We start from the raw sequence: 57,257 nt of genomic DNA on the forward strand, positions 1-57,257 counted from the left end.
CCGTCCGGCGTTTGAGGACGAGCGCGTTCAGCGCGACAAGGGGGGTCTGGGGGCGCAGCCCCCAGGGATGGGAACGGGTAGGGGCGGCGGGGGCGGAGAAAGACCGGCATGATCGGCCGCATGGAACCCCTCCCCCTCCACGGCCTCACAGTCGTCGCCCTCGAACAAGCCGTAGCCGCCCCCTTCGCCACCCGCCAACTCGCCGACCTGGGCGCCCGCGTCATCAAGATCGAGCGCGTCGACGGCGGCGACTTCGCGCGCGGGTACGACACCGCCGCCCACGGCCTCGCCTCGCACTTCGTGTGGTGCAACCGGGGGAAGGAGTCCCTCGCCCTCGATGTGAAGGATCCGCGTGGGCTCGACGTCGTACGGCGGCTCCTCGTCGGCGCCGACGTCTTCGTGCAGAACCTCGCCCAGGGCGCCGCCGCCCGGCTCGGACTGGACGCGGCCACGCTCTGCGCCGCGCACCCCCGACTCGTCGCCGTGGACATCTCGGGATACGGGGCGTCAGGGCCGTACGCCGGCAAGCGGGCGTACGACATGCTCGTGCAGTGCGAGGCGGGGCTGGTGTCGGTGACCGGGACGCCCGAGCAGCCCGTCAAGGCGGGGATCCCGGCGGCGGACATCGCGGCCGGGATGTACGCGTTCTCGGGGGTGTTGGCCGCCCTGGTGCGACGGGGCGTCACCGGGCGGGGCGGGCCGGTGGAGGTGTCCATGTTCGACGCGCTCGCCGAGTGGATGGGGCACCCCCTCCACCACGCGATGCACGACGGCACACCCCCCGCCCGCACCGGCCTCGCGCACGCCGTCATCGCCCCGTACGACGCCTACGCCACGGGGGACGGCGGGCAGGTGCTGCTGTCCGTGCAGAATGATCGTGAGTGGCGGCGGCTGGCCGAACAGGTGCTGGGGTGGCCCGAGTTGGGGGCCGATCCGGAGTTCGCGACGAACGCGGCGCGGGTCCGGAACCGGGAGCGGACCGATGGGCATGTCGCCGCGGCTCTGGGCGCGCTGGGGGTCGATGACGCCGTTTCGCGGCTGGAGGGTGCCGGGATCGCGTGCGCGCGGCTGAGGGACGTACAGGAAGTGGCGGAGCATCCGCAGTTCGCGGCCCGGGACCGGTGGCGGGAAGTGGGTTCGCCGGTGGGGCCGTTGCGCGCGCTGCTGCCCCCGATCAACCTGCCGGGCGGGGACGAGGCGCGGATGGGTGATGTGCCCGCGCTCGGGGAGCACACCGAGGCGCTGCTGCGTGCCGTGGGGATGACGGGCGAGGAGATCGCAGCACTGCGCCGGGACGGTGTGGCCGCCTGAGCGCGGGCCTGGAACAACCGGACGATGGACGATGAACGGTGATACCGGGCCGGCGTGGGGACGCCGGGCGGTCCGGTCAGCGCCCGCCGAACAGGGTGCGGCTCAGGCGGCGCAGCGGGGCGAAGAGCGAGAGCCGGCTCACACGTGTGCCGAGGTCACTGCGCTGCTTCACGGTGTCCCGTGCGGTCAGTTCGCGCATCAGCGAGGTCGCCTCCGCCGTCTCGCGCTGAGGGACGGCGGGTCCCGACAGCACCGAGAGATGGCGGTCCAGGCGCGCCTTGGTCGCCGTGCTCCCGCACGTGATCGCAGGGACGCGTGCCCTGCTGTGCATCGTTATCTGTTCCATGTCACTCCCCACCCGTACGAGTCCACCCGGCCCGGGCAGGTTAACCCTATCGCTCCCTCGGGGCATGCGTGTATCGCGGTCACAGGATTCACCTTCCCCACAAGGGTGTTGACGATTACTCTCCGAATCCAACCGATTCCAGGGCGAGTTGGACAACTGGTGCGCTGGTGGGCTGCTCTGAGCCCCCGTCGGGTTCGACGGTCACAGCGAGTGATGTGGCCGTCTTGTCGAGACCTGTAGCGACCAAGGGCGTGTCGCCCTTGAAGAGTCCCAGGGAGCGCGGTTGCACATCAGGGCGCATGAGCCACAGTTGGCGCACGCGGTCGCTCGGCAGCTCCCCGTACCCACTGAGGGTCACCACCGCGCGCCCCTCGGAGGCGGAGGCGATGGCGGTGATTCCCTGCCCTTGCGCGTCCCGTCCGGAGGTCGCCCGCGCGTCGGGAGCGGCCAGAACGTCGGCAATCTCACGTGCCTGGGCCTGCGCGGCGTCCAACCTGTCCTGGGTCTGCGTGTTCTGGACGGCGAACAGCGCGGCGACGACGAGAGCGGCCGCCGCCGTGACGGTGGCGAACGGGGCGAACATGGGGCGCATACGGGGCGCACGGCGGGCGGGCGGCGGTTCGGTGCCCCACACATGCGCCGGCAGTTGATGGCTCTTGCGGCGGGGCGCTTCGGCGGCGCGGCCGGGGGCGTACGACGGGGACTGCCCCGGCGAGTACCCGGGGGACTCCTGCGGAGTCGCGCGTACGGCGGACAGGACCCGGTCGCGCATGGCGAACGGGGGCTGCGCGGCCGTGGACCAGGCCAGCCGGACCGCGTCCTCGGACAGCAGGCGCACCTCGGCGGTGCAGGCGTCGCAGCGGTCGAGGTGTTTCTCGAAGCGGCGCCGCTCGTCGCCCTCCAGGGCGTCGAGGGCGTAGGGGGCGGCGAGGGAATGGAGATCCTCGCGGCGGAACAGTCTGCCGAGCACGCTCATGCGACACCTCCCAGGCATTCGCGCAGCCGGGTCAGTCCGTCGCGCATCCTTGTCTTCACCGTGCCCAGTGGGAGCGAGAGCCGCTCCGCCACTTCACGGTACGTGTAGCCCTCGTAGTAGGCGAGGGTGACCGACTGGCGTTGCAGGGTGGTCAGCCGGTCCAGGCAGCGGCGCACCCATTCGCGCTCCATGCCGGCCTCGACCTCCTCGGCCACGTGGTCGAAGGCGGGACGGTGGGATCGCTGGGCCTCTCGCTGCTCGCGCTCACCGGCCGCGCGGGCGCTGCGCACCCGGTCGACGGCCCGACGGTGGGCGAGCGTGAGTATCCAGGACAGGGCGCTGCCCTTCCTGGGGTCGAACCGGGGGGCAGAGCGCCAGAGTTCGAGCAGGACCTCCTGGGACACCTCCTCCGACTGTGCCGGGTCCCGCACCACGCGCCTGACCAAACCGAACACCGGTCCGGACACGATCCCGTACAGCTCTTCGAAAGCCTTCTGGTCGCCCCCGGCCACGAGTACCAGAAGCTCGTCCGCTCCCACCCGCGTCCCCTCTCTATGGCCGCACACGGCCCCTCCCCGCTCCATCACGCTTGTCACCGTCACCTTAGGCATTCGAAGCCAACACGCCTCCGGATGGGTACGGATCAACTGCCCTCGAAGTGCGGGTCGGTGACCTTCGAACATCCTCGGGACGCCCTCCAAACGTCCTCGGAAAGTTCTTCAAGAAACTTTTCAGGTTCGACCAATCCGCATCCGGGAGGGCTCCGAATCCCCGTCGTCAGGCAAGTTGGCACGGTGAGGACGGACGGCATGACGACAACCATCTCCAAGGGTGGCGCGCGACGCAGGAGTATCGCGACCCTCATTTGTGGTGCGCTGGCCGCCGGTGGGCTCGCAGCCGCCGGCGTCACCGCGCTCGTACCGGGTACGGCTTCTGCCTCCAGCCACCGCGAGGCACCGCTCATCTCGGGGACACCGCAGTACGACAACACGGACGTGTACGCGTTCGTGAGCCCGGACAAGCCCGACACGACGACGATCGTCGCGAACTGGATCCCGTTCGAGGAGCCGGCCGGCGGACCGAACTTCTACCAGTTCGCCGAGGACGCCCAGTACGACATCCACATCGACAACAACGGCGACGCGCAGGGCGAGATCCTGTTCCGCTACACCTTCAAGACGCACGTCAAGAACAAGAAGACGTTCCTGTACAACACCGGCGCGGTGGAGAGCCTTGACGACAAGGACCTCAACATCACGCAGACGTACGACATCGAGATGATCAAGCTCAAGAACCAGTACGTCGAGTCGAAGACGAAGATCGCCGACGACGTGCCGGTCGCCCCGTCCAACGTGGGCAAGGCGTCGATGCCGGACTACAAGAAACTGCGCGACCAGGCCATCCACAAGCTGACGAACGGTTCGACGACGTTCGCCGGCCAGGCCGACGACCCGTTCTTCCTGGACCTGCGCGTCTTCGACCTGCTGTACGGCGGGAACCTCTCCGAGGTCGGCAACGACACGCTCAAGGGCTACAACGTCAACTCCATCGCGCTTCAGGTGCCGACGCACATGATCGTGGAGTCGGAGAAGCAGCCGATCGTCGGTATCTGGTCGACGACCCAGCGCGAGAACGCCAAGGGCCAGTACAAGCAGGTCTCGCGGCTCGGTATGCCGCTGGTGAACGAGGTCGTCAACCCGATCAAGGACAAGGACAAGTTCAACGCGTCCTCGCCGTGGGACGACGCCCAGTTCCTGAAGAACGTCACCGAACCCGAGCTGCCGAAGCTCATCGAGGCCATCTACAAGATCCCGGCTCCCAAGGAGCCGCGCAACGACCTGGTGGACGTCTTCCTCAAGGGTGTCGAGGGCCTCAACCAGCCGCCGCACGTGACTCCGGCCGAGGAACTGCGTCTCAACACCTCGATCGCCCCGGCCAAGAGCCCCAAGCGGCTCGGTGTCCTCGACGGTGACAACGCGGGCTTCCCGAACGGCCGCCGTCTGACGGACGACGTGATCGACGCCTCGCTGCAGGTCGTCGAGGGTGAACTGCTCGGCGCGAAGAACGACTTGGGCGACGCGGTCGACAAGAACGACAAGAAGTTCGAGAACTACTTCCCGTACGTCGCCCTGCCGACCGAGGGCTCGCGCGGTCCCCTCGCCAAGGGCACCGACGGCACGAACGACGTCCGCAGCCAGCTCGGCGACGCGCTGCAGCCGGCGGGTACCGCCGGTGGCACCGACACGATGCTGATCGCCGGTTCCGCGGCGGCCGGTGCGGCCGGGTTCCTGCTGATCACGGCCGGCGTGGTCTGGTGGCGCCGGAACATGGGCAACCGAGCGTACTGACCGCTCCGCTCCCATCCCCAACTGGCGCGGCCCGCTCGTATCCATCCCCCACGGCGCGGGCCGCGCCGCACGGCACCAAAGCGGTTGATCCGCCGATCAACCGCCTGAACGACCTGAGGAGAGGGCATGCCCCCGCGTACGAACAACAACGCACCGGACGGCGAGCAGCCACCGCTCACGCACCCGGCCCGTGAGTTCGGCCCCCGCCAGACCGACACGGCGGGGGCAGCGGAGGGTGCCGGCGGCACCGACACGACAGCCTCCGACCCGGCCGAAACAAACGTGGCCGGGCCGGACGCAGACCGGACGCGTGCGCCGCGCGCCGCGAAGGCCCCCGAGCAGAGCAACTCCAAGCAGAACCTCGAAGACCTCGCGACGACAGGCACCGGCCACTCCGACGGCCGACGCTCCTCCACAACCGAACCGGTCGACACCACGACGGACACCCCCACAGCCACGGTCGAGACGGGCAAGACCGAGACGGGCCCCGCCCGGACCCGCGTGCCGCACGGCGCTCGAGCCCCCGAGCGGGACAGCTCCGAGCCGGGCCCCGGCGACCTCGCCTCAACCCGCGCCAGTCGCTCCGAGGCGCCCCGCTCCTCCGTAGCCGAAGGCGGGGGCACGCCGGCTCCCCAGGTGACCCTGGCGGCCGATGCCGCTCCGGAGACCCGCGCGGCGGACGCAGCCGGGCCAGGTGCCGGGCCGACGCGTGCGCTGCGTGCCGTGTCGGCCCCCGAGCGGGACAGCTCCGGGCAGGGCCCCGGAGATCCCGCCGCAGTCGGCGCCGGCTCGGAGGCCCCGGCCGAAGCCGCTCCGCAGGAGCGGGAGGTGTCGGGGATCGACGTCGCGGCCGACAGCCGCGATGCGGTGCCCTCGGCCTCCAGCCCCGTGGCCTCGCCCGAGGGCGCGGGCGGTGACTCCCCCGAGGAGGCGTCCCCCGCTTCCGATGAGCGCGTCGCCGCCGTGCGGCGGGTCGGGGAAGCTTCTCGGCGGTGGCGGGCGCTGCAACTCGGGGCCTGTGCCGCCGCGTTGGCGGTGGCGTTCACCGCTGGGGCCGTGGTGCTGGGGGCCGTTCGGGACGGGGGTGCGACCGCGTCCGTTTCGTCGGCGCCTGCGGCGATGTCGCCCGCGCTGCTCGCCAGTGGGGATCTCGAGGCGAGTATTGCCTCGCTTCAGGCCCATCTCCGCAGCCAGCCCAAGGACTTCGGGAGCTGGGCCACTCTCGGGCTCGCCTATGTCGAGCAGGCCCGGACGAAGGGTGACCCCTCCCGGTATCCGCAGGCCCAGCAGGCGCTGGCGCGGTCCCTGGAGCTGCGGCCCGACAACGACTCCGCCCTCGCCGGGCGCGCTGCCCTCGCCGCCGCCCGCCATGACTTTCCCGGTGCGCTGAAGTACGCGGACCAGGCCCTCACGCAGAACCCCTACAGCGAGCGCGCCCTGTCCACCCGTATCGACGCCCTGGTCGAACTCGGGCGCTACGACGAGGCGTCGAAGGCCGCCGACGAGGCCGACGACAAGCGGCCCGGGGTGCCTGTCTTCACGCGGTACGCGTACGTGCGTGAGCTGCGCGGCGATGTCAGCACCGCCCGGCGCGTGCTGGAGCGGGCGCTCGGCTCCGCCACCTCGCGCGGGGACGTCGCCTACGTGGCCACCGCGCTCGGGCAACTCGCCTGGAACCAGGGCGAGTACACGTCCGCCCTGGAGTACTACGCCCGCGCCCTCGCCGCCGACGACAACTATCTGCCCGCCCTCGAAGGCCGGTCCCGCGCCCAGTTCGCGGACGGCGACCTGGCCGGAGCCATCAAGGGCATGGAGGAACTCGTCTCCCGCTATCCGCTGCCCGGGCCGCTCGTCGAACTCGGTGAGCTGTACGAAGTCCGGGGCGGCGACGGCGACTTGGCCAAGGCCCGTGACCAGTACGCGCTCGTCAACGCCTGGACGGCCATCGCCCGCGCCAACGGAGTCAACGCCGACCTGGACACCGCGCTCGCCGCCGCCGACCACGGCGACAAGAAGTCGGCGCTGCGCGCGGCCCGCGCCGAGTGGGACCGCCGCGAGACCGTGCACACGGCCGACGCCCTCGCGTGGGCGCTGCACGTCAACGACCAGGACGAGGAAGCTCTCACGTACGCCCGCCGCGCCACCGCGACCGGCTACCGCAACGCCTCCTTCCTCTACCACCGCGGCATGATCGAGCAGGCCACGGGCAACGCCAAGGAAGCCCGCGCCTCGCTCTCCGCCGCCCTCGAACTCAACCCCGGTTTCTCCCCGTTGGGCGCCCAGAAGGCCCGTACGGCTCTCAAGTCCCTGGAGGCGGCGAAGTGATGCCCCGTCGTGTGGTCGCCGCCGGCGCGGCCGTGTTCGCGGGCGCCTGTGCGCTCGTCCTGGTTCCCGCCGGGGCCGCCAGCGCGCATCCCCTCGGCAACTTCACCGTCAACCGGTACGACGGTCTCGTCGTCGCCCCGGGACAGCTCCGCGTCGCCCATGTCGAGGACCTCGCGGAGATCCCGGCGACCCAGGCCAAGCCCGACATCGAGAAGCTGGGCCTGACCGACTGGGCCGGGCAGCGGTGTGCGACCGCCGCGCAGGGCAGCAAGGTGACTGTCGCCGGGCAGGCCGTCACGCTCTCCGTCGGCAGCGCCAAGGCGAGCGTGCGGCCCGGTCAGGCCGGCCTCGACACCCTGCGCGTCGAGTGCGACCTCACGGCCTCCCTCCCCGGGGTCGCCGAAGGGGACACCGTCTCCCTCGGCTTCCACAGTGCGGGCACCGAATCCGGGCCCGGCTGGCGGGAGATCACCGCGCGCGGCGACCGGATGACGCTCGCCGAGTCCGACGTACCGGAGAAGTCGATCTCCGGTGAACTGACCAGCTATCCCCAGGAGTTGCTCTCCTCCCCGGCCGACACCGCGACGGCCGCCCTCCAGGTGAGCCCCGGCGGCCCCGCCCTCTCCGAGAGCGGCGAGAACGACGCCCCGGCCTCCTCCGTGCTGCCGCGCGGCGCCGACCGCTGGACGCGCGCGCTGGACAACCTCGTGGCCCGGCACGACCTCACGATCGGCTTCGCCGCGCTGGCTCTGGTCATCGCGGTCTTCCTCGGCGCGATGCACGCGCTCGCCCCGGGCCACGGCAAGACCCTGATGGCGGCCACGGCAGCCGCCCGGGGCGGCCGGGCCCGCCTGCGCGACGTCATGCCGCTGGCCGCCTCTGTGACGGTCACCCACACCCTCGGCGTGGTCGGCCTGGGCCTGCTGGTGACGGCCGGTTCCGCGGCGGCGCCCTCGGTGATCGCCTGGCTGGGCGTGGCGAGCGGTGTCCTGGTGACGGGCGCGGGCCTGACCCTCGTACGCCGGGCCTGGCACCACCGCGCCCACGAGCGCGCGCATCACCAGTCCCGGTCCCAGTACCAGTCCCATCCGCACCCCCATCCCCACCCGCACGACCACTCCCACGACCACGATCACGACCATTCGCACGACCACGACCACGAGCACCCCCACAGCCACACCCACGCCGCCGACAAGGCGCCGGAGCGCGAACTGGTCCTCGCCCACGCTGCGCACGCTCACACGGACACGGACACGGACACCGCTCCCGCACGCGCCCACGCCCACACCGCCGCTCCCGCACACGTGCACGACCACGATCACCCCCACGAGCATCATCACGATCACGAGCACCCCCACACGCACGACGACCACAAGCACAAGCACTCCACCACCACCCTCGAACACACCCACGGCGGCTTCACCCACACGCACGCCGTCGCACCCACCATCCGCGGCACGATCCTGCTCGGGTTCGCCGGTGGGCTGGTGCCGAGTCCGTCCGCCGTGGTCGTCCTGGTGGGCGCCGCCGCGCTGGGGAAGGCCTGGTTCGGGTTCCTGCTCGTGCTGGCGTACGGCGTCGGGCTCGCGCTCACCCTCACGGGGGCCGGGTTCCTCGTCGTGAAGCTGGGCAGCGGGGCGAACCGGCTCCTTGACCGGCGTCCGGGGCTGGCCGGTGGTCCGGTGGTCGCGCTGCTGCGGCGTACCGCGCCGCTGGGATCCGCGTTCCTCGTCGTGGCCCTGGGGGCCGGATTGGTGCTCAAGGGGGCGGCAGCAGCGATCGGCTGAGCTACTTTTGGGAAGAAATCAGGCGGTGTGCGGAAAACCGGCGTGCGGTATAGACGTGCGGTGAGACCGATTCCAGTGGACGCACGGCTGCGATGGGGGGACGTCCGTGTCCGTAGAACCGGGCAGTGAACGTGTGATCGCGGGACGCTACCGGCTGCTCTCGCCGCTCGGCGAGGGCGGTATGGGCACGGTGTGGCGGGCCCGGGACGAGGTGCTGCACCGCGAGGTCGCCGTCAAGGAGGTGCGCGCGCCCCACGGGCTACCGACCTCCGACGTCGAACGGATGTACGCCCGACTGGAGCGCGAGGCCTGGGCCGCGGCCCGCGTCTCGAACCGCAACGTCGTGACGGTGTACGACGTGGCGACCGATGACGGCCGGCCCTGGATCGTCATGGAGCTGATCCGGGGGGTCTCGCTCGCCGACCAGCTGGACGCCGAGGGGCCGCTCTCCCCGCAGCGGGCCGCGCACATCGGCGCCGAGGTGCTGGCCGCGCTGCGGGCCGCGCACGAGGCCGGGGTGCTGCACCGGGACGTGAAGCCGGGCAACGTCCTGCTGTCCAACGACGGCCGGGTCGTGCTCACCGACTTCGGGATCGCGACCGTCGAGGGCAGTTCGGCGCTCACCATGACCGGCGAGGTCATCGGTTCGCCCGAATTCCTCGCGCCCGAACGGGCGTTGGGGCGCACCCCCGGCCCTGAGTCCGACCTGTGGTCGCTGGGCGTGCTGCTGTACGCGGCGGTCGAGGGCAACTCCCCCTTCCGGCAGAACACCCCGCTGAGCACCCTGCGCGCCATCGTGGACGAGGAGTTGCCGCCGCCGCTGCGGGCGGGGCCGCTGACGCCCGTCATCGAGGGGCTGCTGCGCAAGGATCCGGCCGAACGTCTCGCCGCCGAGCAGGCCGAGCACGATCTGCGGATCATCGGGGCGGGAGGCACGCTGCGTGCGGATGCCGGTCCGACGGCTCCGTACACGCCGACGATCGCGGGCCTCCCGCAGCAGCCGCCGACGCCGCCTCCCACGCCTCCGCAGCCGACTCCCGTGCCAGCGGCGGCGGGCCAGTTCGGCCCCCCTCCCCCGGACACGCGCCCCACCACCCGTACGGCCGAACCGGACCGCAACCGCCGCGCGGCCGTCGTCCTGGTCGCGGGCCTCGCCGCCGTCGCGCTGGCGGTGGCCGGACTGACGTACGCGCTGCTGAACGGCAACGACGGCGGCGGGGACGACAACGGTGCCGGAACCAGCACGCAGCAGAGCAACGGCGGTACGGGCGGGGCGAGTTCGCCGAAGAACAGCCCCAGTGACTCCGGCGCGGAGGAGACGAGCAAGTCGCCTGGCGGCGACGACGGCGGTACGACCTCGAAGCCGGCGCAGACCGTCGAGGTGAATGTGGTCGGGTCGGACACCGAGTACTCGGGGCCCTGTCCGCCGCCCAACTCCGAGGCGCCCGGCTTCACGGCGACCTTCACCGTGGGGAGCGTGCCCACGAAGATCTCCTACCGCTGGGTGACGGAGACGGGCGAGGCTCCGGAGCAGGGCTGGCGGACGCTGTCGTTCCCGTCGGGGGGCGGGAAGACGAAGGAGAACAAGGTCTTCGTGACGACGTACGACGAGAGCGGGACGATCGAGAACGCGATCGGGGTGGAGGTCCGCGACCCGGTGAGCGTGAAGTCCAACACCGTGCCGTTCACGGTGACCTGTGAGACGGAGACCCCGACGGGCGGGGCCTCCACTCCCACCGCTACGCCCTGAAAGGACGTCAGCCGGTCTGTCAGGCGTTGCTGGTGAACACCGGCAGATAGCCGCCCGACTGGCCGGCGGCCGTCGGGTGGTACGACTCGCCGATGTTGAGCAGGTTGAGGCTGTGCAGCCATGAGCTGCCGGAGCAGAGCTCGTGGCCGGTGAAGGGCGTCTTGACGTCACCGAAGGTGAAGCCGTGGTCGGCGGCTCGTTTGGCGAGGGCGCTGTTCAGGTGGTCGGCGGCGCCGTTGATCGCGGACCGCTTGGCCTCGGACAGGCCGAGGCAGGTCTGGCCGAGCTTGTAGAAGCGGGGGTAGCCCAGGACGACGACGTGGGCGGCGGGCGCCCGGGAGCTGATGGCGTTGTACACGGTGTCGAGCTGACCGGGGAGGGTCGAGTCGACGTACGCCTTCGCGGTGTTGATGCGGGCGACGCAGGAGCTGTCGGACTGGAGCACACAGGTCGTCATGACGTCGGCGAAGCCCGCGTCGTTGCCGCCGACGCTGATCGAGACGAGGCCGGTGGAGGAGCTGAGCGGGGTCAGCTGACTCGCCAGAACATCACCCGTTCGGGCGCCGGAGCAGGCCGTGAAGTTGAAGCTGGAGGGTGAGTGGGCGGCGGCCCAGAGGTACGGGTACGCCTTCGTGCTGCGCTTGCAGTTGCCGCTGGAGCTGATGTAGCTACCGGCGCCGACACCCGAGGAGTAGGAGTCTCCGAGGGCCACATAGCCCGTGGCGGCGGCGAGTTGGGATGCCTGCGCCGACGTCGCCCCGGTGAGGGCCAGGCCGGCGGCGAGGAGGAGCGAGGTCACGTATGCCGTAATTCGGGAACGTCTCATGGAACCTCCCTTTAGCAGGATCTCTGCCACAACGTTCGTACCAACTACGCGTGTTGATTGGAAGTGTTCATGCCAATACTTACCCGCCCACATCAACCCCGATTCCCCGCGTTCACATTTCGTTGGATTGCGTGTGTATGACATGCGCGTGACAAGAGTCCGAACCTCTTGAGCAACTCCCGTGCATGACCGAGTCTTTACTTCGGCCCGGACGGAACGCGACGCTCCGGGCTGTGCCCGCACTCGCGCGCACCCCCCACAGACGCGCCCCCACCCAGGCGTGTGCTGCCTAAGAGGAGGACTCCCTCGTAATGGCACAACTGCGTAGCAAGAAGCTCAGGACCGCCGCGACCACCGTCGTGGCAGCCGCCGCTCTCGTCGGCGGATTCACCGCGCTCCCCGCCCAGGCCGCCCCGGCACCCGCCGAGGGCAAGGTGCTGGCCGCCGGCTCCCCCACGGCCATCAAGGACAGCTACATCGTCACGCTCAAGAAGACGACGGGCCTCAAGGCCGCGTCGAGCGCCGGCAAGAGTCTCATCAGTGAATACGGCGGCACGGTGAAGAAGACGTTCAGCACCGCGCTGAACGGCTACTCCGCGACCCTGTCCGCCACCGAGGCCCGCAGACTCGCCGCCGACCCGTCGGTGGCCTCCGTCGAGCAGAACCAGACGGTGCACGTCGACGCCACGCAGACCAGCGCCCCCTGGGGCCTGGACCGCATCGACCAGGCGGCCCTGCCGCTGTCCGGCACGTACACCTACCCGGACACGGCCGGCGCGGGCGTGACGGCGTACGTCATCGACACCGGCGTACGCATCACGCACTCGCAGATCAGCGGCCGGGCCACCAACGGCTACGACGCCGTGGACGGCGACAACGTCGCGCAGGACGGCAACGGCCACGGCACGCACGTGGCCACCACCATCGCGGGCTCGACCTACGGTGTCGCCAAGGCGGCGAAGATCGTGGCGGTCCGCGTGCTCAACAACGCCGGTTCCGGCACCACGGCCGGCGTCGTCGCGGGCATCGACTGGGTGACCGCGAACCACAGCGGCCCCTCCGTCGCCAACATGTCGCTCGGCGGCGGCGCGTCCACCGCTCTGGACACGGCTGTCGCCAACTCCATAGCCAGCGGCGTCACCTACGCGGTCGCGGCGGGCAACAGCAGTGCCAACGCCTCCTCGTACTCCCCCGCCCGGGTCGCCGCCGCGATCACGGTCGGCGCCACCACCAGCACGGACGCCAAGGCGAGCTACTCGAACTACGGCTCGATCCTGGACATCTTCGCCCCGGGTTCCTCGATCACGGCGGGCTGGTACACCAGCGACACCGCGACGAACACGATCTCCGGTACGTCGATGGCCACCCCGCACGTCGCGGGCGCGGCCGCCGTCTACCTCGCGGGCCACACCTCGGCCACCCCGGCCCAGGTCGCCACGGCACTGACGGGCGGCGCCACCACCGGCGTGGTCACCAGCGCCGGCACCGGCTCACCGAACCGCCTGCTGAAGGTCATCTCGTAACACCCGTCTCGGACAGGTGAGTTCCCCGGAGGCAGCCGGCGCCTCCGGGGAACTCGTTCGTTCACCCATTCGTTCCCCTCCGGGGAACATCGCGCATGCCTCTGGGCAATGTGGCGAGCTGGTTGCGCATCTTGACTCGCCCGTCGCGCTGCGCGACATTGAAGCCCGGCATCCGGCGCGTCGGGGGGCAAAGTCGCCAATGCAGACCATACGTATCAAGCCACCTTCATCCGGCAGTGGATCGGGGGACGGCGAGCCGCCACCGCAGGGGCTCGCGAAGGACCTGTTCCCGCTGCTCGCGGGCGTGGCCGTGGCCGTCGCGGCCGTCGGCGCGGGCCTCGCGCTGACCGACACCGCCTCACCGCTGCGCGGCCCGTTCACACTGTTCTTCCTCCTCGCCGCACCGGCGGTCGCCGTGGGCGCCGCACTGCGCGGACTGGAGCCGCTCGGCCGGATCGTGACGTCGGTCGCGGCGGCGGTCGCCCTCGATCTCCTGGTCGCCCAGGGCATGCTGGCGACGCATCAATGGTCGGTCCGCGGCGGAGTCGTCGCCGTGACCGTGATCAGCTCGCTCATCCTCCTGCTGGTTCTGGTACGGCGGCACCGCGGCCGTACGGCGAGAAGACGGACCTCCTGACGTGGCTGGTGACGTGGCTCGAAACCTAACTTCCGACGTGACCCTCTCCGTGTACCGACCCGGCGAACTGACCGCCGCCGACCGGGCCGCCTGGACCGCGATGCAGGCCAAGGCCCATCTGCACGGCTCGCCCGAACTGGCGAACCCCTTCCTGTCCCCGGAGTTCACGCTCGCGGTCGGCCGCTGCAGACGCGGCGTACGGATCGCGGTGCTCCGCGAGGGCGGGGAGCCGGCCGCCTTCTTCCCGTTCCAGAGATCCGCCGCCGGCGTCGGCCGGGCGATCGGGCTCGGCGTCTCCGACTGCCAGGGGCTGGTGCACCGCCCCGGATTCGACTGGGACGCACGGGAGTTGCTGCGGGCCTGCGGGCTCGCGGTGTGGGAGTTCGACCACCTGGTGGAGGGCCAGGCGCCGTTCGAGGCCGAGGCCTCCGGCACCTTCCCGTCCCCGGTGATGGACGTCGACCAGGGGTACGAGGCCTATCTGGCCGGACTGCGGGCGCGCTCACCCAAGTTCACCCGCACGACCCTCGCCAAGGAGCGCAAGCTCGGCCGGGACGCCGGCGAGGTGCGCTACGTCCACGACGAGCGTGATCCCGAGGCGCTGCGCAGGCTGATGGACTGGAAGTCCGCCCAGTACCGCAGGACGGGCCGCAGCGACCGGTTCGCGCACCCCTGGATCACCGGGCTGGTGCACCAGCTCTTCCACACCCGGTCCGACCCGTTCGCGGGCATCCTGTCGGTGCTCTACGTCGACGGGAAGCCGGTCGCCGCCCACTTCGGACTGCGTACGGAACGCGTGCTGGCCTGCTGGTTCCCGGCGTACGACCCGGCGTTCTCGAAGTACTCGCCGGGTCTTGTCCTGCATCTGCGGATGGCCGAGGCGGCCGCCGCCGACGGGATCGCGTACCTGGATCTGGGCCGGGGGCAGAAGGAGTACAAGGACTCCCTGAAGACCCGTGAACTCATGGTGTCCGAGGGGTGGGTGACACGTCGTCACCCGGTGGCGGTCGGACACCGGGCGCGGCGCGCCCCGGTCCGGGCGCTGCGCAATGTGGTGCTGTCCCGGCCGGAGCTGTTCGAGCCGGCCGACAAGGCGCTGAAACGGATGGGACAGCTCCGTTCACGAAATCGATCAAAGTAGTTGTCCAACGATCAAAGTGGTTGTGTAACGGTCAAACCAACAAAAACGTGAGGCCTCGTTCCAGGTCTTGCCATAAGGGCGCAATCGTCAATACCGTCATACATCTCACCCGCATCGGTACGTCGTCCTGTGACTCAGGGGAGGGCTCAGGGTCCACGACGACCGTCGGAGCGGGACGCGGTAGGGGGGTGCCGCGCTCGGTGAACGTATGTCTTGCCGAGCCGTGCCGCGAGACCGGACACCTGTTCAGGCGTTCGGCCAGCTTTGCCAGCTCACCCGGCATGCACGAAGACAGCTAGAGACCGATACGGAGAAACCATTCGTCATGCCGTGAGTGAGAACCCCCCTTTCGAACCGGACACATAACCGGGCCGCCCAGGGGCGGGCGGTCCACCGGACGAGAGGGACCAGACTCATGAGTTCCGTTCTGCGACCGGCGATCTCGGGCGAGGAGCCCGCGATCGCCAACCAGCAACCGATCAAGGCCGACGTGTACCGGCCCATCTCCTCACATCTGGCGATCACGCCACCGGTGAGTGTGGTGATCCCCGCCATGAACGAGGCGGAGAACCTGCCGTACGTCTTCAAGACACTGCCCGACTGGATCCACGAGGTGGTCCTGGTCGACGGCAACTCCACCGACGACACCGTCCAGGTCGCCCGCGACCTGTGGCCCGGCGTCAAGGTGGTCGAGCAACAGGGCAAGGGCAAGGGGGATGCCCTGATCACCGGGTTCGAGGCCTGCACCGGCGACATCATCGTGATGGTCGACGCGGACGGCTCGGCGGACGGCAACGAGATCGTGTCGTACGTCTCCGCACTCGTCTCGGGCGCCGACTTCGCCAAGGGCTCGCGCTTCGCCAACGGCGGCGGCACCGACGACATGACGCCGATCCGCAAGCTCGGCAACTGGGCGCTGTGCACGGTGGTCAACAAGAAGTTCGGCGCCCGCTACACCGATCTCTGCTACGGCTACAACGCGTTCTGGCGGCACTGCCTCGACAAGATCGACCTCGACTGCACCGGCTTCGAGATCGAGACCCTGATCAACATCAGGGTGGTCAAGGCGGGGCTCAAGGTGCAGGAGATCCCGAGCCACGAGTACCTCCGTATCCACGGCGCGAGCAATCTGCGGGCCGTGCGCGACGGGCTGCGGGTGCTGCGGGTGATCCTGAAGGAGCGCTCCAACCGGCGTGACCTGCGCAGCCGTTCGCACTCCCGCATCCTCAGCGCGAGCCGGGGAGAGGCGTCTTGAACGAGCTGGACGTCTCGGTGGTCGTCTGCGTCTACACCGAGGACCGCTGGGAGGATATCCTCGCGGCGGTCGCCTCGGTGCGGGCGCAGTCACGGCCGGCCCTGGAAACACTCCTGGTCGTCGACCACAACCAGGCTCTCCTGGAGCGGCTGGCCAAGGAGTACAAGGAGACCGACGAGGTACGGGTGCTGGCCAACGCGGGCCCGCGCGGTCTGTCGGCCGGCCGCAACACCGGGATCGCCGCCTCGCGAGGGGAGATCATCGCCTTCCTCGACGACGACGCCGTGGCCGAACGCGACTGGCTGCGCCACTTCGCCGACGGCTACGCGGACCCCCGGGTGATGGCCGTCGGCGGCCGTACGATGCCGATCTGGGCGTCGGGCCGCCGGCCGGCCTGGTTCCCGGAGGAGTTCGACTGGGTGGTGGGCTGCACCTACAAGGGGCTGCCCGAGGGACGCGTGAAGGTCCGCAACGTGCTCGGCGGGAACGCCTCCTTCCGGCGTACGGCCTTCGACGCGGCCGGCGGTTTCGCCACCGGCATCGGACGGGACGGCGACAAGCGTCCGCTGGGCTGCGAGGAGACGGAGCTGTGCATCCGCCTCACCAGGGCCAGACCGGACGCGGTCCTCCTGATCGACGACCGCGCGGTGATCCACCACCGGGTGCCCGAGGTCCGCGAGCACTTCGGGTACTTCCGCACCCGCACCTACGCCGAGGGCCTGTCGAAGGCGCTGGTCGCCCGAAGTGTCGGCGCGGACAAGGGACTTGAGTCCGAACGCCGGTACACCACCCGGGTCCTGCCCGCCGGGGTCGCACGCGGTCTGCGCGACGCCGTGCTGGCCCGCCCGGGCGGCGCGGGCCGCGCGGGCGCGATCGTCGCCGGCGTGCTGACGGCGGCCGGCGGGTACGTCCTCGGGAGTGTGCGGGCGCGCCGGGGCGGACCCACGTTCACGGTGGTGGAGATCGAGCGGAGCGCCGAAGGGGGTACGGCATGAGTACGCCCGTACCGATCCTCATGTACCACTCGGTCGCCACCGAGCCGAACGACGCGACCAGGACCCTGTCGGTGACGCCCGAGGCGTTCGCCGAGCAGCTGGCGCTCCTGGCCGACCAGGGCTTCACGCCCGTCAACACGGCGGAACTGGCGGCGAGTTGGCGCTCCGGCCGATCACTCCCGTCCCGCCCGCTCCTGATCACCTTCGACGACGGCTACGAGGGCGTCCACCGGCACGCCCTGCCGGTGCTCGCCAAGTACGGTTTCCCGTCCACCCTGTTCGTGTCGACGGGCTGGCTCAGGGGCCCGTACGACACCGGGGGCGGCCTCGACACCATGCTCGACTGGGACCAGGTGCGCGAACTCGCGGGCAGCGGCGTCGAGATCGGCGGCCACAGCCATACGCACCCGGAGCTGGACCAGCTCGACGACGACACGCTGCGCTTCGAGCTGACCCGCTGCCGTGACGTCGTCGCCGGTGAACTGGCCGCCGTACCCGTGTCGTTCGCCTACCCGTACGGCTACTCCAGCCGCCGGGTGCGGGCGGCGGTGCGGGCGGCCGGGTTCGCGCAGGCGCTCGCCGTCGGCAACGGTCTCGCGCGCCGGGAGCAGGGTCCGTACGCCCTGCGGCGCGTCACCGTGCGCCGCTCCACCGGTATCGAGGAGTTCGCGCGGCTGGCCGAAGGCCGGTCCATCGCGCGGGACTTCGCCCGGGACCGTGCCCTCACCAAGGGGTACGCCATGGTCCGCAGAGCACGTCAGGTCCGCCGGAAGGCCATCAGTTCCCGTGTCTGACACGACAACCACACCCACGACCGAGGCCGAGGCTCCCTCGGCCGATCCACCCGGACAGCGGCCGGGGCGGCGGCTGCGGCTGCCCGGCCTGGGCACGGGCAAGGGGGGCGGCAGCCAGCTGTTCCGCAACGCCTACGCGCTGATGCTGAACACGGGCATCTCCGCCGTGCTCGGGCTCGGCTTCTGGCTGGCCGCCGCCCGCTACTACTCCGAGTCGGCGGTCGGCCAGAGTTCCGCCGCGATCGCCGCCATGAAGCTCCTCGCGGGTCTCACGGCGGTGACACTGACGGGCGCCCTGGCCCGCTTCATCCCGGTCGCGGGCCGCGCCACGGGACGGTTCATCTTCCGTACGTACGCGGGCAGTTCGGTGATCGTGGCGCTGGCCGGCGGTCTCTTCCTGCTCACGCTGGACTTCTGGGGGCCGTCATACCGGTTCCTGCACGGACCGGTGCCCGCCCTCGGGTTCGTCGGCGCCGTCGTGCTGTGGAACGTGCTCACGCTCCAGGACGGGGTGCTGACCGGGCTGCGGAACGCGCTGTGGGTGCCGGTCGGCAACACGGTGTTCTCGGCGGTCAAGCTGGGGCTGCTGGTGGCCTTCGCGGCGGCGATCCCGACGAGCGGTGTGTTCGTGTCGTGGGTCGCCGCGATCGCCATGTCGGTGCTGCCGCTCGGCTGGCTGGTGTTCCGGCGGCTGGTGCCCCGGCACGTCAAGGCGACCGAGGAGCACGCGAAAGCGAAACCGCCGACGCCGAAGGAGATCGGCAGATTCCTGGCGGGCGACTACACGGGGTCGCTGTTCTCCCTCGCGGTGGTCTACCTGGTGCCGGTGATCGTCGCCTCGCAGGTCAGCTCCGCCGACAACGCGTACTTCTACATCACCACCACCATCGGCGGCACGGTCAACCTCCTCGCCATCAACATGGGCGCCTCCCTCACGGTCGAGGGCTCCCACGATCCGGCCCGGCTGGCCGCCAACACCCGGGCCGCGCTCAGGCGCATGGCGCGCATCATGCTGCCGGTCGCCGGGGTGCTGTTCTTCGGCGCGCCCTGGATCCTGGGCGTCTTCGGCTCGGGCTACGCGGACGCGGCGACCCCGCTGCTGCGCTGGTTCGCGGTCGGCGCGGTGCTGCGGGTCGTCATGGAGACGTACTTCGCGGTGCTGCGCGCGCAGAGCCGGACGGCCGGACTCGCCTGGATGCAGGGCCTGTTGTGCGCCCTGGTGCTCGGTCTGACGCTGCTGCTGCTCCCCCGGATGGGGCTGACGGGAGCGGGCGTCGCGGAGATCTCGTCCCTCGCGGTGATCGTCGCGATCGCCGCGCCGAAGCTGTACCGGACGGTCAGGGCGGCACCGGCCGACGCGATCCCCGAGGGTTCGGCACCGGACGGGGACCTCGCCGACCTGACCGCGGGCTCCCGGGGGCGCGGGCAGGGCTGGGCACGTTCACTGGACTCGGACACGCTCGCGCTGGGCGTCCACCTCGACTTCGACCACCAGGAACGCCGTCCGGACGTCCGCCCGGGTCCGGGGACCCCGCCCACGGGGACACCGGCGCCGCGCGTGGACCGCCGGCCGACCTGGGCGCTGAAACAGCCCGAGGTGGTGGGGCTGCCCGTGGAGGAACGGGAGCCGACAGAGGGCTCGTTGCCGAAGCTGGCCGTCCCGGCGGGCGCGGACGCCGACCTCGTACGAGCCGCCCAGGCGTCCCTCGTACGGGAGTTGCGGACCGCGCAGACCGCACCCGACCCATTGCCGGCACCTCCCCGGACCCTGCGCGAGCGCCTGCTGCCCACCCGTGGCGGAGTGGTCCTCGGCTGTCTGCTGATCGCCGCGCTGTTGCTCTACTGGGTGCCCGCGTCCCGCCTCGGCGAAGCCGACCTGGACCGGATGGGCGGGCTGGGGCTGATCTCCGTCCTGCCGCTGCCGACGCTGATCGGGGCCGGGCTGCTGGTCCTGGTGTTCGCGTCGCTGCTGTGGGGCAACCGGGAGCACCGCACACTGCTGGCTCTCACCCTGCTCGCGACGGTCGTGTCACTGCACGCGCTGCCTGCCGTGATCGAGGCCGAACCACGGTTCGCGACGGCCTGGCAGCATCTCGGGTTCCTCGACTACATCGACCGGACCGGGACCGCCGTACCGGACCTGGACGCGCGCTGGAGCTGGCCGGGCTTCTTCGCGGGGGCGGCATTCGTTGCGAAGGCCTGTGGGGTGAACGACCTCACGGAGGTCATCCGCTGGTGGCCGCTGACCATGCAACTCCTGTACCTGGCACCGCTGTTCCTCCTGACACGCTCCCTTCGGGCGAGCTGGCGGGCCAAGTGGACAGGGGTGTGGATCTTCGTCCTGAGCGGCTGGGTCGGCCAGGACTACTTCTCTCCTCAAGGCTTCACGTACCTCCTCTATCTGGTCTTCGCGGCGATCCTGCTGGTGTGGTTCCGGGCGCCGAGAGTCCTCTGGGGGAAGATGCGGCCGGGCGAGGCGGAGGTCGAGCCGACGAACCGCCGTCAACAGGCCGTACTGCTGGCCGTGTTGATCGCCCTGTTCGCGGCGACGGTCCCGGCCCACCAGCTGACGCCGTTCGTGATGCTGGGCGTGCTGGCGGTGCTGGTCGTCATCGGCAAGTCCGAACTGCGGGGCCTGCCCATCCTGTTCGGTGTCATCGTCGCCGTGTGGGTCGGTTTCATGGCCGAGCCGTACTGGTCGGGGCACTTCGACGAGCTGTTCGGCGGGATGGGCGGAGTGGGCGGCAATGTGTCGTCGAGCGTCTCCGGCCGTATCGAGGGCGGCAGTTCGAGCCACAAGCTGGTCCTCTACACCCGCGTCCTCCTGGCCGGCGGGGTCATGACCCTGGCCTGCTACGGCTGGTGGCGCCGCCGCGACCACAAGTACCGCGAACGCTCCCTGCTCGTCCTCACCTTCGTCCCGTTCCTGGGCTTCGGCATGCAGTCGTACGGCGGCGAGATGGCCCTGCGCGTCTTCATGTTCGCCCTGCCGGGCGCGGCGCTGCTGGCCGCGCTGGCGCTCTTCCCGCGCACGGGGGTGACGGCGAAGGAACGGGACAGGGACCGCATCAGCTTGGCACCCCTGGCCGCGCTGATGGCGGGCCTGATCCTCATGGGCGGCTTCCTGGTGGCCCGTTGGGGCAACGAGTCCTTCGAACGGACCCGCCCCGGCGAGGTCGCCGCGATGAACTACGTGTACGCCCACGACGACCCGACGGTCCGCCTGCTGTGGCTGAGCAACGACCTCGTCGACAACGTCACCCCGGCCCTTCCGTGGGGCGCGAAGGACATGGAGAAGGTGAACTACGTGCCGACGCTGGCCCCGGCCGACCCGGTGCTGGTGTCGGGCCTGGTGAAGGCGCTCAAGGACGCGGGCCCCAACTCGTATCTGATGGTCAACCGCAGCCAGGTCATCTATCTCCAGCTGGACGTGGGCTACTCGGCGGCCTGGGAGGGCCGACTGCTCCAGAACCTGGACGGCCGGGACGAGTTGAAGAAGGTCTTCGTCAACTCCGACGTGACGATGTACGCGCTGCGGCAACAGCCGGAGGGCAAGGTCGCGAAGCCCGACCCCGGCCCGATCGGCCCTCAGGTGACCTGGACACCATGGTCGGTGGTGGGCGGCCTGGCAGCCGTCGCCCTGATCCTCCTCCTCGCGGCCAGGGAGGTCGTCCGGGTGGCGCTACGCCCGAGCGTCCGGCAACTCCGCTGGCTACAGAGCAGCTTCTGGTTCTCGCTGCCGCTGCTGGCGGTGTTGTTGGCTTCGCTGGTGCAGCGGTTCCTGACGATGAAGTGAGGGTGCGCTCCGCGCCCCGATAGGGGCGCGGGGAACTGCGCGACCAGCCCCCACCGGCCCGAGGCCGACGAACTACCGGCTGAGCCACTTCACCTCGTACGCGCCCATCGTGAACCGCTTCCCGTCCACCTGCGCGTCGATCGGCCGATCCAGGACGTTGACGACGAGGACGGCCTTGTCGTCGGCGAGGACGCGCACGTTGGGCACGTCGTCGGAGGCGACGCGGACGGTCTCGTACTCCGTACCTGGCGGAAAGGCCGCCCCGAACCGCGAGACGAGGTCGAACATCGGAAGTGCCGTTCCCCCACTGCCACTTGAGGTAGGGGTCCACAGACACCCGGCGCAGCCGGCCCCCTTCTCCTCCTCCGGGTTCCAGTAGAAGCCGGATGAGGCACCGCCCTTGGCCATGGCGATCAGACCGGCCGCCTGGACGGCCTCGCGGCGGGTCTCGGACCAGCCCGTGCGGTCGTCGTTGCCGTCGGCGGGCTCGACGTAGTACTCCGCCCACCACAACGGCAGCCCGCGCGTCCGCGCCCGCACCCACTTCCCCACGGCCGTGAACTTGTCGGTCGCCGCGAACTCGTTCGGCAGCAGCTCGTCGTCCTTCGTATAGCTGGAGCCGTCCACGACGACGAAGTCGGCGCCCACCTTGTGCTTGTTCCAGTAGTCGAAGGCGTCGAGGACCCGCTGGTCCATGGCGCCCCAGGGGCCCTTGAAGGTCGTGGAGGCATCCGGTTTCTGCCGGGGGTCGAGGCTGTCCATGACGAGATACGGCCCGCCCACCATGATGTCCTTGTCGACCTTCTTCAGCGCCTTGTAGACGAGGTTGTACAGCTCGGTGTAGCCCTCGTAGTCCCAGCGGGCCTCGGTGTTGTTCCAGAAGCCCTTGAACTCGTTCCACACGATGAAGTGGCGTACGTCGGGATAGCGCTTGGCGACGGTCGCGGCGAGCGCGGCGAAGTCCTTGTAGTGGGCGCGAGTCGGAGCCGTCTCCAGGGCTGCCTGGCTCCAATTGGTGTTGTCCGAGCCGGACTTGCCGCCCTTCATCCAGTCCGGGGCACAGCACAGGGTGACCACGGGAGTGCCCCCGGAGGCCCGCACGAAGTCGATACGGCGGTCCATCTCCGCGAAGTCGTAACGCCCCTCGACCGGCTCGGGGTTGCCGGCGCCCCAGCCCATGATGTGCTGGTTCTGCGGCAGCCCGGGGTCCTTGGAGAGCAGCCCCTCGACCCGGGCGACGGCCGCCCCGGCGCCCTCGTCGGCGCTGAACTGGGTGTGCGTGAACCCCCACCCGACGTCCGGCTCCGAAACCGCCGGAGAAGCGGCGGGCGTGCCGTGCACCTTGTCACCGTCGCGGGAGGTACCCGCCGTGCTGCCGCCGTTCGACGGCAGTGTGTTGATCAGGGTCAGGACCAGGGCCAGCGCGACGGCCCCCACACCGAGCAGGGCGGTGAGCTGCCACCGCCGAGCTCCCGAATTCCACCCATGACGTCCCATCAAGGGCAACAGTAACGGCGGGGTACTGCCGGAGGGCAGCCCTCCGCAGCGCTCAGCCCGCGGGCAGGCCAGGAACGTATCGGACGCACAGCCCGAAGCCACCGCACTCACCGACAGACAGCGACGCACTGCGGAAACGGGGTGCACACGGCGCCCGGGTGCCGGATCATGGCGGCATGTCTGCGAACCCACACGACGCGCTGCCGATCCGGCTCAACGTCGACGACAGCGACTCACCGTCCGACGTCGTCGACGCGCTGTTCCTCGGCCGCTTCGCGACGGGCGAGCAGCCGTATTCGCACGCGGCGAACATCGACCGCGTACGGTCCGGGGCGACCCTTCTCCCGGCGGGCGCCAAGGTCCTGCGCGCCGCCCGCGACGACGACCGCAGCGCCACTCTGGCGGAGGGCGACGGCTGGACCCTCCTGGTGTCGCGCTGGAACCGGGGCGCCGACGTCACGGTGACGGCGACGACGCCCGAGCTGGCCGCGAAGGTCCTCGACCAGGCGACGGACGGCGCGGCGGACGAGCCCGAACCCCAGCCGGAGAACGTGACGATGGGCTTCTGGTACGTCTCCCCGCGCCGGGGGCCGCACCGTACGACCCGCCAGATCTCGGCGGGTACGTGGGACGAGGTCCGCGCCAACTACACGGCACCCGTGGCCGACGCGATGGACGGCCTGATGAAGACGACCCCGGAGGACATCGCGGGCCGCCTGCTCCTGCTCCACGGCCCGCCGGGCACCGGCAAGACGTCCGCGCTGCGCACGCTGGCCCGTTCCTGGCGGGACTGGTGCCAGGTGGACTGCGTACTGGACCCCGAGCGCCTCTTCTCCGACGTCGGCTACCTCATGGACATCGCGATCGGCGAGGAGGACAGCACCGGGAAGGGCCGCTGGCGCCTGCTCCTCCTGGAGGACTGCGACGAACTGATCAGGGGCGAGGCCAAACACACGGCGGGCCAGGCCCTCTCCCGCCTCCTGAACCTGACGGACGGCCTCCTCGGCCAGGGCCGCAACGTCCTGGTGGGCGTAACGACCAACGAGGACCTGGAACGCCTCCACCCGGCGGTGGTCCGCCCCGGCCGCTGTCTGGCCCGCATCGAGGTAGGCCCCCTGACCCGCCGCGAGGCAACGACCTGGCTGGGCACGGAGGAGGGAATCGGCCGCGAGGGAGCGACCCTGGCCGAGCTGTACGCCCTACGCAGAGGCACCTCCCCGACAACAGTCCCAGACCAGAGAGAGGGAGCAGACGCGGGCCTGTACTTGTAAGTCGGGTGCCTCGTGCGGTGGGGCGCAAGTTGTCGTGGGGTGCGGGAATCGTGCCTGCTTTCAGGGGCGCGGGGAACTGCGCGACAAGCCCCCACCGCCCCGCAGCCGAAGCAACTACCCCTCCTTACCCCTCGTAGGCCGCCCGCAGGGCATCCCGTACGGCATCGAGTGCCGCCCCCTGGCCCAGCCCAAGCCTCTGCACCCGCTCCGCGTACGCCTGCGCAGCAGACGCCGCTTCACGATCCGCCGCCGAGCCCGCGGCAGCGACCACCGTTCCGTTACGCCCCCGCGTCTCGATCACCCCGTCCGACTCCAACGCCCGATACGCCTTGGCGACCGTATTCGCGGCCAGCCCGAGCGACTCCGCGAGCCCCCGCACGGTGGGCAACCGGTACCCCACCGGCAGCACCCCCGCCCGGGCCTGCTCAGAAATCTGCGCCCGCACCTGCTCGTAAGGCGGCGCACTGTCATCGATGCGGATCTTCAAGGTCACCCCACGATTCTCCCGTACCGGCCGGAAAATAAGAGGCATCCGCGCATCTCCCCCGCGTAACGTCCCAGCTCATGACAGTGACCGTCCGCGCACTCCACCCCGAGGACACCACCGGCGTCGAGGGCTTCGCCCGCGTCCGGCGCATCTCCCTCCCCTTCTTCCTGATCACACCGAAATCCCTCGCGTACGACATCACGCACGCCCACCCCGACGCCCACTTCCAGGCACTCGTCGCCGAGCAGGACGGCGAGGTCATCGGGACCGCCCAGACCGCGGTCGTCCACGACAGCCCGGAGCCCGGCCAGGGCTTCGTCAACGTGTACGTGCACCCGGAGCGCACGGGACGCGGCGCCGGTTCGCTCCTCGTCCGCACCGCCGAGCGGCACCTCGCCGCCGCCGGGGTGACGAAGTCCTTCGCCTGGGTCCTGGACGCCCCCGGCAACCGCGCCTTCGCCGAGCACCACGGCTACCGCTCCAGCCGCAGCGCGCACTTCCTCCGCCTGGATCTGGCGAACGGCACGCTCCCCCCGCTCCAGAACCCCCCGCCCGGCGTCGAACTCCGCCCGGCCTCCGACTTCGCCGCCGACCCACGCCCCTTGTTCGACCTGGACGCGGAGACGACGTCGGACGAACCGAGCGATGTCGACTACGAGTTCACGGACTACGAGGCCTGGCTCCGCGAAACCTGGCACCACCCCCTGCTCAGCCACGAACTGACCACGATCGCCCTCGTCGACGGCCGCCCCGCCGCCTTCAGCGCGGCCCGCACCGACGGCGGCACCCGCTACGGCACCGTGATGACCGGCACCGCCCGCGACTTCCGCGGCCGGGGCCTGGCGAAGCTCGCCAAGAACGACTCCCTGCACCGCGCCCGCGCCGCCGGGTACACGGAGGCCCTGACGGGGAACGACGCCGGAAACGGCCCGATGATCGCCATCAACAAGTGGTTCGGCTACGAGATCTGCGCAACGGAGGTGCGGTATGTCCGCGAACTCACCTGAGCCCACAGCCACGGTGAACGTCGTACTCGTCAAGGGCGGCCGTACGAAGATCAGTTACCCGGCCGAGCTGCTCCACGATGACGGCACCCGGCTCGCGGTACGCGCCCCATGGGCCGGGACCGGAGTCCGCGACTTCGGCTTCGTCCGCTTCGAACCGGGCGACATGTTCACGGAGTACTACTGGCGGGACCGCTGGTACTCGGTGAAGGAGGTGCGTGACGCGTCGGGCGCACTGAAGGGCTGGTACTGCGACATCGCCCGCCCGGCCACGCTCACCGGCACCGACCTGGTCGTCGAGGATCTCGACCTGGACCTGTGGCGCTCCGCCGACGGCACGGACGTACGACGGCTGGACGAGGACGAGTTCGAGGAGAGCGGTCTGGCGGAGTCGGACCCGCAGGCCGCGTCCGCCGCCGTGGCGGCCCTGGACGAACTGGAGTCGCTGGCACGCGAGGGCGGCTTCGAGAAGCTGCTCGCCTAAGAGGCTCTACAACCGAGCCAGTACCGCGTACCGCTCGTCCTCCACCTCGCGCCCCCACAGCCGCGCGTCGCCGGACAGCCGCTCCACGCGCACGTCGGCGGCGAGGGGCGCGAGCAGCCCGGCAAGGGTGTCGGCGGGTATGCCGGCCGGGCTGACCGTCCCCCACACCCCCTCGACCAGCACCAGCCGGCCGCCGGCCCTGAGAAGCCCCTGCCAGTGGCGCAGCATGCGCGCGGGGTCGGGCAGCATCCACAGGACGTGTCGTACGAGCACGACGTCGAAGCGCTCCTCCCCCACCGGGGGCGCCGCCGCGTCGCCGACGAGGAACACCGCGGCCCGGCCGGCCAGCTTGCCCCTGGCCTGCTCGACCATGGCCCGGGACGCGTCCACGCCGGTGACGCGGTGTCCCTGTTCGGACGCGAGGAGCGACAGGCTGCCGGTGCCGCAGCCGAGGTCGAGGACGTCGGCGGGGCGGTCGGGCAGCCAGGACCGCAGCCGGGCCGCCCAGGCCTCGCGCACGGCCGGATCGCGCAGGCCGTGGTCGGGTTCGTCGTCGAAAGTCGCCGCTTCCGCATCCCAGTCGGTGTTCGTCATGCGGCCAAGAGTGACACCCACCACTGACAATCGAATCGTGACCGCCGCCACTGACAGACCGGCGCCGATGAGTCACCCTCCCGGGAACGGTCTATCTCCGTGAAAACGCGGAACCCGGTGGACCGAAGGAGGCAGCCATGCGCCGCGTAACCGTGCAGAAGCCCCTGAAGAAGTCGGACGCCCGCCGAGTGCGGGAAGAGGTCGACGAACGCGTCACCGAGCGTCCCGAGGTCCGAAAGGACATCGCACGCACGTGGTGGCCGGACGGCTGAGCGCCGCCCGGTGTCCGAGAACGTCAGACGAGCCTCTTGCGGTAGTGGATGCGGTCGTAGGGACCGTCGACGCGACGTTCGACGACCTCGTAGCCGTACTTCGGATACAGCTTCTGGTTCTCCCACATCATGGCGTTCGTGTAGAGCCTGACCTCGGGCAGACCGAGGGCACTCGCGCGTGCGTCCACGAACCGCAGCAGCCGCCCGCCCACGCCCGTGCCCTGTGCGTCGGGGTGGACGGCGATGCTGTCGACGTACAGATGGTCCTCGTGCGCCTCGACGACGATGACGCCGTGCACAGGTCTCCCCGTGACGAACACCAGCCCGGCGGCCGCGTTCGCCGCGTGGTCCGCCTCCATGGGCTGCGGCACGACGCCGATGCGCTCGATGTAGTGGTGGTAGGCGGCGTCGGTCACCGTCTTCACGGCGGGTACGTCGGCGGCGACGGCCTGCCGGACGGACCCGCCCGCGTCTGCGTCTGTCATGGACACACGCTACCTACCTGAGCGCAGTCCGAACCCTCCCTTAAGCCGACCATAAGGATCTCCCTCACCCGCCTCCAGCAGGCGATTCCGCGGTTTCTTGGGGCTAGCTTTCTGATCGCCCCCCGAGAACCGTTCCGAGGAGATCCCGCATGCGCGCACGCCGCCGTACGGCCGCCGCGATCACCGCCGTCACCACCCTCGGCATCGCCCCGCTGGCCCTGCCCGCGGCGCCCGCGTCCGCGCACGGCTCGATGGGCGACCCGGTCAGCAGGGTCGCCCAGTGCTACGCGGAGGGCCCCGAGAACCCGTCGTCGGCCGCGTGCCGGGCGGCGGTCGCGGCGGGCGGTACGCAGGCGCTCTACGACTGGAACGGCATCCGCATCGGTGACGCGGGCGGGCGGCACCAGGCGCTGATCCCGGACGGCGAGCTGTGCAGCGGGGGCAACGACGAGTTCAGGGGCCTCGACCTGCCCCGCGCAGACTGGCCGGCGACCGGCGTCAGCAGCGGCTCGTACACCTTCAGGTACCGCGTGACCGCCCCGCACAAAGGCACCTTCGTGGTGTACCTCACCAAGCCGGGCTACGACCCGGCCCGGCCCCTGTCCTGGGCCGACCTGGACTTCGAACACCCGGTCGCGACGGCCACGGACCCGGTCGCGGCGGACGGCTTCTACACGTTCTCCGGCACCCTGCCGCAACGTTCCGGCAAGCAGCTCCTGTACGCGATCTGGCAGCGCTCGGACAGCCCGGAGGCCTTCTACTCGTGCTCCGACGTGACGTTCGGTGCGGATGAGGGTGCTGAGGAAGGTACCGAGGAGGCGGGCGGCGGCGAGAGTCCGTCGAGCAGTGCCTCCGCGCCCTCCGAGGAGCAGATCGAGGCCGGTGCCGACGAGTCGACGGTCGAACACGCGGGCCACTCGGCGGAGCCGAGCCCTGAGGCGACCGAAGCGACCAAGGCGACCGAAGCGATCGCGCAGCCGCAGGCGGCGGGTGCCGTGGCGAACCTCGCCGAGACCGGTGGCGACGGCGGCACCCCGTATTTCGCGGTGGGCGGCGCGGGCGCCTTGGCGCTGGGCGTCGCGGCCCTGCTGCTCTCGGTCCGCCGACGCGCGGTGGGTGGCGGCGGACGACACGGCCACTGAGTTCGCCGGGGCCTGACTGGCGGCTCAGGCCGGCCAGGCCCCGGCGGACGCTCCCCGACCGGGGTCAGCCGATCGCCGACAGACAGGTGGTGGCGGTGGCGTGCGCCGGATCGAGGGCGTTCGTCACCTCGTGGAACGCGATCCGGTCGAGCAGCCCGACGGCGGCGTGCTCGGAGAGGTCCAGCGGGCACAGGTCCTGGATCAGGACGTTGTGTACGTCGGATCCGCTCAGGAACTGGCTGCGGTACGGCGTGACCACCTCGTCGTACTGGGTGGCGATGACCGTGTAGCGGACGCCGGGGACGGTGTCGCCGCCCGCGTTGAGCTTGGTGAGGAACGCGGACCCGACGACCTGGTCGGCGAGGGCGGGGGTGGCCGTGGTGAGCAGGTCCGCGGCCCCGGGGAAGTACGTCAGCAGGTTGGTGAGACCGTTCAGAGTCGTGCCGTGGTTGCTGGGCGCGATGCCGACGAAGGCGTTCACCTCGGCGGCGCCGCCGAGGAACCTGAGGTAGTAGCGGGGCATCATGCCGCCCTGCGAGTGACCGACGAGGTCGGCCTCGGCGGCGCCGGTCGCGGCGAGCACCTTGTCGACGAAGGCGTCGAGCTGCGCCGCCGACTCGTCGATGGGGCCGAGGCCGTAGAAGAGGGGTACGCCTGGCAGTTGGCCGTAGTCGAGCGAGAAGACGCAGTAGCCACGGTTCGTCAGATACGGCGCGAGGGTGAGCCAGTTGTCGATGCCGTTGGCGAAGGTGCCGTGGACGAGGACGACGGGGCGGGGATGAGCGGCGGACGGCTTGCAGGAGTAGTCGTTCCAGCCGCTGCTGGACGCGGCTTCGGTCTGCGTTTCGGCTTGTGCGGTGGCGGCGGGCACGACGGTGGCCGCGGCGGCCAGCAGCAGTGCGGCGAGAGGTCTGACGAGGGGTCTGAGGACGCGTTTCCAGGGCAGCATCGAGTGATCTCCTTGCGGCTCAAGGGAGTTACGACGGCTCTACGCCCTGTGATCCGGATCACGAGGATGCTGTTCACTCGTCAAGTTACGGGCGAGTAGTAGAACGTGGAAGTTACGCGTCAGTAAAAACTTTCAGCGGTGGTCGGCTGCTGTGATACTGGGCCCCCGATCCACTCGCCCGGAGTTCGACCGACGTCAACTCCTCGGCATGCAGGGCGAGTCCATGAACCCGGGCGGGCTGCGGGGTGAGCGCCTCGTACATCCCGTGGGCGGCGCGGGTGAGGGCCGGGGAGTGGGCGGTCGGCTGCCTGAGCGTGCGACTGCGGGTCTCCGCGGGGTGATCGGCGTAGCGCACGGTGAGGGTGAGCGTGCGGCACTCCTTCTCCAGGGCGCGAAGTCGGGCGCCGAGTTCCTCGGCCGCCGAGCGCAGGGCGGTGCGCCGGCATTCCGTTGCGGACAGGGCGCGTTCGGCGGTCAGGCGCTGGGTGAGGAGGGTGTTCGGCACTACTCGGCCGCGGTCGATGCCGGACGCCTTGTCGTGCAGGTCGCGACCGGTCTCCGTACCGAGGAGGCGGCACAGGACGGAGGGCGGTGCCGCGGCGATCCGGCCGAGGGTGTCGAGGCCGTGGCGGTCGAGGACGCGGGCGGTGGCGTCGGTGGTTCCGGGAAGTGCGGTGACGGGGTGGGCGGCGAGCAACTCCGCGATGGCGTCGGGCTGTTGGGGCAGAACACAGATCACCCCTGGAGCGGCTTCGTTCAGGGCCAGCCGGGCCAGTGTCGGGCCGGGGGCGACTCCGACGGCGCAGTCGACCCCGTAGCAGGCGAGGGCTCGTGCGCGGATCTCCGCGCCCACCTCCGCCGCGCCCTGCGCCCGAGCGCCCCAACCGGGATTCCTCTCGCCTCCGCACGGGTCCACCAGCACCTCGGCCGGCGGCAACGACTCCACGACGGGTGTGAACTCTCCGAGCATCGCAAGGAGTTGAGGCAGGGCAACCTCGCTCATCGGCGGCGACTCGAAACGTACACACAGGACGGTCACGGATACCTTTCGCGCCCCCGGTGCATCTGGATTCGACTCCCGCCACGCCTGACGCATCGTTATCGGTTCGAAACGTTACTTGGCTCACGCCGTTCTTGTGGCCCCCGTTACCTTTGGGGCCCTGGAGACGCCAACAGCCGAGAATGCAGCGGAAGTTGACGTTCCATTAGCTGTCGCGGGAGACAAGGGCAGGGAGCCGGGGGGCTCTTGCACATCCCTCACCACGCCCATCCCCGCAGCCGTACCGCCGTACAGCCGAACTATCGGGGGGAAGCGCTGTGCCGAGAATCCTGCTGACCTACTGGTGGAGCGGGCACGAGCCCGGCGACATCGTGGACGTCGACGACCAGACCGCGCGGGGAATCCTCGGCGTCATCGCGCGGCCCGTGGAGGACGAGGACGAGGACACGGCGGACGTCGAGCCGGAACCCGAGCCGGAATCAGAGTCGGAGCCGGAATCAGAACCCGAGCCGGAGCCAGGGCGATGAGCGAGCCGTACATCAACTTCCCCGATGTGGAACGCCTGGTCGTCGATCTCCTCAAGGACCGCACCGAACTGGCGGGCGTCGTCGTCGACGTCCAGCCGCCCTCCGGATTCGACGGCACACAGCGCGCCGTACTCGTCTCCCGGGTCGGCGGAGCCTGGGCGGAGGATCCCCGGCTCGACAATCCGCTGGTCGACCTCGAGGTGTACGGGCCGGACAAGCCCACGGCCCACACGGTCTCCCTCGTCGCCCGCGCCCTGATGCTCCAGCTCCGGGGCGAGGTGTACGGCGCGGCCACCGTTGTCGACGTCATCGAGGCGGACGGCCCGCGCTGGCTGCCCGACTACCGGCACGCCACCGCCAGCCGTTACGTCTCGACCACCCGGCTGGTCGTCCGGCCGGCCTGAACCACCGTGCCGTAAGCGCAATTCCGCACCACACCTCACTTCGAGCACGTCTCTCGCACGTCATGTTCATCTCCCACCAAGGAGCAGTGATGGCCGGAACGAACGCCAACGAGATCCGGGTCGCGGGCAGTGGCCGTGTCCTCATCGCCCCGCTTGCCACCGCGCCGCCCGCCGACACCAGCGCGGCATGGGGCAGCGGCTGGAGCGACCTCGGATACACCACCACCGACGGAGTCAAGATCTCCAAGAAGGACAAGCTCGACCCCGTGGACACCTGGCAGAGCGTCAGCGCGGCCCGGTTCGTCTACTCCGACCGCGACCTCAGCTTCAAGTTCCAGCTCCTCCAGCTGAACGAGTCCACGCTTCCGTTCTTCTTCGGGGGCGGGCAGGTGAAGGAGACGGCGACCGGCTCGGGCCTCTACAAGTACGAGCTGCAGGCCGAGCCGAAGTTCGACGAGCGGATGCTGGGCCTGGAGTTCACGGACGGGGACGAGGTCAAGTACCGCATGATCGTCGCCCGGGGTCAGGTGACCGAGACGGAGGAGATGTCCCTCGTCCGCACGGCCCCCGTCAAGCTCGGCGTCACCTTCACCGCGCTCGCCACGGTCGACGACGCCCCGCTCGCGACGTTCCTGATGAAGGACCCCAACTTCAGCGCGGCCTGAGCCGCTGACTCTCCCCGCCCGCCCGTACCACCGCACGAGGAGCCCGAACACCACCATGCCCCGTTTCAACGTCAACGCCGCCCGGGCCCAGCGCCTCGAAACGCTCGGGAAGGACTGGGAGTTCGAGGTGGACACGGATGTGTTCCGGCTGCCCACCGAGTTCCCGCGCAGCATCGCCAAGCAGATCGCCACGCTGGAGGACAACGACATCGACGGGCTGCTCGCGCTGCTGATGGGCGCCGAGCAGTTCGAGCGGTTCAGCAAGTACGACATCAGCGTCCAGGACGTCTCCGCGATCCTGGAGGCGTACGGCAACGAGACGGGGATGACGCTGGGGGAAGGCTGAGCCTCGGCGCGCTGGTCGACGAGCACGCCGAGGCCCTGGAGGCGGACCTGCTCCGCCACTACGGCGTCGACCTCCTCGACTGGCACCGGGGCCGCCTGTCCTCCCGCCGCCTGCGCGTCCTGACCGAACACCTCCCCGCGGACTCGTCCTTCGCCCGAGCGGTCCACGGCGAACAGGCGGACTGGACGGTCACGGACCACCTACTGGCAGCGGTGGTCGACCACTTGGCGGTCGCCAACTGGATGTTCGCCACGGTCAACCGCGACGAGGACACGGAGCCGGCACCTTATCCGGATCCGGTGCCGCGCCCGGGCGACGGCTCGCGGCCGTCCCACTCGGCAACGGAGGCAGCGGAAACCGTGGCCGGGACACACTCCGCGAGCGCGGCCGAGATCGTCGCCTTTCTGAGTTCACCCGCATGAAGGGAAGCGAGCAATGCCCCCCTCGGAGTCGACCGGAACCATTCCTCCGTGGTTCCAGTCCTTTGCGACGTCCACTGCTTTCCAGGGCATCGTCAGGAAAGCAGTGGACGGCAAATGGCTCGCCGAGAATGTGCCGCTCACCGGTGCGAAGGCGGAAGTCTCCGGATTGAAGGCCGAAGGCAACGCCGCCGCCCTCACCGTCTTCGGGGCGCAGGCCGAGTACAGCCTGGTCAAGCACGAATACGCTGTCATCGATCCGGCGAGGGTCGCCCAGACTCTGCTGGACGATGAGCAGGACAGACGACTCAGAGTGCTCACCGCCGAGGCTGTGAGCACCAAAGACCTGGTCGACAAGGTGAAGCAGGACCTCAGGTCCACCGCAGCCGCTCTCCGCCAGACCCTGAGTGAAGGCGACAAGCAGCTGCGCACCGAGGTACCCCAGCTCCGGACCAAGGTCGAAAGCATCCGCGACCGCCTGCTCGCCGACGATCAGAAGCTGCACGCCCGGATCTCCGCCCTCCAGACGAGGGTCGGCCAGGTCAGTCAGGTCGCCCATAACGCGGACGATCGCAGCGAGGCCGGGAAAACCAAGTTGAAGAAGTTGAACGCAGAAGTCAGGAAAGGCCTCCAGGACGTCGAGGCGCTGAAGGGCAGTGCTCGGCGAGCGGTCGGGGACATCGACATCCTGATCGACCGCGTCACCGCCCTCGAACGGGCCCTGCGGCAATAGCGACTCGCACGACACCGACCACAACGGCGACACCGACGGAGCCAACCCACCATGCAGACGTCTCTCGTATCGGTCACCCGGGCGCTGAACCGGATGAGATCCGCGGCCGGCGACACCGGCGGTGCCGTCAGCCGTATGCGTACCGCGGTGACCGGCACCACCGGTTCGGTCGACCGGCTCAGAAGCGCGGCGACGCAGGCGGGTACGGCCACCGGTCGGCTGAGGACCGCGGCCACTCAGGCGAGTGGCGGCCTCAACCAGATGAGGACCGCGACCGACCAGGCCGCGCGCAGCGCCCAGCAGGCAGGACGGAACGCCGCGGCGGGCGGCGGGTTCTTCAACCGGTTCAGCCAGGGCGTGCGGACGGCGACAACCGCCCAGCGCGGGCTCAACACCGCCATGAAGGCAAACGTCTTGGGTGCGATTCTCGCGCTCGTCATGCCGCTCATCACCAAGCTCGTCGACATGGCCATGCAGTCCAAGACAGTTCAAGCTGTCGTCCAAAAGGCCTTCAAAGCAATCAGCGACGCCGTCAGTACGGCGATGAATTTCATCAGGCCCATCGTCCAGCGCTACTGGCCGCAGATCAGCGAGGTGATCAGTAAGGCCGTCACCTTGATCTGGAAGGTTGTCAAAACCTATTTCACCGTCATGTGGACCTTCTGGAAAACCGTGTTCGACGCCGTCGTGGCGATCGTCCGCTTCGGCATCAACATGGTCGTCTCCTACATCCAGGGCGTCCGACGCGTGTACGAGATCGTGCGGGACGCCTTCACCCAGGCCAAGAACGCCGTCTCCAACCGCATCAGCGGAATCATCGGCTTCGTACGGGAGCTGCCCGGAAAAATCGTCAGCACGCTCTCCGGCCTGGCCGGAAAACTCAAGAGCATGGGCGGCGACATAGTCCAGGGCCTCATCAACGGAATCCGCAGCAAGGCCTCGGCCGTTCTCTCCGCCGTCAAGAGCTCCATCGTCGACAAGATCCCCGGCCCCATCCGCAGCGCCCTCGGCATCTCCTCCCCCTCCAAACTGATGATGGGCTTCGGCCGCGACGTCGGCGAAGGCCTCGCCCTCGGTATCGAGGGCACCGGCAACCGCGTGTCCGGCGCCGCCGGACGGCTCGCCACCGCCACCGCGCGGAGCGTGATCGGCCCGGGGTACAGCCTCGCCGGAACAGTCGCCCGGTCGACGCCCCGTACCGGCGCGGCCACCGCGGCCGCGCCCGTCACCGTCAACGTGCACCCCCGCCCGGGGCAGTCGGAGTACGAGATCGGCCGGATCACCGCCCGCGAACTGGCCTGGGCGGCGAAGCGATGAGCGGCCGGCAGCTCCAGCAGCCGGTGTTCGCGGTCGACGGCTGGGCCGGGAACACCGTCGACGACTCCGGCGTCGAGTGGTGGGTCACCAGCGAGCAGGGCTGGGCCTCCACCCCGCCCGTCCGGCTCACCCTGACCGACCGGCCCGAGCGGCACGGCGCGTTCGACGCCCCCTCCTACCGGGGCCCCCGTGTGATCACCCTGGAGGGCACCGCCATCGCCCCCGACCGGGCCGTGCGGGAAGCCGCCAAGGACCAGCTGGCCGCCGTACTCGCCGATGGCAGTGCGCTGTTGCCGCTCGTTGTCACGGAACCGCACCGCACCCGCCGGGCCCTGGTCCGCCTCACCGCCGAGACGAAGATCGCCGACCGCAAAGCCGGCGCCTTCGAGTTCTCCCTGACCATGACCGCGCCGGACCCGCTCCGCTACTCGTACGGGCTGAACGCGAACACCTGTCCGCTGCCCTCATCCAGCGGCGGGGTCTCCTTCCCGCTCTCCTTCCCACTGGACTTCGGCACCGGCTCCTCCGGCGGCCGACTGTTGCCGGAGAACAAGGGCACCGCCCCCACCTGGCCCGTCTGGCGGATCGGCGGGCCGTGTGTCCAGCCGGTGATCACCAACACGGCCACCGGCGAGGAACTCGCCTTCGAACTCACGCTCCAGGAAGGCGAGTCGCTGATCATCGACACCGACGCGCGCTCGGTCCTGCTCCAGGGCACGGCCTCCCGCCGCTCCTCCCTGCGGCCCGGCTCGGACTGGTTCCCGCTGCGGCCGGGCGCGACACCCGTACTCTTCCGCGCGCGCGACTACGACCCGCTCGCCCGGCTGACCGCCGAATGGCGCGACGCATGGCTCTGACGGAAGCCCTGAAGCCGAGACAAGGAGCGCACACACATGGCTGACTTCGAACGGGACTCCGGCTGGCTGTCCGGCAGCGTCGTCGACGCCGAGGACGCCCGCCTCGCCACCGGCGTACTCGCCGCGGCGTCCGCTGATCCGGCCAACCCGATCGCGTCCCGTACGGGCCTCAAGCCGGGCCCCGGCAGCCCCGGCAACGTCCTGGCGACCGCCACACCGTCGCGCAACATCACGGTCAGCCCCTTCCAGGGCGTCGTCCAGGGCACCCGCACCACCGCGGCGGGCCCGTATCTGATCACTCTCGCCCAGCAGAAGACCCTCGACGTGCTGAGCGCCGCGCCGGCCGACACCTCCAACCCGCGTACAGCCCTGGTCGTGGCCCAGCAGAGCGACCGTCAGTACGGCGACGAGAGTGACGGCATGGTCGTACGGGTGGTCCCCGGGGCGGTCGCCGTGACCCCGGTCCCGCCCGTGGTGACCGGGGACCACATACCGCTCGCCGCGATCACGATCCGCGCGGGGGCCGGTGCCATCACCCAGGCGGACATCCAGGACCTGCGCGTCTCCACCGTCGCCGCCGGCGGCGTGCTGCCCCTCAAGCCGTTCGAGAGCCTCCCCGTCCACGGCTACGGAGGCCAGCGCCTGTACGACCTGGAGACCGAGCTCGACATGGTGCGCAGGGGCAGTTCGTGGCGTCCCGCCGTGACCGGCGCGATCGAGTTCTTCGGCCCGTCGGACGCCGGCTGGCCCAAGGCCGGCTCGACCGAGGCGACCGCCTACGTGTTCAACCAGGTGACGGTCACCCCCGCCGCCCATCCGAGGATGCTGCTGTGCACCGCCCAGCTGACCGCCAGCGCGCAGTCCGTCGAGTCCAGGTTCGACCACCTCATCAGGGCGGTCGGTGAAAGCGTGAACATGGGCATCAGCGCCTTCAGCTGCGGCCCCACCGGCATCGCGACAACGGTCGCGACCGCCAGCCGGCTCATGCCGGCCGGTACCACGCCCCTGGTGATCACCCAGCAGTTCCTGCGGGTTTCCGGCACGGGGACTCTGAGCGCCGCCGCCAGTTTCACCAGCCCGGTCTACTCCGGGCTCCGGGTGCTGGCCTTCCCCATCCCCTGACAACCGCCCCGCCAGACCTCAGGAGAAGCAACGGTATGACCACACCCACACCAGAACGCGACTCCGGCTGGGTCTCCGACCGCCTCGTCGACGCCGAGGACGCCCGCCTCGCCACCGGCGTACTCGCGGCGCCCGGCGCCGGTCAGATCCAGGCCCGCAGCGGCATCAGGCCGGCCACCGGCGACCCCGGCAAGGTACAGGCCACGACCACCGTCTCCGGAAAGGTCACCGTCAATCCCTTCCAGGCGGTGATCCAGGGTACGAGGGCCACCGCGACCGGCGCCTATCTGGTCACGCTCGACCAGCAGAAGACCATCGACGTGCTCGGCACGGAACCCGCCAGCACCGCCAACCCCCGCCAGGACCTGATCGTCGCCCGGCAGCGCGACGCGCAGTACGGCGACGCCACCACCGCGATGACCGTCGAACTCGTCACGGGGAAGGAGGCCGTCTCCCCGATCGACCCCGAGGTGACCGGCGACTACATCCCGCTCGCGCGGATCAAGGTCCCGAAGAGCGCCACGTCCATCGCCAACACCAACATCGAGGACCTGCGCCCCTGGACCGCGGCCGCGGGCGGCATCCTCCGGGTCTGGGGCGCGGGCGGCCGGCCCACGTACCCGTACACCGGCATGTACATCCACCGCTGGGACACCAACCACCTGGAGTGGTACGACAGCACGGCAGGCTGGCGTGCCGTCAACGACGACACCGGCTGGAGCAACCTCACGCTCCTCGCCAACTGGTCCGTGTACAACGCCGAGACCCCCGCCGTGCGCCGGATCGGGTCCAGCGTCCATCTGCGCGGCGCTCTCCTCACCGCCGTCGCCATATCGGTCAACGGCACTGCCGTCATCAACATCCCGGCAGGCTTCCGCCCGGCGGTACGGCATCACTGTTACGCGGTGCTGGGCGGCACGAGGACAGGCGTCGAACTCATGCTCAACACCGATGGCAACCTGCTCGTGTATCCCCAGGTGACCTCGACGACCCCCGCGCTCCCGGCCGGCCAGTTGCTCTACCTCAACACCAGTTGGCTGGTGGGCTAGTGACCCGTCGGCCGACCCGCTACACCTACTACACCGCCGACCTCGCCACCGGCACCATCACCGACGAACTCCCGCTGTACGACGTCACATTCAGCACCGAGCTGAACGAGGCCGGCGAGTTCCGCGGCCGACTCCCCCTGGGCGACCCGAGGGTGACGGTCCATCACCCCCGTGAACTCACCGAGCCCGGGCGCGCCGCCCTCTACGTCGAACGGGACGGCGTGCTCGTCTGGGGCGGGGTCGTGTGGACGGTCAAGTACACGTCCGCGGACCGGCACCTGGAGATCGGGGCGGCCGGTTTCCTCTCCTACTTCGACCATCGTCGGGTCCTGCCCGCCGACTTCGACCCGGACACCAACGACCTGGGCTCCGTCGGCGTCGCCTTCGTCGACCGCGACCAGTCGGACATCGTCCGCGAACTCGTCGCCATCGCCCAGGCCCATCCCGGCGGCGACATCCGGGTCCGCCCGGAGACCAGCACCCCCTCGGGCACCCCTCTCACGCTCGTCTATCCGGGCAGCGGCCTCAAGAGCACCGGCGAGGCGCTGCGCGAGCTGGCCAGTCTGGAGGGCGGCCCCGACTTCCTCCTCGACATGACGTACGGCTCGGACGGCCGCCCCGTCCGCAGACTGCGCGTCGGCACGCCCCGCCTCGGCCAGCAGGGCACCCCGCACGTGTGGGAGTACGGGGCCAACCTGACCGCGTACACCTGGCCGGCGGACGGGGCCTCCACCGCGAGCCGGGTCTTCGCGCTGGGCGAGCAGGGTGAGACGAGCCAGCTCGTCGCCGTCGCCGAGGACCGCGCCACCGGGCGCCCCCTGACCGAGACCGAGGTCTCCTACGTCCATCTCACCGACCCGGCCCTGTTGCTCTCCCAGGCCCGCTCGGCGCTCACCGCCGTCTCGGCGCCGGTCGTCCTGCCCGAACTGACCGTGCGCGCCGACCTCGAACCCGTCCTCGGGTCCTACCAGGTCGGCGACGACGCCACCGTCGTCATCAAGGACGTGTTCTTCCCCGAGGGCGTCCACTTCGACGTACGGATCACGGGCATCGAGGTCACCCCGGGCAACGACGCGGGCGAGGAACAGGTCCAGCTGACCGTCACACCGACCAGGAGCACCACATGACCAGGATCAACCGCCCCGACACCCTCCTCACCGAACTGCGGGACATCAAGCGCCGTCTGCACGCGCTGGAGACGGCGCAGCGCGCCACGACCGCGCAGTCGGCCGCCGTACAGACCACGGCGACCAGCGCGGAGTCCCCCGACACGGACACCCCTGAGGACGAGCCGAGCTAGTACCCCGGTACTGCCCGCCCGCCGGATTCGGTCCCGCGGTGCCGGAGAACGACGGAAAAGCGCTCCTAGCGTGAGCGCGGGGTCGATCGAGCCCCGCCCTCCAGTGATCCAGCTCCTGGGTCCATCTCCTGCTGGGAGTACTTCCGTGGCCACGTTCCTCTACCGGCTGGGCCGGCTCGCCTTCCGGCGCCGACGGCTCTTCCTGATGTGCTGGATCGTCGTCCTCGCCGCCGTTGGTATCGGTGCCGCCGGCGTGTCCGGCAAGACGACGGACGACTTCACCCTGCCCGGCACCCAGTCCCAGCGGGCCATCGACCTGCTGGGCAAGGAGTTCCCGCAGGCCTCCGCCGCCGGTGCCACGGCCCGGGTCGTGTTCGAGGCGCCCGCCGGGCAGAAGCTGACCTCCACGGCCAACAAGACCGAGATCTCCGCCCTCGTCGCCGACCTCGAGAAGGCGCCGCAGGTCGCGAGCGTCACCGAGCCCTTCAGTAACAGCCTGGTCAGCAAGGACGGCACGATCGCCTACGCCCAGGTCACCTACGAGGTGCCCAAGGCGGACCTCACCGACGCCTCCTCCGAGGCCCTGGACCAGGTCGCCGAGAAGGGCGAGCGGGCCGGGCTGACGGTGAGCCTGGGCGGCAACGCCGTGCAGGAGAAGGCCGCCAGCAAGGCGGCCGAACTGATCGGCCTCGCGGTGGCCGCCGTAGCGCTGGTCATCACCTTCGGCTCGATGATCGCCGCCGGACTGCCGCTGCTGACCGCGCTCATCGGGGTGGGCGTGGCGATCCTGTGCATCACCATCTCGACCCAGTTCTTCGACATGGCCTCGGCCTCCTCCACCCTGGCGCTGATGCTGGGCCTGGCGGTGGCGATCGACTACGCCCTGTTCATCGTGTCCCGCTACCGGGGCGAGATACGCGACGGGCACGAGCCCGAGGAGGCCGCGGGACGCGCCCTGGGCACCGCCGGCTCTGCGGTCGTCTTCGCCGGGCTGACCGTGGTCATCGCGCTGGCCGGGCTGAGCGTCATCGGCATCAAGATGCTCACCACGATGGGCCTGGCCGCCGCCTTCGCGGTCGCCGTGGCCGTGGTCATCGCGCTGACCCTGCTGCCCGCCGTACTGGGCTTCGCCGGGATGCGGATCATGAAGGGGAAGCTGACCAGCGAGCGTCATCGCGCCGAGGAGCGCGGCGAACGCGAGGCGATGGGCGTGCGCTGGGGCCGGTTCGTCACCCGCAACCCGGTCAAGATGCTCGTCGTCTCGGTGGCGGGCCTGGGGCTGCTGGCCATTCCTGCGATGTCGCTGCGCCTGACCCTGCCCGACGACAGCATGGCCTCCCCCGGCTCCACCCAGCGCGTCGCCTACGACACCCTGAGCAAGGGCTTCGGTCCTGGCTTCAACGGCCCGCTGACGGTGGTCGTCGACGCCCGGAACAGCGACGACCCGAAGGCGGCGGCCGAGGACGCGTACGCCACGATCAGCGAGCTGCCCGACGTGGCCGCCGCCCGCCCGGCCGTCTTCAACGAGGCCGGTGACGTGGCGCTGATCGGCGCGATCCCGAAGAGTTCCCCGACCAGTCAGGCCACCAAGGACCTGGTCGCCGACATCCGCGACCACAGCGATGCCCTGCACAAGGACACCGGCGCCGATCTGATGGTCACCGGCACGACGGCCGTCAACATCGACGTCTCGACCAAGCTGGCCGAGGCCATGGTGCCCTACCTGGCGATCGTGGTCGGCCTGGCGCTGATCCTGCTTCTGCTGGTGTTCCGCTCGATCCTGGTCCCGCTCAAGGCCGCGCTCGGTTTCCTGCTCAGTGTGGTGGCGACCCTCGGGGTCCTGGTGGCGGTCTTCCAGTGGGGCTGGCTGAAGGACGTCTTCGGCGTCGACCAGACCCAGCCGATCGTGAGCGTGCTGCCCATCCTGCTGATCGGCGTCGTCTTCGGCCTGGCCATGGACTACGAGGTCTTCCTCGTCACCCGGATGCGGGAGGAGTACGTCCACGGGGCCGAGCCCACGGAGGCGATCGTCGCGGGGTTCAAGCACGGAGGCCGGGTGGTCACGGCCGCGGCGATCATCATGATCTCCGTCTTCTCCGGGTTCCTGCTGGACGACACCGCGCTGGTCAAGTCGATCGGCCTGGGCCTCGCCTCGGCCGTCCTCTTCGACGCCTTCGTCGTACGGATGACAATCGTCCCGGCGGTGATGACCCTGCTGGGCCGCCGCGCCTGGGCCCTGCCCGACTGGCTCGACCGGATCATGCCCGACGTGGACGTCGAGGGCGAGAAGCTGCGCCACGCGCTGGATTCCCGGCAGACGTCCACGGCGCCCGGGGGCCATGAGGAAGCGGGCCAGGACGCCGACACCGCGGGCGACACCGAGAAGCTGGCCCGCAAGCACTGACGCGAAAGCACCGACCGCACGGCCTTACGATCCCCACCTGGGCGTTGGGGCCCGGCGGCCGTGTCCCCGGAGCCCCCGTCCGCCGGTCCACTCCCCCGAGGCCGGCGGGCGGGCCCGCCCGCACCGTGAAGGGCGTACAGAGTGACCGCATCGAACGCAGGCGCCACTACGGCGCCGTCCGACGGTGTGCGGCTGCCCCGGCCGCTGGCGGACGACCCCGACCAGCGGGCGATCGTCTCGATCATCACCCGGCTGGGCGGATGGCGGCTGGCCGACCGGGCGCATCCCCGCATCCGGCGCTGGGCGGTCCCCGCCTTCTGCACCCTGCTCGGTGTCTCCGAGGTGTTCGACCCGGACTTCGGTCCCAACATCCCGGTGAAGCTGGCGCTGACCCTGGGACTCACCGTCCCGCTGCTGTGGCGGCAGCAGAGGCCGACGCTGGTCTGGGCCGTCATCACGGTCGTCTCGATGCCCGTCGCCTTCCTGGGGATCCTGACCGGAGCGAACTCGTCGTGGGTCGTGGCCCTGTACAACATGGGCCGCTTCGCCGCCCCTGGTCGGGCGGCGCTGGCCACCGCCGTCACCTTGGCGCAGATCACCGTGGCGGGCACCCTCTTCTGGGACGCCGGCCAGGTCGCCCACGCCACCCGTTCCTGGGTGGTGCTGATGCTGGCGCTGCTCGTCGTGACGGCGTTCGCCTGTCTGGGCCTGGCCGGCCGGCTGTCGGACACCGTCGTCGCCGCCCTGGAGAAGGAGCGCGACCAGCAGGCCCGGCTGTCGACCGCCCGGGAGCGGGCCCGCGTCTCCCGGGAGATGCACGACATCCTCGGCCACACCCTCGCCGTCATCGTCGGCCTCGCCGACGGCGCCGCCTCCCTCGCCCGGACCAAGCCGGAACGCGGCGCGGAGACGCTCCGCATCATCGGCGACAGCGGCCGGGACGCGCTGGGCGAACTGCGCCGGCTGCTCGCCGTGGTCGGGGACGAGCGGGACACCCGGGGCGAGGTGCCGCTCGCCCCGCAGCCCGGGCTGGCCGATCTCAAGGCCCTACTGGAACGGGTCCGGGCGGCCGGCCCGACCGTCACCCTCCGTACCGAGGGAGAGCTGACCGGCCTGACCCAGGGACTCCAACTGGCCGTCTACCGAATCGTCCAGGAAGCCCTCACCAACACGCTCAAGCACGCCGCCCGCGACACCGCCGTCACCGTCTCCCTGGCCGTCGACCCCGGCGCGGTTCACCTCACCGTCGAGGACACCGGCCCCTCGCACCCCCTGCCGGCCGGCCTCACCCGGACAGGCAGCGGCCAGGGCCTGGTCGGCGTACGGCAGCGTGCCGCCCTCTACCAGGGCAGTGTCACCGCGGGCCCCAACGACCACGGCGGCTGGAGCGTCCGTGCCCTTCTCTTCACCGACCCCCCGTCCGGCACCGCCCACACCACGGAGAAGCACCCGGCATGACCACCGTCCTGATCGTCGACGACCAGACCCTGCAACGCCTCGGCTTCCGCATGCTGCTGGAGGCGGAGCCCGACATGACCGTCGTCGACGAGGCCACCAACGGCAGCGAGGCGGTCCGCAAGGCCGCCGAACTGCGTCCCGACGTCGTCCTGATGGACGTACGCATGCCCGGTATGGACGGCATCGAGGCGACCCGGCGGATCGTCGAGTCCGGGGGCCGCTCCCGCGTCCTGGTGCTGACGACCTTCGATCTCGACGAGTACGCGTACGACGCGCTGCGCGCCGGAGCCAGCGGTTTCTTCCTCAAGGACGCGCGGCCCGAGGAACTCGTCGTCGGCATCCGCGCGGTGGCCGCCGGGGACGCCGTGATCTCCCCCGGTGTCACCCGCAAGCTGATCGACACCTTCACCAGCCGGCGGGCCGGCCCCGCCCCCGGCCACGAACTCCGGCTCGCCGACCTCACCGAACGCGAGCGCGAGGTCCTGACCGCCATGGCGGGCGGCGCGAACAACACGGAGATCGCCGAGCGTCTGCATCTCGCCGAGTCCACGGTGAAGTCCCACGTCAGCCGCATCCTCGCGAAGATCGGCGCCCGGGACCGCGTACAGGCGGTGATCTTCGCGTACGACGTCGGCTTGGTGCGCCCGGCCTGAGTCCGTCGGCGCCATGCCGGGCGGGCGTTGACGGACGGCAACTCTTCAACACTCGCCTATTAATTAACATCTGTATATTATCGCGGCATGCAGCCCGAACCCGCCGCCCCACCCCGCAGCCAGGACCGCCGTGCGCTTCGCTCGCGCGCCGCCCTGATGGCAGCCGCCGTACGGCTGGTGTCCGAGCGGGGGACCACCGCCATCCCGGTCACCGACCTCACCGAGGCCGCGGACGTCAGTCGGCAGGTGCTCTATCTGCAGTTCGGCGACCGGGACGTGCTGCTCGTGGAGGCAGCCGCGGACCTGGTCCGGCGGGAACTCATCACCGAGGCCGACGAGAGCGGTGACGCCTTCTCGGGAGTACTCGCGATGGCGCGGCACTTTGCGGCGCACCGGTCCTTCTACCGCGCGATGCTCACCGGTTCGTGCGCGTTCGCCATGACCAGGACGCTGAACGGCCTGTTCGGCGCCGCCAACGCGAAGACCGTGCGCGAGCTGTTCGGTGAGCTGGACGAGCAGGTCGCGCGTGATCTGGCGGCGTTCGTCGCGGGCGGCACCGGCGCGGTGGTCAACGACTGGCTGATCGACGGCGCGGATCCGCTCGACCCGCTCGACCCCGAGGAGCTGGCGCGGCGCCTGCTCCGTCTCGCCCCGGTGTTCACCGGCGGCGGCCGTACGTCCCCCGGCGGAGGTCCCGAGTGACCCGGCTGACCAGCCGCCTCGTCCAGCGCATGCTGCGCCTGCCCCCGCCCCCGACCAGGGATCTGGCCGTCGAACGCGGTCTGCGCGTCCCCATGCGCGACGGCGCCGAACTGCTGGCCGACCGCTGGGCCCCGAAAGCCGGCGGCACGGGCCTGCCGACCGCACTCGTCCGTATCCCCTACGGCAGGTCGGGCATGATCGCGGCGCAGCTGGCCAGGCCGCTGGCCGAGCGCGGCTTCCAGGTGCTCGTCCAGAGCACGCGCGGCACCTTCGGCTCCGGCGGCGGCTTCGACCCGCTGCGGTGCGAGCGCGAGGACGGCCTCGACACCCTGGACTGGCTGGTCGGGCAGCCCTGGTGCGGCGAGGCGGTCGTGCTGTACGGCGGCAGCTACCTCGGTTTCGCCCAGTGGGCGGTGGCCGACACCCTGCCCCCTCAGGTCAAGGCCGTGATCCCGGCGGTGTCGGAGTCCGCCTTCACCCTGGAGTTCCTGCGCGCCGATTCCTTCTCGTTGGAGGCCACACTCGGCTGGGGCCTCCAAGTGGCCGACCAGGAACGCCGGTTCGCGCTGCTGCACCAGCTGCGGCGGCTGCCGAAGGAACGGCGCGCCTGGTACACGCTGCCCCTCGGTCAGGCGGACACCGCGGCGACCGGCCGCCGTTCCCCCTACTTCCAGGACGTCCTCGCCCATGACGCGGACTCGCCGTTCTGGCAGGTCCTCGACCACAGCAAGCGGGTCGCCGACATCACCGTTCCGGTCAGCACGGTCGGCGGCTGGTTCGACATCTTCGTGCCCGGCCAGATCCGCGACTTCCGCACCCTTCAGGAAGCAGGACAGACCGCCCGGCTCACCATCGGCCCCTGGGCGCACATCTCCATGGGCGTGAGCCGGACGGCCGCGGCCGAGGCCCTCGACTTCGGACTGGCGTACGCCCACGGCAGACAGCCCGCCGACCGTGCGCCGGTCCGTCTGTTCGTGATGGGCGAGGAGAAGTGGCGCGAGTTCCCGTCCTGGCCGCCGCCCGGCTACGAACCGCGCCGTTTCCACCTCCAGCCGGACGGCGGTCTCTCCACCGAGGCGCCCGCCGAATCGGCCCCCGACGGCTACCGCTACGACCCGGCCGACCCCACCCCGGCCGTCGGCGGCGTCCGTATGGCCGTGGGGGTGAGATCGGGCCGCGCGGACAACACCGCCCTCGAAGCCCGCCCCGACGTCGTCACCTACACAACTCCCGTACTGGACAAGGACGTCGAGGTGATCGGCGAGATCGAGGCCGAGATCTGGTTCCGCTCCAGCCTGCCGTACGCCGATGTCTTCGTGCGCCTGTGCGACGTAGACGAGCGGGGACGGTCCACCAATGTGTGCGACGGCCTGACAGGTCTGACGGATGCCGATGAGCCGTCCCGGGTGACCGTACGGCTGTGGCCGACGGCGTACCGCTTCAAGCGCGGTCACCGCATCCGCGTCCAGATCTCCAGCGGAGCCTTCCCCCGCTACAACCGCAACCCCGGCACCGGCGAGCCCCGCGCCACCGCCACCACCCTGCGCGCCGCCGACCAGCAGGTCTTCCACGACCCCGCACACCCCTCGGCGGTCGTCCTGCCGGTACGGGAAGTGCACTGAGCGGGGCCGGGTGGGAGCGCGGTGCGCTCCCACCCGGCCCCGGGCCGGCCTGTGTTCCGTCGGTCCGTCAGCCGATGGGGTACGCCCGGGTGATCGTCTCGCTGAAGGTGTTGCCCGAGTGGTCCTCACCGCTGGCGCGCAGGGTCGCCCAGCCGCTGGTGGCGGAGGCCGCCGGGTGGGTCAGGACGGCCTTCCCGGTGGTGCCCCTGACCCGCGTGGGGACGGTCGTCCAGGTCGCGCCGTCGTCGTACGACACTTCGACCTTCACGGTGTCGAGGCCTCGATGGCGGCGGGGCCCCTGTTGCTGCACGGTGAACGGGATCGTGAACTCCGTGTCCGCCGGGGCGATGCCGTTCGGGTCGGTCGGCGGCTGGAAGCGCAGCACGGTCAGCGGCAGCGGGGCGGTCGCGTCGGCGCCCGCCGACCGGAACGTCCAGCTGGCCTCGATGCGCTGGGAGCGCTGGCCGTGCCAGCTGGTGCTGCGGGTCCCGGTGACATCGAGCCGGTAGTCGGCCGCTTCGGCGGGCACGGTCCAGAAGTTGTCGAAGTTGTCGAAGTTCTCCTCGTCCTCCCAGGGGCTGTCCAGCTTGCCGACCTCGGTCCCGTCCCGGTAGAGGGTTGCCTCGGCCCGGCTGAACGCGCGGTTGTTGTAGTTGTAGTGGCTCGGGTCGGAGTCCCCCCACAGAGCGAGCGCCGGGGCGATCCGGTTCCCCGTACGGCTCAGGAACTGCCCGTTCGCGGCCAGCGCCGGACCGACCACCGGATAGTTCCATGTCTCCTTCGTGACGCTGCCCGGCCGGTAGGTCCGCGGGTTGGACTGCTGTCGTCCGAGCGCGTGGTAGGAGGCGCCGTCCGGGGTCATGAACTCCCCCATGAACCCGGTCCAGGAGACATCCGGGTCCGCGCTGTAGTACTCCACCCGCTCGGCGGGGATCGGCACGTTGCGCGTCACCGAGAAGAGATGGGTCTGGCCGCCCACGTACCCGAGGATGACCCGGGCCGCTCCGGCGCGCTGACCGGCCCGCTTGCCGTACGAGGCGTTCACCTTGGCCAGCCGGTGGAGCGGGATGTCGTAGGAGAGGCGGCTGGGGACGCCGCGCTTCGTCTCCTCCACCAGTGCGTAGACCGGACCCTCGATCAGCGCGTCGACCTCCGCCGGGGCCGCCAGGATGGCGCGGTAGACGTAGCGGTAGGAGCTGTCCCGGTCCGCGGCCGGGGTCGGTACGGCGGACAGGCGGGTCGTCGAGTAGTACGGGGCCATGACGCCGAGGCTCGACAGCTCCCGGTGGCCGGTGGAGTCGACGGAGGTGTGCTGGGCGCCGAACTCACGGAACCAGGGTGCGACCGTGTCGTCCGGGACACCGACGTACACCGGCTTGCTCTTGCGGGCGTCGAACTCGATCGCGGTGTTCCGGTCGAGCGTGATCCCCGGCCGGCTCTCCAGGGTGAGGTCGACAGACCGCCTCGTCTCCGGATCCACGGTGTTGATGAGGGCGGTGAGACCGTACCTGCCCTTGGGCAGCCTGAGGTGGGCCCCGGGCTGGACTGTGTTGATCCGCCCGAAGGACGAGGCGCTGGTCCGGTCGAGGGGATCGACGGCGATCACGGACGTGTACGGCGTCAGCGGTGTGCTGCCGTTGAGGTCGATGGCGGTGAGGTCGAGGTCGTAGCTCTCCTCCTCGAACTTCGCCGTGACCGTGGTCTGGACGCGGGTGGAGCCGTCGGCGCTCGCCGCCACCAGCCGCCAGGCGTACGAGGCTCCGGTCGCCGGGATGCCGGTGGCCGGGTCGATCGTCACATCGACGGTGGATTCACCGCCCGCCGGGACGGTGATTTCGGTGGCGGAGAGGCGCAGGGTGTCGGCGGGGGGTGCCGTTCCGTCCGCCGCCGACGGGGTGATCGTCAGGGTGACCGGGGTGTCGGCGTCGTTGCGGTAGGTGACCGTCTTCACCGCGGCCGGGGCCGCGGTGAGCGGCCAGGTGAACAGCCCCGCGTTCAGGCCGGACGGGGACGCGGTCACCGTCCTGCTCGTGGCGCGGGCCACGTCGATGAGACCGCTGCCCTGGACGTGGACGCTCTGGTCCGGCTGCGGACTCGCCGTGGACCTGATCCCGTCCTTGAGGCGCTCGGCGCTCCAGTCCGGGTGCGCCTGGGCGAGCAGGGCCACGGCGCCCGCCGCCGCCGGTGTCGCCATCGAAGTTCCCGACAGCGCCGTGTAGTTGTCGTCGATGGGGCCCTGCGGGCCCGTGGGGTCGACGTCGCCGATCGAGGTGCCCTTGGCCCGGGCCGAGATCACGGCCACGCCGGGGGCGGTGATGTCCGGCTTGATGGCACCGTCCCCGAGGCGCGGACCGCGGCTGGAGAACGACGCGAGCGCGCCCGTGGAGTCCACCGCGCCGACGGTGAGAGCGGCGTCGGCGGCGGCCGGAGCCCCGATGGTGGTGGTACCGGGGCCGGAGTTGCCGGCGGCGACCACGAACAGCGAATCCCCCTGCGCCGACAGGGTGTTCACCGCCTGTGACAACGGGTCCGTGCCATCGCTCGGCAGTCGGGAACCGAGGCTCATGTTGACGACGTCGGCGCCCTGCGCGACCGCCCACTCCATGCCCGCGATGATGGTGGAGCTGAAGCCGGAACCGCCGGCGTCCATGACCTTGCCGATCAGCAGGTCGGCGCCGGGCGCCACCCCCTCGTACCGGCCGTCCGAGGCGGCTCCGCTCCCGGCGACGATGCCGGCCACATGGGTGCCGTGGCCGTTGTCGTCCTCGGCGTTGTCGGTGCCGTTGATCAGGTTCCGTTCCGTTGTCACCCTGCCCTGGAGGTCGGGATGGGCGTGGGCCCAGCCGGTGTCCAGGACGGCGACCTTCACGCCCTCGCCGGTGTACCCGGCCGCGCGGGCCGCCGGGACGCCGATCTGGGCGTTGCCGACGTCGTCGCGGGTCTCCACCGGTGCGTCCAGCCACACCTTGGACAGCCCGGACTCCAGCTTCATCGCGGACGCGGACACGGACGCGGACGTCGGCTCGCGGACGATGTCCGCCCAGAACTCGCCCGCCTCGGCGGGCAGTTCCTCGACGGCGGTCGCGTCGATGCTCTCCAGCGTCTTCCCGACGGTGGCACCGTCGGCCTTGGCGAGCGCCGAGGGCGTACGGTCCCCGGTGTGCTGGACGATCAGCGGCAGCGTGTCGCGGTCGGCGTACCCGTTCCGGGTCAGGGCGGTGATGTCGAACAGCCGGGCGTCGAGGGTGCCGTCGGTGACCAGGCCCAGCGCGTCCGACGGGATGACGCTGAAGTTCCCGGCGTCCTCCCGCTGGTAGAAGACGATGTCCGAGCGGCCTTCCCCGGCCTCCACCTGCACCGAGCGCCGGCCGCCGCCGACTTCGGTGACCTGGACGACGTCGCCGGTGATCAGGGTGACCGACGTCTGTCCGTCGGTGGTCTCCGGCACGGTGTCCGAGGCGCCGGCGGGGGGTGAGGCGGCGAGGGCCGCGGCGGTCAGGGCGGCGGCCAGGACGGAGGCGGTGAGGGCGATGGCCGGGCGGGGGGATCCGGGACGCCGGCCGGGGCGGTGAGCGGGGGCGGGGGGTATCAAGGGGTTCCTTTCCGAGGCGTCGGCAGTGCCGAAGGTGGGGGGGGACGGTGGCTCAGAGGGGTTCGAACCGGCTGTCGTCGCAGCTTCCCGGGAGGGGTTCCTCCTCGTCGGAGGGCTCCTGGGGGCAGGGCGACTCGGGCGTGTTCTCCGCGTGCTGCTCGCTCTGTTCCTCGGCGTGCGGTGGCTCCTGCGGGTCGACTCGCATGGCACACCAGCCTCGTACGCGACCGGCCGCACGGCGATCAGTCAGGTGACCGAAAAATTAGCCGTGGGGTGCCGAGCCCTCGGACTCCAGCGGCAGCACCCCGGCCTCGACCGCCGCCCGGACGACGGCCGCCCGGGACGACACCCCCAACTTGCGCATGGCGGCGCTGAGTTGAGTGGCCACGGTCTTCGGGGAGACGAACAGCGCCTGCGCCGCCTCCCTGTTGGTCATCCCCTGCGCGACCAGGGCCACGACCTGCCGCTCCCGTGGGGAGAGCCGTGGACCGTAGCCGCGCGGCCCCCTGCGCCAGGCGCGGGCCACCTCCACCCCGTGCTCGCGCAGGAGTTGGGCGACGCGGTCCGCGTCCGTGCGCGCGCCCAACGTCCACAGCCGCTCCTGCACGGCGGTGAGCTGCGCGAGCGCCTGCCCGGTGTCACCCTGCCGGAGCAGACAGTGGCCGCGCCGTTCGAGGGCGAGCAACTCGTCGTACGGGCGCGGCAGTTCGGCCCACGCCGAGGCCGCCGTCGCGAACGCCTCGGCGGCCGGGGCCGGTTCGCCGTGGGCCTCGGCCAGGATCGCGCGGCCCAACGACAGCGTGGCGACGGCCGCGGGCGCGTTGCGGCCCTCGGTGCCGTCGGCGTACCGCCGCAGCAGTTCGTCGGCGCGGTCGACGCGGCCGGCTCCGGTCAGGGCGTCCAGGTGTGCCGGGAGGATGTCGGTGGCCCACAGCCAGACGTCCTTGCGTTCGATCAACTCCAATATCCGGCCGGTGACTTCGAGGGCCTCGGCCCAGTCGCCGTCGGCCAGGTACGACCGGGCGAGTGCCGCCGCGGAGAGCCCGGCCTCGGGGTCGCACAGGCCGCCCTCGGCGAATTCGTCGGCGACCTTCCGCAGCCCGCGCCGGGCCGCCGTACCACCGCCCCCGGCGAGTGCCAGCACCGCCTGGATCCGCCGGGCCAGCCGCGAGCCGTAGGGGTTGACGTCCCGGTCGGCGGCCAGCGCGGCGACGGTCCCGTCCAGGCCCGTCCACTCGCCGGTGCACCAGTCCAGATACGCGAACGGGATCCGGAGCATGCTCAGCAGCCGCCGGTACCCGATGGACTCGGCGAGTTCCGCCGCCGCGGTCAGCCGGGTCCTGGCGCCCTCGTAGTCGCCCCAGACGACCGCCATCTGACCGGCGTTGAACAGGAACCGGGCGAGCAGTCCGCGCTCCGCCGGGGGCGCGTCGACCGCGGCCCGCTGGAGCTCGTCGGCCGCCCGCCAGCCCTCCTCCTCGCCGAGCAGGAGCAGGGCCGAGGCGCAGTTCGTCGTCACCCGGAGCCGGTCGGACGGCGACTCGATCCGTGGCAGCAGCTCCGTGGCCCGCGCGAGCCACATACGGTGCCGGGCCGCCGGCCACTCCGGCACCACCGGCATGGCCAGCACGGACATCGCCGTCGCGGCCAGCTCGGGCCGGTCCCCGAGGTGGGCGACACCGTCCTCGATCTCGTCGAACGCCGCGGACTCCTGACCGGCGTCCCGCAGCAGCCGGCCGAGCAGCAGCTTGGTCTCGCCGCGCTCCTGGCGGGGCAGATCCTCGTACGACAGGACCTGTCGTACGGCGTCCAGGACGGCCCGCGAGAGATCGCTGACGTCCCGTGCGCCGAAGACGGCCGCGCCGCCCATCTTGCGGGCGAGGCGCGAGCGGTCCGCCGTCGCGAGGTCCGCCGAGGTGAGCAGCCCGAGCAGGGTCACGACCGCGGCACGGTCGTCGCCGGACTCCAGGGCCACGTCGGCGCTGGCCTCCCCGTACCGGCACCATCCCGCGATGTCGCCCGCCTCGCGGCAGTGCCAGGACAGCCGTGCGACGGGCTCGGGCCGCAGCCCGCGCAGGTTCGCCGCCGCCCTGCCGTGCAGTCGGCGCCGGTCCGGTGCGGGGATCGCGCCGCGCACGGCCAGGCAGTCCAGGGCGTGCCGGTAGGCGTACGCGCCGGGTGTCTCCTCCCGCAGCAGTCCCGACCCGAGCGCCGCCGCCAGCCCGGCGCGGCCGGTCTCGGGGGCCAGCTCCGCGACCGTGCTCAGCAGCGCCTCCTCGGACGGCGCGTCCAGGACGGCGGCGGCCTCCAGCACCCTGCGCGCCGGGGCGTCGAGCCGTTCGACCCGCTCCAGCACCGAGTCGCGGAGGGTCGCCGGGACCTGCAGCTCGGTCAGCACCCGGCGGATCCAGGTGCCGTCGCGGTGGACGATGTCCTTGCGGTCCCGCAGCAGGAGGACGCACTCCTCCACGGCGAGCGGGATCCCGTCGGTGTGCCGGTGCAGGAAGGACACGAACTCGGCGGACACCGTCGAGGTGTCGAACATGGACGCGACCAGCTCGCGGGTGTCCGTCAGGTCCAGCGGCCCCAGTGCCAGCCGTACGAGCGTGACGTCCGAGGGCACCCGGGAGGTCAGCCGGATCAGCAGCGAGCCGTTGGGCACCTCGTCGGGGCGGAACGAGACGACGATCGACAGGCCGGGCCGGCCGGCGGCGGTGAGGGTGAGCAGCCACTCCAGGGTCGCGGTGTCGGCCCAGTGGGCGTCCTCCACGACCAGCACACCGATGTCGAGGCGACCCAGCAGTTCGGTGAGGGCGCTGAGGATCCGGTGCCGGGTCTCGTGGGGGTCGTCGAGCACGTCCAGCGGCGGCGGCAGCCGGTCGGCCCAGTCGGGGAACAGCGGCCGTAACGCCCCGGCGAGCGGGCTGAGTTCGAGTCCGGCGGGCGGGGCGGGGACCCGGCGGCGGATGCCGTCGACGACCGCGCCCAGGGTGAACGGCTCGGGCAGCGGCGGGCAGGTGGCGATCACGGCCTCACGCCCGACCGCCCGGGCGACCGCCTCCCGCACGAGCCGTGTCTTCCCGATCCCGGCCTCGCCCTCCACCACGACGAGCGCCGGCCCGTTCCCCAACGCCTCGCACACGGCGAGGAGTTCGGCCTCCCGCCCGACGAACTCGGGCGCGGGGCGAGGGGCGTACGACGGTGTCCGCCGAGGCTGCGGCTCGCCGGGCGGTCCGTCCCGGCCTGCGTGACGTGGATCGTCCCGACTGGAGCGCCGCGCCAAACTGCCACCTCCGGGTGCCGGTCCGAACCCAACTCCCGCACCAGTGCGCACACTGTGCCCGGGCGCACCATTTTGGCATGGGCGCGTCCAGCCCGGCAGTGCGTCGGGGCGGGGACAGCGCCACGGCCGCCCGTCTACCGCCCGCCTACCGGGCTCGGACAAAGCGAGCGGACAGGGCGCGGGCAGAGCGCGCGAAAGTCTTTCGTAACCGAGACATTTCCGGTCCTTGTTCCGGATGTGAATTCCGTGCCAGTGTCCCGGCCAGCAGGCAGGCCGTCGGCAGCGAGGAATCCGAAAGCCTTTCGTACCGTCTCCGATCTGCCTGGCGCACCGACGGCATGTGAAAGAAGAGAGGCACCACCATGCGGAGAGTCCCGCCGAGCGGAAATCCCGGAATTGCCGGAAGCCCGAGAATTCGACGCGTCGTCGCGTCCGCGGTCGCCCTCGCGGCGGCCATGGGCCTTGCCGCGTGCGGAACTTCGGGGCCGGCCGGATCGTCCGGGAACTCGTCCGCGAAAGGCCTGACGATGTGGGCGCTCAACGACCAGACGATCCTCAAGGACTCCGTCGACGCCTACAACAAGGACCACCCGGACGCGAGGATCACCCTCTCGCTCTACGCGAACGACGACTACAAGCAGAAGCTGCGCGTCGCCTTCGGCGCGAACCAGGCCCCGGACATCTTCTTCAGCTGGGGCGGCGGCGCCCTGAACGACTACGTCAAGGCGGGCAAGGTCGACGCGCTGACACAGGCGAACGCGGACACCGACCGCTTCACCCCGAGCGTGATGCAGAGCGCCACCTTCGACGGCAAGGTCTACGGCGTGCCCGCCAACGGCCTCGCCCCGGTCGTCCTCTACTACAACAAGAAGGTGCTCGCCGACGCGGGCGTCGAGCCGCCGAAGACGTACGACGACCTGTTGACGGCCGTGAAGAAACTGAAGGCGAAGGACGTCGTCCCGCTCTCCCTCGCCGCGAACTCCAAGTGGCCGACGCTGATGTACCTGGAGTACCTGCTCGACCGCGAGGGCGGTTCCCAGGTGTTCACGGACATCGCCGCCGGTGACGCCTCGAAGTGGCAGGAGGCGTCCGTCACGAAGGCCAACCAGCGCCTCCAGGACCTGGCGAAGGCCGGCGCCTTCGGCGACAACGCCTCCTCCGTCAGCTACGACCAGGGAGCGTCCACCGCCCTGCTCTACACGGGCAAGGCGGGGATGACGCTGATGGGCACCTGGGAGTACGCCAACATCGCCAAGGCCGCGCCGGACTTCCTGAAGAGCGGCGACCTCGGCTACACCGCGTTCCCGTCGCTGCCCGACGGTGCCGGTGAGGCGAACAGCATCGTCGGCAACCCGTCGAACTTCCTGTCGCTGAACTCGTCGACGAAGAACAAGTCCGCCGCGCTCACCTACTTCAAGGACTACGTCCTCGACGACTCCCAGGTCGATTCCTATCTCGCGGCGGGCAGTGTGCCGCCGGTCAAGGGCCTGGAGTCGAAGCTGGCGGCGGTGACGTCGTCGACCGACAAGGAGTGGCTGACCTTCGTCTACGACCTGGTGCAGAACGCGCCCGGCTTCCAGCTCTCCTGGGACCAGGCCCTGCCCTCCGACCAGGCCGACCCGCTGCTGACGAACACCGACAAGTCGTTCCTGCGCGAGATATCGCCCGCCGAGTTCGGTACGAACATGAGCAAGGCGGGGTCGTGACGCTCACCGCCCCCGCGCGCCGGTCAGGAGGCTCCGGCGTCCTGATGGCCGCCCCCGCCCTGCTGCTCTTCGGCCTGTTCGGGCTGGTCCCCCTGGTGGGAGTCGTGGCGCTCAGCTTGGCCCGCTGGGACGGCCTGGGCTCCATCGGCTGGGCGGGCCTCGCCAACTGGACCAGTGTCCTGACGGACGGCGCGACCTGGCAGGCGCTCGGCCTCACCGTCAAGGTGATGGCCGTGAGCTGGCTGGTCCAGACGCCCGTCGCGCTCGCCCTCGGGGTCTTCCAGGCCCCGAGGGGCAGGGCGCGGGCCCTGTTCGCCGTGCTGTTCTTCCTGCCGCTGCTGCTGTCGGCGGTGGCGATCGGCCTGACCTGGCAGGCGCTCCTCGACCCGTCCTTCGGCATCGGCGCCACGCCAGGCCTGCACTGGCTGGCGAAGCCGCTGCTGGGCTCGCCCGACCTGGCCCTGTACACGGTGATCTTCGTGATCGCCTGGCAGTTCGTGCCGTTCCACGCCCTGCTCTACCAGGCCGGGATACGACAGATCCCGACCGCCCTCTACGAGGCCGCCGCGCTCGACGGCGCCGGGCCCGTGACCCGCTTCCTGCACATCACGCTGCCGCAGCTGAAGTACACGACGGTCACCTCCAGCACCCTCATGCTGGTGGGCTCGCTGACCTACTTCGACCTGATCTTCGTCCTGTCGGGAGGCACCGGCGGCCCCGGCACCGCCACCCGCGTCCTCCCCCTCGCCATGTACATCACCGGGTTCCAGGCCCACGACATGGGCCGCGCCAGCGCCGTCGCCACCCTCCTGGTGGTCTTCGGCCTCGGCCTGTCGCTCCTGATGACCCGCCTGTCCGGCTTCACCCGGATGGACAGCCAGCAGGAGGGCATGTGAGCACCACCGTCACCCGGGCCCGCCACTCCCGTACGGCCACCGGCGGCGAACGCCCGACGCCACCCCCGCGGCCAGGCACCGCCCGCCGCCGCACGGCCGCCGACGCGGTACGCCGCGCCCTCACCGGCGGCACCACGCTCCTGTGGGCCGCGATCGTCGTCGTACCCGTGTACTGGCTGGTGGTGACCAGTCTGCGCACCCGCGCCGACTTCACCGCCGACAGCCCGCTCGCCCTGCCCGGCCACCCGACGCTCGACAACTTCCGGACCGTCCTGGCCGGGGACTTCACGACCTACCTGCTCAACAGCGTGATCGTGACCGTGGCGACGGTCGCCCTGACCGTGACCGTCGCCCTGATGGCCGCCTTCGCGATCGTCCGGGGCGCCGGAAGCCGTCTCTCCCGGGTGTCCTTCCGGCTGTATCTGCTGGGTCTGGCGATCCCGCTCCAGGCGGTGATCATCCCGGTCTATCTGCTGATCATCAGGATGCAGCTGTACGACAGTCTGCTCGCGATCGTCCTGCCCTCGGCGGCGTTCGCGCTGCCGATCACCGTGATGATCCTGGTGAGCTTTCTGCGCGACGTGCCCCGCTCGCTCTTCGAGGCGATGATCGTCGACGGCGCCGGCGACTGGCGGATGCTCTTCTCGCTCGCCGCGCCGCTGGCCCGCCCGGCCCTGATGACCGTCGCCGTGTACGACGGACTCCAGGTCTGGAACGGCTTCCTGTTCCCGCTCATCCTCACCCAGAGCGGCGACAAGGCCGTACTCCCGCTGGCACTGACCCTCTACCGGGGCCAGTTCGGCATCGACGTACCGGCGACGATGGCCGCGGTGGTGCTCTCCACCCTGCCGATGCTCGCGCTGTTCGTCCTGGCCAGGCGCCAGCTCGTCGCCGGTCTCACCGCCGGCTTCTCCAAGTAGCCCATACCACCGGGCAGTTCACCCCGTACGACGGCCGGGCCGGGTGCCCGGCCCCGTCGGCGTGCCCGCGCAATTCCCCGAGGAGTCGTCAATGACCACCACCATGCCGGACCACAGCGACGGCATCCCCCAGCAGGAGAAGGACGACCGGCCCTGGACCGACGCCGGCCTCCCGACCGCCGAGCGGGTCGAGGCACTGCTCGCCCGGCTCACCCTCCCCGAGAAGGTCGCCCAGCTCAGCAGCGCCTGGGAGGACGTCGAACCGGCCGGCCCCGAGGTGGCACCGG

General features: G+C 70.8%; 50 protein-coding genes (1 of these 50 running past the window's edge). 37 read left to right on the forward strand and 13 right to left on the reverse strand.

Annotation, left to right across the window (positions count from 1 at the left end):
- The first annotated feature begins 108 nt into the window (after nucleotides 1–108).
- Entirely contained in the window at nucleotides 109–1,311 is a 1,203-nt protein-coding gene (locus ACWCRB_RS12385; protein ID WP_450996000.1) for a CaiB/BaiF CoA transferase family protein, read from the forward strand.
- A 76-nt stretch (nucleotides 1,312–1,387) separates the two neighbouring features.
- On the opposite strand, the gene ACWCRB_RS12390 is transcribed toward ACWCRB_RS12385, so the two are convergent.
- The 3 genes from ACWCRB_RS12390 to ACWCRB_RS12400 all read right to left on the reverse strand — a co-directional run bounded on the left by ACWCRB_RS12390 (nucleotide 1,388) and on the right by ACWCRB_RS12400 (nucleotide 3,172).
- Nucleotides 1,388–1,657: a hypothetical protein gene (locus ACWCRB_RS12390; protein ID WP_450996001.1), complete on the reverse strand. Its 270-nt coding sequence runs from the start codon at nucleotides 1,655–1,657 to the stop codon at nucleotides 1,388–1,390.
- Between the two features lie 115 nt (nucleotides 1,658–1,772).
- Nucleotides 1,773–2,633 (reverse strand): anti-sigma factor, encoded by an 861-nt coding sequence (locus tag ACWCRB_RS12395; protein ID WP_450996002.1) that lies wholly within the window; start codon nucleotides 2,631–2,633, stop codon nucleotides 1,773–1,775.
- On the reverse strand, nucleotides 2,630–3,172 hold the full coding sequence (locus ACWCRB_RS12400; protein ID WP_369032863.1) for a sigma-70 family RNA polymerase sigma factor: 543 nt from the start codon (nucleotides 3,170–3,172) through the stop codon (nucleotides 2,630–2,632). The genes ACWCRB_RS12395 and ACWCRB_RS12400 overlap by 4 nt, the downstream gene beginning before the upstream one ends.
- Before the next feature lie 270 nt (nucleotides 3,173–3,442).
- Between ACWCRB_RS12400 and ACWCRB_RS12405 the strand changes: the two genes are divergently transcribed.
- The 4 genes from ACWCRB_RS12405 (at nucleotide 3,443) to ACWCRB_RS12420 (ending at nucleotide 10,843) form a co-directional block, all read left to right on the forward strand.
- Nucleotides 3,443–4,981 (forward strand): DUF4331 domain-containing protein, encoded by a 1,539-nt coding sequence (locus tag ACWCRB_RS12405; RefSeq protein WP_450996003.1) that lies wholly within the window; start codon nucleotides 3,443–3,445, stop codon nucleotides 4,979–4,981.
- Nucleotides 4,982–5,617: 636 nt separating this feature from the next.
- Nucleotides 5,618–7,306 carry a tetratricopeptide repeat protein gene (locus ACWCRB_RS12410; protein ID WP_450996060.1) on the forward strand — a complete coding sequence of 563 codons (1,689 nt, stop codon included), beginning with the start codon at nucleotides 5,618–5,620 and terminating at the stop codon, nucleotides 7,304–7,306.
- Nucleotides 7,303–9,093: an urease accessory protein UreH domain-containing protein gene (locus ACWCRB_RS12415; RefSeq protein WP_450996004.1), complete on the forward strand. Its 1,791-nt coding sequence runs from the start codon at nucleotides 7,303–7,305 to the stop codon at nucleotides 9,091–9,093. Before ACWCRB_RS12410 ends, ACWCRB_RS12415 begins: the two co-directional genes overlap by 4 nt.
- Before the next feature lie 106 nt (nucleotides 9,094–9,199).
- Nucleotides 9,200–10,843, forward strand: a complete 1,644-nt coding sequence (locus ACWCRB_RS12420; protein WP_450996005.1) for a serine/threonine-protein kinase — start codon at nucleotides 9,200–9,202, stop codon at nucleotides 10,841–10,843.
- A 19-nt stretch (nucleotides 10,844–10,862) separates the two neighbouring features.
- Here ACWCRB_RS12420 and ACWCRB_RS12425 read toward each other — a convergent pair whose 3' ends face one another.
- Nucleotides 10,863–11,669, reverse strand: a complete 807-nt coding sequence (locus ACWCRB_RS12425; protein ID WP_450996006.1) for an SGNH/GDSL hydrolase family protein — start codon at nucleotides 11,667–11,669, stop codon at nucleotides 10,863–10,865.
- A gap of 311 nt (nucleotides 11,670–11,980) precedes the next feature.
- Between ACWCRB_RS12425 and ACWCRB_RS12430 the strand changes: the two genes are divergently transcribed.
- From ACWCRB_RS12430 to ACWCRB_RS12460, 7 genes are all read left to right on the forward strand, one after another.
- Nucleotides 11,981–13,192: a S8 family peptidase gene (locus ACWCRB_RS12430; RefSeq protein WP_450996007.1), complete on the forward strand. Its 1,212-nt coding sequence runs from the start codon at nucleotides 11,981–11,983 to the stop codon at nucleotides 13,190–13,192.
- A gap of 199 nt (nucleotides 13,193–13,391) precedes the next feature.
- A complete protein-coding gene (locus tag ACWCRB_RS12435; RefSeq protein ID WP_450996008.1) occupies nucleotides 13,392–13,829 on the forward strand; it encodes a hypothetical protein in 438 nt (145 codons plus the stop codon).
- Nucleotides 13,830–13,866: 37 nt separating this feature from the next.
- Nucleotides 13,867–14,970, forward strand: coding sequence for a GNAT family N-acetyltransferase (locus ACWCRB_RS12440; protein WP_450996009.1), 1,104 nt, complete (start codon nucleotides 13,867–13,869; stop codon nucleotides 14,968–14,970).
- Between the two features lie 415 nt (nucleotides 14,971–15,385).
- Nucleotides 15,386–16,225, forward strand: coding sequence for a glycosyltransferase family 2 protein (locus tag ACWCRB_RS12445; protein WP_450996010.1), 840 nt, complete (start codon nucleotides 15,386–15,388; stop codon nucleotides 16,223–16,225).
- The gene (locus ACWCRB_RS12450) at nucleotides 16,222–17,220 is read left to right on the forward strand and encodes a glycosyltransferase family 2 protein (protein WP_450996011.1); all 999 of its coding nucleotides are present in this window, start codon (nucleotides 16,222–16,224) and stop codon (nucleotides 17,218–17,220) included. Before ACWCRB_RS12445 ends, ACWCRB_RS12450 begins: the two co-directional genes overlap by 4 nt.
- Entirely contained in the window at nucleotides 17,217–18,014 is a 798-nt protein-coding gene (locus tag ACWCRB_RS12455) for a polysaccharide deacetylase family protein (protein WP_450996012.1), read from the forward strand. The genes ACWCRB_RS12450 and ACWCRB_RS12455 overlap by 4 nt, the downstream gene beginning before the upstream one ends.
- Nucleotides 18,007–21,810 carry a lipopolysaccharide biosynthesis protein gene (locus ACWCRB_RS12460; protein ID WP_450996013.1) on the forward strand — a complete coding sequence of 1,268 codons (3,804 nt, stop codon included), beginning with the start codon at nucleotides 18,007–18,009 and terminating at the stop codon, nucleotides 21,808–21,810. Before ACWCRB_RS12455 ends, ACWCRB_RS12460 begins: the two co-directional genes overlap by 8 nt.
- A gap of 72 nt (nucleotides 21,811–21,882) precedes the next feature.
- Here the strand turns inward: ACWCRB_RS12460 and ACWCRB_RS12465 are convergent, their stop codons facing one another.
- Nucleotides 21,883–23,307, reverse strand: a complete 1,425-nt coding sequence (locus tag ACWCRB_RS12465; RefSeq protein WP_450996014.1) for a GH39 family glycosyl hydrolase — start codon at nucleotides 23,305–23,307, stop codon at nucleotides 21,883–21,885.
- A 176-nt stretch (nucleotides 23,308–23,483) separates the two neighbouring features.
- Here ACWCRB_RS12465 and ACWCRB_RS12470 point away from each other — a divergent pair, with 176 nt between their 5' ends.
- Nucleotides 23,484–24,578 carry a DUF5925 domain-containing protein gene (locus ACWCRB_RS12470; protein ID WP_450996015.1) on the forward strand — a complete coding sequence of 365 codons (1,095 nt, stop codon included), beginning with the start codon at nucleotides 23,484–23,486 and terminating at the stop codon, nucleotides 24,576–24,578.
- Between the two features lie 124 nt (nucleotides 24,579–24,702).
- Here ACWCRB_RS12470 and ACWCRB_RS12475 read toward each other — a convergent pair whose 3' ends face one another.
- Nucleotides 24,703–25,071 carry a GntR family transcriptional regulator gene (locus ACWCRB_RS12475; RefSeq protein ID WP_369032877.1) on the reverse strand — a complete coding sequence of 123 codons (369 nt, stop codon included), beginning with the start codon at nucleotides 25,069–25,071 and terminating at the stop codon, nucleotides 24,703–24,705.
- Between the two features lie 71 nt (nucleotides 25,072–25,142).
- Between ACWCRB_RS12475 and ACWCRB_RS12480 the strand changes: the two genes are divergently transcribed.
- Together ACWCRB_RS12480 and ACWCRB_RS12485 are read left to right on the forward strand one after the other, a co-directional pair.
- On the forward strand, nucleotides 25,143–26,072 hold the full coding sequence (locus tag ACWCRB_RS12480) for an N-acetyltransferase family protein (RefSeq protein WP_450996016.1): 930 nt from the start codon (nucleotides 25,143–25,145) through the stop codon (nucleotides 26,070–26,072).
- Nucleotides 26,053–26,553 (forward strand): DUF402 domain-containing protein, encoded by a 501-nt coding sequence (locus ACWCRB_RS12485; protein ID WP_450996017.1) that lies wholly within the window; start codon nucleotides 26,053–26,055, stop codon nucleotides 26,551–26,553. The genes ACWCRB_RS12480 and ACWCRB_RS12485 overlap by 20 nt, the downstream gene beginning before the upstream one ends.
- A 6-nt stretch (nucleotides 26,554–26,559) precedes the next feature.
- Here ACWCRB_RS12485 and ACWCRB_RS12490 read toward each other — a convergent pair whose 3' ends face one another.
- On the reverse strand, nucleotides 26,560–27,147 hold the full coding sequence (locus ACWCRB_RS12490) for a class I SAM-dependent methyltransferase (RefSeq protein WP_450996018.1): 588 nt from the start codon (nucleotides 27,145–27,147) through the stop codon (nucleotides 26,560–26,562).
- A gap of 137 nt (nucleotides 27,148–27,284) precedes the next feature.
- Between ACWCRB_RS12490 and ACWCRB_RS12495 the strand changes: the two genes are divergently transcribed.
- Complete coding sequence (locus ACWCRB_RS12495) at nucleotides 27,285–27,419, forward strand: hypothetical protein (protein WP_105972665.1); 135 nt, start codon at nucleotides 27,285–27,287, stop codon at nucleotides 27,417–27,419.
- Between the two features lie 23 nt (nucleotides 27,420–27,442).
- Here ACWCRB_RS12495 and ACWCRB_RS12500 read toward each other — a convergent pair whose 3' ends face one another.
- On the reverse strand, nucleotides 27,443–27,904 hold the full coding sequence (locus tag ACWCRB_RS12500; protein ID WP_450996019.1) for a GNAT family N-acetyltransferase: 462 nt from the start codon (nucleotides 27,902–27,904) through the stop codon (nucleotides 27,443–27,445).
- 149 nt (nucleotides 27,905–28,053) lie between these two features.
- On the opposite strand from ACWCRB_RS12500, the gene ACWCRB_RS12505 reads away from it, so the two are divergent.
- Complete coding sequence (locus ACWCRB_RS12505) at nucleotides 28,054–29,046, forward strand: lytic polysaccharide monooxygenase auxiliary activity family 9 protein (RefSeq protein WP_450996020.1); 993 nt, start codon at nucleotides 28,054–28,056, stop codon at nucleotides 29,044–29,046.
- 64 nt (nucleotides 29,047–29,110) lie between these two features.
- Here ACWCRB_RS12505 and ACWCRB_RS12510 read toward each other — a convergent pair whose 3' ends face one another.
- Entirely contained in the window at nucleotides 29,111–29,995 is an 885-nt protein-coding gene (locus tag ACWCRB_RS12510) for an esterase/lipase family protein (RefSeq protein ID WP_450996021.1), read from the reverse strand.
- A gap of 112 nt (nucleotides 29,996–30,107) precedes the next feature.
- Complete coding sequence (locus ACWCRB_RS12515; protein ID WP_450996022.1) at nucleotides 30,108–31,034, reverse strand: DNA polymerase Y family protein; 927 nt, start codon at nucleotides 31,032–31,034, stop codon at nucleotides 30,108–30,110.
- Between the two features lie 278 nt (nucleotides 31,035–31,312).
- On the opposite strand from ACWCRB_RS12515, the gene ACWCRB_RS12520 reads away from it, so the two are divergent.
- The 16 genes from ACWCRB_RS12520 (at nucleotide 31,313) to ACWCRB_RS12595 (ending at nucleotide 46,573) form a co-directional block, all read left to right on the forward strand.
- Complete coding sequence (locus tag ACWCRB_RS12520) at nucleotides 31,313–31,522, forward strand: hypothetical protein (RefSeq protein ID WP_450996023.1); 210 nt, start codon at nucleotides 31,313–31,315, stop codon at nucleotides 31,520–31,522.
- Entirely contained in the window at nucleotides 31,519–31,926 is a 408-nt protein-coding gene (locus ACWCRB_RS12525; protein WP_450996024.1) for a hypothetical protein, read from the forward strand. Before ACWCRB_RS12520 ends, ACWCRB_RS12525 begins: the two co-directional genes overlap by 4 nt.
- 89 nt (nucleotides 31,927–32,015) lie before the next feature.
- The gene (locus ACWCRB_RS12530; RefSeq protein WP_450996025.1) at nucleotides 32,016–32,591 is read left to right on the forward strand and encodes a phage tail tube protein; all 576 of its coding nucleotides are present in this window, start codon (nucleotides 32,016–32,018) and stop codon (nucleotides 32,589–32,591) included.
- A 55-nt stretch (nucleotides 32,592–32,646) separates the two neighbouring features.
- The gene (locus tag ACWCRB_RS12535) at nucleotides 32,647–32,937 is read left to right on the forward strand and encodes a hypothetical protein (protein ID WP_450996026.1); all 291 of its coding nucleotides are present in this window, start codon (nucleotides 32,647–32,649) and stop codon (nucleotides 32,935–32,937) included.
- A gap of 435 nt (nucleotides 32,938–33,372) precedes the next feature.
- Nucleotides 33,373–34,089 carry a hypothetical protein gene (locus ACWCRB_RS12540; RefSeq protein ID WP_450996027.1) on the forward strand — a complete coding sequence of 239 codons (717 nt, stop codon included), beginning with the start codon at nucleotides 33,373–33,375 and terminating at the stop codon, nucleotides 34,087–34,089.
- A 51-nt stretch (nucleotides 34,090–34,140) separates the two neighbouring features.
- Complete coding sequence (locus ACWCRB_RS12545) at nucleotides 34,141–35,406, forward strand: phage tail protein (RefSeq protein WP_450996028.1); 1,266 nt, start codon at nucleotides 34,141–34,143, stop codon at nucleotides 35,404–35,406.
- Complete coding sequence (locus ACWCRB_RS12550; protein WP_450996029.1) at nucleotides 35,403–36,263, forward strand: phage distal tail protein; 861 nt, start codon at nucleotides 35,403–35,405, stop codon at nucleotides 36,261–36,263. The genes ACWCRB_RS12545 and ACWCRB_RS12550 overlap by 4 nt, the downstream gene beginning before the upstream one ends.
- Before the next feature lie 36 nt (nucleotides 36,264–36,299).
- Complete coding sequence (locus ACWCRB_RS12555; RefSeq protein ID WP_450996030.1) at nucleotides 36,300–37,385, forward strand: hypothetical protein; 1,086 nt, start codon at nucleotides 36,300–36,302, stop codon at nucleotides 37,383–37,385.
- A gap of 35 nt (nucleotides 37,386–37,420) precedes the next feature.
- On the forward strand, nucleotides 37,421–38,434 hold the full coding sequence (locus tag ACWCRB_RS12560; RefSeq protein WP_450996031.1) for a hypothetical protein: 1,014 nt from the start codon (nucleotides 37,421–37,423) through the stop codon (nucleotides 38,432–38,434).
- Nucleotides 38,434–39,561, forward strand: a complete 1,128-nt coding sequence (locus ACWCRB_RS12565) for a hypothetical protein (RefSeq protein WP_450996032.1) — start codon at nucleotides 38,434–38,436, stop codon at nucleotides 39,559–39,561. The genes ACWCRB_RS12560 and ACWCRB_RS12565 overlap by 1 nt, the downstream gene beginning before the upstream one ends.
- On the forward strand, nucleotides 39,558–39,734 hold the full coding sequence (locus ACWCRB_RS12570; protein ID WP_450996033.1) for a hypothetical protein: 177 nt from the start codon (nucleotides 39,558–39,560) through the stop codon (nucleotides 39,732–39,734). Before ACWCRB_RS12565 ends, ACWCRB_RS12570 begins: the two co-directional genes overlap by 4 nt.
- 145 nt (nucleotides 39,735–39,879) lie before the next feature.
- Nucleotides 39,880–42,138, forward strand: coding sequence for an MMPL family transporter (locus ACWCRB_RS12575; protein ID WP_450996034.1), 2,259 nt, complete (start codon nucleotides 39,880–39,882; stop codon nucleotides 42,136–42,138).
- Nucleotides 42,139–42,279: 141 nt separating this feature from the next.
- Nucleotides 42,280–43,596 carry a sensor histidine kinase gene (locus ACWCRB_RS12580; protein ID WP_450996035.1) on the forward strand — a complete coding sequence of 439 codons (1,317 nt, stop codon included), beginning with the start codon at nucleotides 42,280–42,282 and terminating at the stop codon, nucleotides 43,594–43,596.
- Complete coding sequence (locus ACWCRB_RS12585) at nucleotides 43,593–44,249, forward strand: response regulator (protein ID WP_369032888.1); 657 nt, start codon at nucleotides 43,593–43,595, stop codon at nucleotides 44,247–44,249. Before ACWCRB_RS12580 ends, ACWCRB_RS12585 begins: the two co-directional genes overlap by 4 nt.
- Before the next feature lie 87 nt (nucleotides 44,250–44,336).
- Nucleotides 44,337–44,951, forward strand: coding sequence for a TetR/AcrR family transcriptional regulator (locus ACWCRB_RS12590; protein ID WP_450996036.1), 615 nt, complete (start codon nucleotides 44,337–44,339; stop codon nucleotides 44,949–44,951).
- On the forward strand, nucleotides 44,948–46,573 hold the full coding sequence (locus ACWCRB_RS12595) for a CocE/NonD family hydrolase (RefSeq protein WP_450996037.1): 1,626 nt from the start codon (nucleotides 44,948–44,950) through the stop codon (nucleotides 46,571–46,573). The genes ACWCRB_RS12590 and ACWCRB_RS12595 overlap by 4 nt, the downstream gene beginning before the upstream one ends.
- A 67-nt stretch (nucleotides 46,574–46,640) precedes the next feature.
- On the opposite strand, the gene ACWCRB_RS12600 is transcribed toward ACWCRB_RS12595, so the two are convergent.
- The 3 genes from ACWCRB_RS12600 to ACWCRB_RS12610 are packed head-to-tail and all read right to left on the reverse strand — an operon-like array spanning nucleotide 46,641 to nucleotide 53,448.
- Nucleotides 46,641–50,165: a S8 family serine peptidase gene (locus ACWCRB_RS12600; RefSeq protein ID WP_450996038.1), complete on the reverse strand. Its 3,525-nt coding sequence runs from the start codon at nucleotides 50,163–50,165 to the stop codon at nucleotides 46,641–46,643.
- Nucleotides 50,166–50,217: 52 nt separating this feature from the next.
- Nucleotides 50,218–50,370: a hypothetical protein gene (locus tag ACWCRB_RS12605; protein ID WP_450996039.1), complete on the reverse strand. Its 153-nt coding sequence runs from the start codon at nucleotides 50,368–50,370 to the stop codon at nucleotides 50,218–50,220.
- A 57-nt stretch (nucleotides 50,371–50,427) separates the two neighbouring features.
- The gene (locus tag ACWCRB_RS12610) at nucleotides 50,428–53,448 is read right to left on the reverse strand and encodes an AAA family ATPase (protein WP_450996040.1); all 3,021 of its coding nucleotides are present in this window, start codon (nucleotides 53,446–53,448) and stop codon (nucleotides 50,428–50,430) included.
- A gap of 527 nt (nucleotides 53,449–53,975) precedes the next feature.
- Here ACWCRB_RS12610 and ACWCRB_RS12615 point away from each other — a divergent pair.
- The 4 genes from ACWCRB_RS12615 to ACWCRB_RS12630 form a co-directional block, all read left to right on the forward strand.
- A complete protein-coding gene (locus tag ACWCRB_RS12615) occupies nucleotides 53,976–55,154 on the forward strand; it encodes an extracellular solute-binding protein (protein WP_450996041.1) in 1,179 nt (392 codons plus the stop codon).
- A gap of 44 nt (nucleotides 55,155–55,198) precedes the next feature.
- On the forward strand, nucleotides 55,199–56,050 hold the full coding sequence (locus tag ACWCRB_RS12620; protein WP_450996061.1) for a carbohydrate ABC transporter permease: 852 nt from the start codon (nucleotides 55,199–55,201) through the stop codon (nucleotides 56,048–56,050).
- Entirely contained in the window at nucleotides 56,047–56,970 is a 924-nt protein-coding gene (locus ACWCRB_RS12625; protein WP_450996042.1) for a carbohydrate ABC transporter permease, read from the forward strand. The genes ACWCRB_RS12620 and ACWCRB_RS12625 overlap by 4 nt, the downstream gene beginning before the upstream one ends.
- Before the next feature lie 91 nt (nucleotides 56,971–57,061).
- Nucleotides 57,062–57,257 carry the start of a glycoside hydrolase family 3 N-terminal domain-containing protein gene (locus ACWCRB_RS12630; protein WP_450996043.1) on the forward strand. The gene runs 2,165 nt beyond the window's last position, so 196 of the gene's 2,361 nt are visible here — the first part of the coding sequence; it begins with the start codon at nucleotides 57,062–57,064; its stop codon lies off the right edge, out of view.

This window comes from Streptomyces sp. NPDC002156 (assembly GCF_053593675.1).

Excerpts from the sequence above, each read along its gene's own strand:
- ACWCRB_RS12405 (WP_450996003.1), top strand. The coding sequence starts at position 3,443 with ATGACGACAACCATCTCCAAGGGTGGCGCGCGACGCAGGAGTATCGCG.
- ACWCRB_RS12465 (WP_450996014.1), bottom strand. The coding sequence starts at position 23,307 with ATGGGACGTCATGGGTGGAATTCGGGAGCTCGGCGGTGGCAGCTCACC.
- ACWCRB_RS12540 (WP_450996027.1), top strand. The coding sequence starts at position 33,373 with ATGCCCCCCTCGGAGTCGACCGGAACCATTCCTCCGTGGTTCCAGTCC.
- ACWCRB_RS12495 (WP_105972665.1), top strand. The coding sequence starts at position 27,285 with ATGCGCCGCGTAACCGTGCAGAAGCCCCTGAAGAAGTCGGACGCCCGC.
- ACWCRB_RS12385 (WP_450996000.1), top strand. The coding sequence starts at position 109 with ATGATCGGCCGCATGGAACCCCTCCCCCTCCACGGCCTCACAGTCGTC.
- ACWCRB_RS12535 (WP_450996026.1), top strand. The coding sequence starts at position 32,647 with ATGCCCCGTTTCAACGTCAACGCCGCCCGGGCCCAGCGCCTCGAAACG.
- ACWCRB_RS12525 (WP_450996024.1), top strand. The coding sequence starts at position 31,519 with ATGAGCGAGCCGTACATCAACTTCCCCGATGTGGAACGCCTGGTCGTC.
- ACWCRB_RS12555 (WP_450996030.1), top strand. The coding sequence starts at position 36,300 with ATGGCTGACTTCGAACGGGACTCCGGCTGGCTGTCCGGCAGCGTCGTC.
- ACWCRB_RS12530 (WP_450996025.1), top strand. The coding sequence starts at position 32,016 with ATGGCCGGAACGAACGCCAACGAGATCCGGGTCGCGGGCAGTGGCCGT.
- ACWCRB_RS12500 (WP_450996019.1), bottom strand. The coding sequence starts at position 27,904 with ATGACAGACGCAGACGCGGGCGGGTCCGTCCGGCAGGCCGTCGCCGCC.
- ACWCRB_RS12435 (WP_450996008.1), top strand. The coding sequence starts at position 13,392 with ATGCAGACCATACGTATCAAGCCACCTTCATCCGGCAGTGGATCGGGG.
- ACWCRB_RS12395 (WP_450996002.1), bottom strand. The coding sequence starts at position 2,633 with ATGAGCGTGCTCGGCAGACTGTTCCGCCGCGAGGATCTCCATTCCCTC.
- ACWCRB_RS12550 (WP_450996029.1), top strand. The coding sequence starts at position 35,403 with ATGAGCGGCCGGCAGCTCCAGCAGCCGGTGTTCGCGGTCGACGGCTGG.
- ACWCRB_RS12620 (WP_450996061.1), top strand. The coding sequence starts at position 55,199 with ATGGCCGCCCCCGCCCTGCTGCTCTTCGGCCTGTTCGGGCTGGTCCCC.
- ACWCRB_RS12560 (WP_450996031.1), top strand. The coding sequence starts at position 37,421 with ATGACCACACCCACACCAGAACGCGACTCCGGCTGGGTCTCCGACCGC.
- ACWCRB_RS12425 (WP_450996006.1), bottom strand. The coding sequence starts at position 11,669 with ATGAGACGTTCCCGAATTACGGCATACGTGACCTCGCTCCTCCTCGCC.
- ACWCRB_RS12585 (WP_369032888.1), top strand. The coding sequence starts at position 43,593 with ATGACCACCGTCCTGATCGTCGACGACCAGACCCTGCAACGCCTCGGC.
- ACWCRB_RS12470 (WP_450996015.1), top strand. The coding sequence starts at position 23,484 with ATGTCTGCGAACCCACACGACGCGCTGCCGATCCGGCTCAACGTCGAC.
- ACWCRB_RS12590 (WP_450996036.1), top strand. The coding sequence starts at position 44,337 with ATGCAGCCCGAACCCGCCGCCCCACCCCGCAGCCAGGACCGCCGTGCG.
- ACWCRB_RS12545 (WP_450996028.1), top strand. The coding sequence starts at position 34,141 with ATGCAGACGTCTCTCGTATCGGTCACCCGGGCGCTGAACCGGATGAGA.
- ACWCRB_RS12605 (WP_450996039.1), bottom strand. The coding sequence starts at position 50,370 with ATGCGAGTCGACCCGCAGGAGCCACCGCACGCCGAGGAACAGAGCGAG.
- ACWCRB_RS12505 (WP_450996020.1), top strand. The coding sequence starts at position 28,054 with ATGCGCGCACGCCGCCGTACGGCCGCCGCGATCACCGCCGTCACCACC.
- ACWCRB_RS12570 (WP_450996033.1), top strand. The coding sequence starts at position 39,558 with ATGACCAGGATCAACCGCCCCGACACCCTCCTCACCGAACTGCGGGAC.
- ACWCRB_RS12430 (WP_450996007.1), top strand. The coding sequence starts at position 11,981 with ATGGCACAACTGCGTAGCAAGAAGCTCAGGACCGCCGCGACCACCGTC.
- ACWCRB_RS12390 (WP_450996001.1), bottom strand. The coding sequence starts at position 1,657 with ATGGAACAGATAACGATGCACAGCAGGGCACGCGTCCCTGCGATCACG.
- ACWCRB_RS12445 (WP_450996010.1), top strand. The coding sequence starts at position 15,386 with ATGAGTTCCGTTCTGCGACCGGCGATCTCGGGCGAGGAGCCCGCGATC.
- ACWCRB_RS12490 (WP_450996018.1), bottom strand. The coding sequence starts at position 27,147 with ATGACGAACACCGACTGGGATGCGGAAGCGGCGACTTTCGACGACGAA.
- ACWCRB_RS12485 (WP_450996017.1), top strand. The coding sequence starts at position 26,053 with ATGTCCGCGAACTCACCTGAGCCCACAGCCACGGTGAACGTCGTACTC.
- ACWCRB_RS12510 (WP_450996021.1), bottom strand. The coding sequence starts at position 29,995 with ATGCTGCCCTGGAAACGCGTCCTCAGACCCCTCGTCAGACCTCTCGCC.
- ACWCRB_RS12455 (WP_450996012.1), top strand. The coding sequence starts at position 17,217 with ATGAGTACGCCCGTACCGATCCTCATGTACCACTCGGTCGCCACCGAG.
- ACWCRB_RS12615 (WP_450996041.1), top strand. The coding sequence starts at position 53,976 with ATGTGGGCGCTCAACGACCAGACGATCCTCAAGGACTCCGTCGACGCC.
- ACWCRB_RS12480 (WP_450996016.1), top strand. The coding sequence starts at position 25,143 with ATGACAGTGACCGTCCGCGCACTCCACCCCGAGGACACCACCGGCGTC.